48 protein-coding genes (2 of these 48 cut by a window edge) are annotated in these 57,671 nt (G+C 60.9%); 19 read left to right on the plus strand and 29 right to left on the minus strand.

Going from position 1 to position 57,671, the window contains the following annotated elements; genetic code table 11:
* Positions 1 to 615: the 3' portion of a D-hexose-6-phosphate mutarotase gene (locus AC097N_RS09380; protein WP_479580689.1), read on the plus strand. It extends 279 nt beyond the left edge of the window; 615 of the gene's 894 nt are visible here — the last part of the coding sequence; its start codon lies beyond the left edge, outside the window; its stop codon occupies positions 613 to 615.
* Between the two features lie 37 nt (positions 616 to 652).
* On the opposite strand, the gene bamE is transcribed toward AC097N_RS09380, so the two are convergent.
* The 3 genes from bamE to AC097N_RS09395 all read right to left on the minus strand — a co-directional run bounded on the left by bamE (position 653) and on the right by AC097N_RS09395 (position 8,935).
* Positions 653 to 1,183, minus strand: coding sequence for an outer membrane protein assembly factor BamE domain-containing protein (gene bamE / locus AC097N_RS09385; protein WP_479580690.1), 531 nt, complete (start codon positions 1,181 to 1,183; stop codon positions 653 to 655).
* A 34-nt stretch (positions 1,184 to 1,217) separates the two neighbouring features.
* Positions 1,218 to 5,357 carry a phosphoribosylformylglycinamidine synthase gene (gene purL / locus AC097N_RS09390; protein ID WP_479580691.1) on the minus strand — a complete coding sequence of 1,380 codons (4,140 nt, stop codon included), beginning with the start codon at positions 5,355 to 5,357 and terminating at the stop codon, positions 1,218 to 1,220.
* A 215-nt stretch (positions 5,358 to 5,572) separates the two neighbouring features.
* Positions 5,573 to 8,935, minus strand: coding sequence for an EAL domain-containing protein (locus AC097N_RS09395; protein WP_479580692.1), 3,363 nt, complete (start codon positions 8,933 to 8,935; stop codon positions 5,573 to 5,575).
* 179 nt (positions 8,936 to 9,114) lie between these two features.
* Here AC097N_RS09395 and map point away from each other — a divergent pair, with 179 nt between their 5' ends.
* On the plus strand, positions 9,115 to 9,957 hold the full coding sequence (gene map, locus AC097N_RS09400; protein WP_479580693.1) for a type I methionyl aminopeptidase: 843 nt from the start codon (positions 9,115 to 9,117) through the stop codon (positions 9,955 to 9,957).
* 30 nt (positions 9,958 to 9,987) lie between these two features.
* Positions 9,988 to 12,579, plus strand: coding sequence for a [protein-PII] uridylyltransferase (locus AC097N_RS09405; RefSeq protein ID WP_479580694.1), 2,592 nt, complete (start codon positions 9,988 to 9,990; stop codon positions 12,577 to 12,579).
* A 64-nt stretch (positions 12,580 to 12,643) separates the two neighbouring features.
* Here AC097N_RS09405 and def read toward each other — a convergent pair whose 3' ends face one another.
* The 5 genes from def to dusA form a co-directional block, all read right to left on the minus strand.
* Positions 12,644 to 13,204 carry a peptide deformylase gene (gene def / locus AC097N_RS09410; protein ID WP_479580695.1) on the minus strand — a complete coding sequence of 187 codons (561 nt, stop codon included), beginning with the start codon at positions 13,202 to 13,204 and terminating at the stop codon, positions 12,644 to 12,646.
* The gene (gene ligA, locus AC097N_RS09415; protein WP_479580696.1) at positions 13,201 to 15,279 is read right to left on the minus strand and encodes an NAD-dependent DNA ligase LigA; all 2,079 of its coding nucleotides are present in this window, start codon (positions 15,277 to 15,279) and stop codon (positions 13,201 to 13,203) included. Before ligA ends, def begins: the two co-directional genes overlap by 4 nt.
* A gap of 24 nt (positions 15,280 to 15,303) precedes the next feature.
* Positions 15,304 to 16,350 (minus strand): cell division protein FtsZ, encoded by a 1,047-nt coding sequence (locus AC097N_RS09420; protein ID WP_479580697.1) that lies wholly within the window; start codon positions 16,348 to 16,350, stop codon positions 15,304 to 15,306.
* A gap of 4 nt (positions 16,351 to 16,354) precedes the next feature.
* Positions 16,355 to 19,870 carry a chromosome segregation protein SMC gene (gene smc, locus AC097N_RS09425; protein ID WP_479580698.1) on the minus strand — a complete coding sequence of 1,172 codons (3,516 nt, stop codon included), beginning with the start codon at positions 19,868 to 19,870 and terminating at the stop codon, positions 16,355 to 16,357.
* 275 nt (positions 19,871 to 20,145) lie between these two features.
* Positions 20,146 to 21,138 carry a tRNA dihydrouridine(20/20a) synthase DusA gene (gene dusA / locus AC097N_RS09430; protein ID WP_479580699.1) on the minus strand — a complete coding sequence of 331 codons (993 nt, stop codon included), beginning with the start codon at positions 21,136 to 21,138 and terminating at the stop codon, positions 20,146 to 20,148.
* Positions 21,139 to 21,344: 206 nt separating this feature from the next.
* Here dusA and AC097N_RS09435 point away from each other — a divergent pair, with 206 nt between their 5' ends.
* From AC097N_RS09435 to AC097N_RS09445, 3 genes are read left to right on the plus strand one after another with little or no spacing between them, the layout of a single operon-like run.
* Positions 21,345 to 22,034, plus strand: a complete 690-nt coding sequence (locus tag AC097N_RS09435; RefSeq protein ID WP_479580831.1) for an ABC transporter ATP-binding protein — start codon at positions 21,345 to 21,347, stop codon at positions 22,032 to 22,034.
* Between the two features lie 10 nt (positions 22,035 to 22,044).
* Positions 22,045 to 24,408, plus strand: coding sequence for an ABC transporter permease (locus tag AC097N_RS09440; RefSeq protein WP_479580700.1), 2,364 nt, complete (start codon positions 22,045 to 22,047; stop codon positions 24,406 to 24,408).
* A gap of 17 nt (positions 24,409 to 24,425) precedes the next feature.
* Positions 24,426 to 25,613, plus strand: coding sequence for an efflux RND transporter periplasmic adaptor subunit (locus tag AC097N_RS09445; RefSeq protein ID WP_479580701.1), 1,188 nt, complete (start codon positions 24,426 to 24,428; stop codon positions 25,611 to 25,613).
* A gap of 18 nt (positions 25,614 to 25,631) precedes the next feature.
* Here the strand turns inward: AC097N_RS09445 and AC097N_RS09450 are convergent, their stop codons facing one another.
* Both AC097N_RS09450 and hemN read right to left on the minus strand, forming a co-directional pair.
* The gene (locus tag AC097N_RS09450; RefSeq protein WP_479580702.1) at positions 25,632 to 26,321 is read right to left on the minus strand and encodes a sulfite exporter TauE/SafE family protein; all 690 of its coding nucleotides are present in this window, start codon (positions 26,319 to 26,321) and stop codon (positions 25,632 to 25,634) included.
* 9 nt (positions 26,322 to 26,330) lie between these two features.
* Positions 26,331 to 27,728 carry an oxygen-independent coproporphyrinogen III oxidase gene (gene hemN, locus AC097N_RS09455; RefSeq protein ID WP_479580703.1) on the minus strand — a complete coding sequence of 466 codons (1,398 nt, stop codon included), beginning with the start codon at positions 27,726 to 27,728 and terminating at the stop codon, positions 26,331 to 26,333.
* 141 nt (positions 27,729 to 27,869) lie between these two features.
* Between hemN and fnr the strand changes: the two genes are divergently transcribed.
* On the plus strand, positions 27,870 to 28,589 hold the full coding sequence (gene fnr / locus AC097N_RS09460) for a fumarate/nitrate reduction transcriptional regulator Fnr (RefSeq protein WP_479580704.1): 720 nt from the start codon (positions 27,870 to 27,872) through the stop codon (positions 28,587 to 28,589).
* 19 nt (positions 28,590 to 28,608) lie between these two features.
* Here fnr and AC097N_RS09465 read toward each other — a convergent pair whose 3' ends face one another.
* From AC097N_RS09465 to AC097N_RS09505, 9 genes are all read right to left on the minus strand, one after another.
* The gene (locus tag AC097N_RS09465; protein ID WP_479580705.1) at positions 28,609 to 28,899 is read right to left on the minus strand and encodes a hypothetical protein; all 291 of its coding nucleotides are present in this window, start codon (positions 28,897 to 28,899) and stop codon (positions 28,609 to 28,611) included.
* Between the two features lie 40 nt (positions 28,900 to 28,939).
* Positions 28,940 to 29,230, minus strand: coding sequence for a FixH family protein (locus AC097N_RS09470; protein ID WP_479580706.1), 291 nt, complete (start codon positions 29,228 to 29,230; stop codon positions 28,940 to 28,942).
* 9 nt (positions 29,231 to 29,239) lie between these two features.
* Complete coding sequence (gene ccoG / locus AC097N_RS09475; protein ID WP_479580707.1) at positions 29,240 to 30,676, minus strand: cytochrome c oxidase accessory protein CcoG; 1,437 nt, start codon at positions 30,674 to 30,676, stop codon at positions 29,240 to 29,242.
* A gap of 40 nt (positions 30,677 to 30,716) precedes the next feature.
* Entirely contained in the window at positions 30,717 to 31,634 is a 918-nt protein-coding gene (gene ccoP / locus AC097N_RS09480) for a cytochrome-c oxidase, cbb3-type subunit III (protein ID WP_479580708.1), read from the minus strand.
* A 24-nt stretch (positions 31,635 to 31,658) separates the two neighbouring features.
* Positions 31,659 to 31,802 (minus strand): cbb3-type cytochrome oxidase subunit 3, encoded by a 144-nt coding sequence (locus AC097N_RS09485; RefSeq protein ID WP_479580709.1) that lies wholly within the window; start codon positions 31,800 to 31,802, stop codon positions 31,659 to 31,661.
* Between the two features lie 14 nt (positions 31,803 to 31,816).
* Positions 31,817 to 32,443, minus strand: a complete 627-nt coding sequence (gene ccoO, locus AC097N_RS09490) for a cytochrome-c oxidase, cbb3-type subunit II (protein ID WP_479580710.1) — start codon at positions 32,441 to 32,443, stop codon at positions 31,817 to 31,819.
* Between the two features lie 13 nt (positions 32,444 to 32,456).
* A complete protein-coding gene (gene ccoN / locus AC097N_RS09495; RefSeq protein WP_479580711.1) occupies positions 32,457 to 33,899 on the minus strand; it encodes a cytochrome-c oxidase, cbb3-type subunit I in 1,443 nt (480 codons plus the stop codon).
* Positions 33,900 to 33,986: 87 nt separating this feature from the next.
* Positions 33,987 to 34,124: a cbb3-type cytochrome oxidase assembly protein CcoS gene (gene ccoS / locus AC097N_RS09500; protein WP_296501875.1), complete on the minus strand. Its 138-nt coding sequence runs from the start codon at positions 34,122 to 34,124 to the stop codon at positions 33,987 to 33,989.
* Complete coding sequence (locus tag AC097N_RS09505) at positions 34,124 to 36,478, minus strand: heavy metal translocating P-type ATPase (RefSeq protein WP_479580712.1); 2,355 nt, start codon at positions 36,476 to 36,478, stop codon at positions 34,124 to 34,126. The genes ccoS and AC097N_RS09505 overlap by 1 nt, the downstream gene beginning before the upstream one ends.
* A 105-nt stretch (positions 36,479 to 36,583) precedes the next feature.
* On the opposite strand from AC097N_RS09505, the gene AC097N_RS09510 reads away from it, so the two are divergent.
* Positions 36,584 to 37,027 (plus strand): universal stress protein, encoded by a 444-nt coding sequence (locus tag AC097N_RS09510; RefSeq protein ID WP_479580713.1) that lies wholly within the window; start codon positions 36,584 to 36,586, stop codon positions 37,025 to 37,027.
* 72 nt (positions 37,028 to 37,099) lie between these two features.
* Here the strand turns inward: AC097N_RS09510 and AC097N_RS09515 are convergent, their stop codons facing one another.
* The 7 genes from AC097N_RS09515 to AC097N_RS09545 form a co-directional block, all read right to left on the minus strand.
* Positions 37,100 to 38,653: a malonate--CoA ligase gene (locus AC097N_RS09515; RefSeq protein WP_479580714.1), complete on the minus strand. Its 1,554-nt coding sequence runs from the start codon at positions 38,651 to 38,653 to the stop codon at positions 37,100 to 37,102.
* A 12-nt stretch (positions 38,654 to 38,665) separates the two neighbouring features.
* Positions 38,666 to 39,466, minus strand: coding sequence for an enoyl-CoA hydratase/isomerase family protein (locus AC097N_RS09520; protein WP_479580715.1), 801 nt, complete (start codon positions 39,464 to 39,466; stop codon positions 38,666 to 38,668).
* Positions 39,467 to 39,482: 16 nt separating this feature from the next.
* Positions 39,483 to 40,478: a Bug family tripartite tricarboxylate transporter substrate binding protein gene (locus AC097N_RS09525; protein WP_479580716.1), complete on the minus strand. Its 996-nt coding sequence runs from the start codon at positions 40,476 to 40,478 to the stop codon at positions 39,483 to 39,485.
* 41 nt (positions 40,479 to 40,519) lie between these two features.
* Positions 40,520 to 42,004 (minus strand): malonyl-CoA decarboxylase, encoded by a 1,485-nt coding sequence (locus AC097N_RS09530; protein WP_479580717.1) that lies wholly within the window; start codon positions 42,002 to 42,004, stop codon positions 40,520 to 40,522.
* Positions 42,001 to 42,669 carry a GntR family transcriptional regulator gene (locus AC097N_RS09535; RefSeq protein ID WP_479580718.1) on the minus strand — a complete coding sequence of 223 codons (669 nt, stop codon included), beginning with the start codon at positions 42,667 to 42,669 and terminating at the stop codon, positions 42,001 to 42,003. Before AC097N_RS09535 ends, AC097N_RS09530 begins: the two co-directional genes overlap by 4 nt.
* A gap of 136 nt (positions 42,670 to 42,805) precedes the next feature.
* Positions 42,806 to 43,615, minus strand: a complete 810-nt coding sequence (lgt, locus tag AC097N_RS09540; protein ID WP_479580719.1) for a prolipoprotein diacylglyceryl transferase — start codon at positions 43,613 to 43,615, stop codon at positions 42,806 to 42,808.
* Between the two features lie 51 nt (positions 43,616 to 43,666).
* Positions 43,667 to 44,644: a LysR family transcriptional regulator gene (locus AC097N_RS09545; protein ID WP_479580720.1), complete on the minus strand. Its 978-nt coding sequence runs from the start codon at positions 44,642 to 44,644 to the stop codon at positions 43,667 to 43,669.
* A 105-nt stretch (positions 44,645 to 44,749) separates the two neighbouring features.
* On the opposite strand from AC097N_RS09545, the gene ilvD reads away from it, so the two are divergent.
* Complete coding sequence (ilvD, locus tag AC097N_RS09550) at positions 44,750 to 46,444, plus strand: dihydroxy-acid dehydratase (protein ID WP_479580721.1); 1,695 nt, start codon at positions 44,750 to 44,752, stop codon at positions 46,442 to 46,444.
* Positions 46,445 to 46,543: 99 nt separating this feature from the next.
* Here the strand turns inward: ilvD and AC097N_RS09555 are convergent, their stop codons facing one another.
* Positions 46,544 to 46,789: a TIGR04438 family Trp-rich protein gene (locus AC097N_RS09555; RefSeq protein WP_479580722.1), complete on the minus strand. Its 246-nt coding sequence runs from the start codon at positions 46,787 to 46,789 to the stop codon at positions 46,544 to 46,546.
* 103 nt (positions 46,790 to 46,892) lie between these two features.
* Between AC097N_RS09555 and AC097N_RS09560 the strand changes: the two genes are divergently transcribed.
* A complete protein-coding gene (locus tag AC097N_RS09560) occupies positions 46,893 to 47,195 on the plus strand; it encodes a c-type cytochrome (protein ID WP_479580723.1) in 303 nt (100 codons plus the stop codon).
* A gap of 122 nt (positions 47,196 to 47,317) precedes the next feature.
* Here AC097N_RS09560 and acs read toward each other — a convergent pair whose 3' ends face one another.
* Positions 47,318 to 49,315, minus strand: a complete 1,998-nt coding sequence (gene acs / locus AC097N_RS09565) for an acetate--CoA ligase (protein WP_479580724.1) — start codon at positions 49,313 to 49,315, stop codon at positions 47,318 to 47,320.
* Positions 49,316 to 49,494: 179 nt separating this feature from the next.
* On the opposite strand from acs, the gene AC097N_RS09570 reads away from it, so the two are divergent.
* The 4 genes from AC097N_RS09570 to murI all read left to right on the plus strand — a co-directional run bounded on the left by AC097N_RS09570 (position 49,495) and on the right by murI (position 53,062).
* Positions 49,495 to 50,100: a YqhA family protein gene (locus AC097N_RS09570; RefSeq protein ID WP_479580725.1), complete on the plus strand. Its 606-nt coding sequence runs from the start codon at positions 49,495 to 49,497 to the stop codon at positions 50,098 to 50,100.
* Between the two features lie 4 nt (positions 50,101 to 50,104).
* The gene (locus tag AC097N_RS09575; protein WP_479580726.1) at positions 50,105 to 50,578 is read left to right on the plus strand and encodes a c-type cytochrome; all 474 of its coding nucleotides are present in this window, start codon (positions 50,105 to 50,107) and stop codon (positions 50,576 to 50,578) included.
* 124 nt (positions 50,579 to 50,702) lie between these two features.
* Positions 50,703 to 52,265: a fumarate hydratase gene (locus AC097N_RS09580; RefSeq protein WP_479580727.1), complete on the plus strand. Its 1,563-nt coding sequence runs from the start codon at positions 50,703 to 50,705 to the stop codon at positions 52,263 to 52,265.
* The gene (gene murI, locus AC097N_RS09585; RefSeq protein ID WP_479580728.1) at positions 52,262 to 53,062 is read left to right on the plus strand and encodes a glutamate racemase; all 801 of its coding nucleotides are present in this window, start codon (positions 52,262 to 52,264) and stop codon (positions 53,060 to 53,062) included. The genes AC097N_RS09580 and murI overlap by 4 nt, the downstream gene beginning before the upstream one ends.
* A gap of 523 nt (positions 53,063 to 53,585) precedes the next feature.
* On the opposite strand, the gene AC097N_RS09590 is transcribed toward murI, so the two are convergent.
* Positions 53,586 to 53,996 carry a RidA family protein gene (locus AC097N_RS09590; protein ID WP_479580729.1) on the minus strand — a complete coding sequence of 137 codons (411 nt, stop codon included), beginning with the start codon at positions 53,994 to 53,996 and terminating at the stop codon, positions 53,586 to 53,588.
* 109 nt (positions 53,997 to 54,105) lie between these two features.
* On the opposite strand from AC097N_RS09590, the gene AC097N_RS09595 reads away from it, so the two are divergent.
* From AC097N_RS09595 to dapE, 5 genes are all read left to right on the plus strand, one after another.
* The gene (locus AC097N_RS09595) at positions 54,106 to 54,261 is read left to right on the plus strand and encodes a hypothetical protein (protein ID WP_479580730.1); all 156 of its coding nucleotides are present in this window, start codon (positions 54,106 to 54,108) and stop codon (positions 54,259 to 54,261) included.
* Positions 54,262 to 54,330: 69 nt separating this feature from the next.
* A complete protein-coding gene (gene dapC, locus AC097N_RS09600) occupies positions 54,331 to 55,551 on the plus strand; it encodes a succinyldiaminopimelate transaminase (protein ID WP_479580731.1) in 1,221 nt (406 codons plus the stop codon).
* 31 nt (positions 55,552 to 55,582) lie between these two features.
* On the plus strand, positions 55,583 to 56,407 hold the full coding sequence (gene dapD, locus AC097N_RS09605; protein ID WP_479580732.1) for a 2,3,4,5-tetrahydropyridine-2,6-dicarboxylate N-succinyltransferase: 825 nt from the start codon (positions 55,583 to 55,585) through the stop codon (positions 56,405 to 56,407).
* Positions 56,408 to 56,450: 43 nt separating this feature from the next.
* Entirely contained in the window at positions 56,451 to 57,614 is a 1,164-nt protein-coding gene (locus AC097N_RS09610; protein WP_479580733.1) for a PilT/PilU family type 4a pilus ATPase, read from the plus strand.
* Positions 57,615 to 57,627: 13 nt separating this feature from the next.
* Positions 57,628 to 57,671 carry the 5' portion of a succinyl-diaminopimelate desuccinylase gene (dapE, locus tag AC097N_RS09615; protein ID WP_479580734.1) on the plus strand. It continues 1,132 nt past the right edge of the window, so only the first 44 of its 1,176 coding nucleotides appear in the window; the start codon lies at positions 57,628 to 57,630; its stop codon lies off the right edge, out of view.

The following is a 57,671-nucleotide window of genomic DNA, read 5'->3' on the forward strand; positions in this document are numbered from 1 at the left end:
TGGGCGCTTGACGAGGTACTCCACAGCACGGACACCTCCGTGAGCCTGACGCTGTCTCCGGCCGCCACGGGCACCGACCTGGATGAGTTGACGGCAACCGCCCCCAACCTGCAAGCCCGCCTGACGCTCACCGTGGGTGAGGCCTTGACGCAAACCCTGCAGACGCGCAACACGGGTGTGACGCCTTTTGAACTGAGCCAGGCACTACACAGTTACTTTGCCGTGGGCGACGCCCGCCAGACAGGCATCGAGGGCCTCATGGGCTTGGCCTATGACGACCGCTTGCGCCATCTGGCGCGGGATGTTCAGCAAACCCCCTTTGCGCTGAACGAGGCATGCGACCGAACCTACCATCACACCGATGGACAGCCCACACGCCGCTACACCCTGGTGGACCGGTGCTGGCAGCGCCGTATCCAGATTAACACGCAAGGCAGCCAGTCGGTGGTAGTGTGGAATCCAGGCCACACAGGCGCGCGCGTCATGGCGGACGTGCCCGATGACGGTTGGCAAAATTTCTTTTGTATTGAAGCGGCGAACGCCGGACCCGACGTGGTCAGCCTGGCACCCGGAACGGACTACCGCCTGACGCAAACACTGCGGATATTGGCCTGAGCAGGCTGATCTGCGCAGTCAGACCGTTGGGTTTGCATCAGCGCCTGTCCAGCGCCGGGTCGGACACCGAACCGGTCGACAACACGTGCAAGTCGCTGTCAAACACCACCGTGAAAATCTTTTTGTCTGCCTGGTTGGGGCCGTCCATGTAGCGCCAGTCGTAGTGCCAGACATTTTTCAATTCAAACGCCGTCACCTTCATGGGCTTGCCCAGCATTTTTCGCACTGTCTCCATCGGCATGCCGGGCTGGATGTTGGCGAAGTTGGCCGGTGACAAGACCTGTCGCAGCGCGCTCATCTTGCCATCAGCACCGATGGTGATCATGTAGTTCTGGGTGCCTTCAGGCTGGCGGTTGTACTCAAAAATCTTCGAACCGTTGGCCCCCTCCCACACGCGCTCGGGTTCGCCGAACTTCATGCGCACGTCGCCCTCTGATGCCACGCCTTCTTCCAGCGCCTCGATGCGCTGGTTGTCACACGCGGGCAGCAGCAGCGTGATGCCGAGCAATGAAAAAACCAGGCCCCGTTTCAGAAATGCAGAGCTGACCGGCTGAGCACGTTTTTTCATGGCGGCATCCATCACGGTTAAAGAAGAGAACGTGTCACTTGACCCACTGACGCGCGTTGTGCCACAACTGCATCCACGGGCTCAGCGCGGCGAGGTCGCCGTTGGTCCAGCTCATCTGGATGTTGCGGAACACACGCTCGGGGTGCGGCATCATGGCGGTGAAGCGGCCATCAGCCGTGGTCACCGCGGTCAACCCGCCGGGGCTGCCGTTCGGGTTGAACGGGTAGGCCTCGGTGGCGGCACCCAAGTTGTCCGTGAAACGCATGGCAGAGATGGCCTTGTCGGCGTTGCCGCGGTATTTGAAGTTGGCAAAACCTTCCCCATGCGCCACGGCAATCGGCAAACGGTGCCCGGCCATGCCCTTGAAGAACAGCGACGGGGACTCCAGCACCTCCACCATCGACAGACGCGCCTCGAAGCGTTCGCTCTGGTTGGTGGTGAAACGGGGCCAGTCCTGCGCGCCAGGGATGATGTCGGCCAACTCGGCAAACATCTGGCAGCCGTTGCACACGCCCAGACCGAAGGTGTCGGTGCGGCCAAAAAAGGCCTTGAACTGCTCGGCCAGCACGGGGTTGAAGGTGATCGAGCGGGCCCAGCCAATGCCGGCGCCCAGCGTGTCGCCATACGAGAAGCCACCGCAAGCCACCACGCCCTTGAAGTCGGCCAGATTGGCACGACCCGTTTGCAGGTCGGTCATGTGCACGTCATACGCTTCAAAACCCGCCTCGGTGAAGGCATAGGCCATTTCGACATGGGAGTTGACACCCTGCTCGCGCAGCACGGCCACCTTGGGGCGGGACAGCATCAGGCCAGGACTTGCTATTGAATTAATAGCTTCCTGCGCACGTTCCACCTGGGCTACAGCCTGATTTGGCACTAAATACACATGCATGCCGGGGTCTGACGATGCGCCAGCCGCCGCGTGCTCGGCATCCGCGCAGGCGGGGTTGTCGCGTTGCTGGCAGATCTTCCAGCTGGTGGCGTCCCACACTTGGTGCAGGTCGGCCAGCTTGGCGCTGAACACGGCTTTGGCATCCCGCCAGACCTGCACTTCACCCACACCCATGGTGATGGTGGAGTCGGCCAGACGGGTCTTGCCGATGACGTGGCTGTACTTGCCCAGGCCATGCTCGCGCAGGGTTTGAATGACCTCATTGCGCTGGGCGGTGCGCACTTGCAGCACCACGCCCAGCTCTTCGTTGAACAGCGCCTTGAGCGTGAGTTCGTCGCGGCGGGCACCCACCTGCCCCGCCCAGTTCTTGCTGTCGCCCACGTCGGCGCGGCTGTCGGTGATGCCGTCGCCCTCTGTCACCAGCAAATCGACATTGAGCGCCACGCCCACATGGCCGGCAAAGGCCATTTCGCACACCGAGGCAAACAGGCCCCCATCGCTGCGGTCGTGGTAGGCCAGAATTTTGCCCTCGGCACGCAAGGCGTTGACGGCGTTGACCAGGCTCACCAGGTCTTGCGGGTGGTCCAGGTCAGGCACTTCGTCGCCCAACTGGCCCAGGGTTTGCGCCAGCATGCTGCCGCCCATGCGGTTCTGGCCCCGGCCCAAATCGACCAGCAACAGCGTGGTGTCCTCAAGCGCATTGAGTTGCGGCGTGAGCGTGCCGCGCACATCGGCCAGCGTGGCAAACGCGGTCACGATCAGGGACACGGGGGAGGTGACCTTTTTGGCGCCCTCGTCATCCTTCCACTGCGTGCGCATGGAGAGCGAGTCTTTGCCCACGGGAATCGAGATGCCCAGCGCCGGGCACAGCTCCAGGCCCACGGCCTTGACCGTGGCATAGAGCGCGGCGTCTTCACCCGGCTCGCCGCAAGCGGCCATCCAGTTGGCCGACAGCTTGACACGCGACAACTCAAACGGCGCCGCCAGCAAATTGGTGATGGCCTCGGCCACGGCCATGCGGCCGGATGCAGGAGCATTCACGGTGGCCAGCGGGGTGCGTTCGCCCATGCTCATGGCTTCGCCGGCAAAGCCTTTGTAGTCAGCCAGCGTCACGGCGCAATCAGCCACCGGCACCTGCCAGGGGCCGACCATCTGGTCGCGGTGGCTGAAACCGCCCACGGTGCGGTCACCAATGGTGATCAGGAAACGTTTGGACGCCACCGTGGGGCTAGACAGCACGTCGATACAGGCCTTTTGCAGGTCCACGCCGGTCAGGTTGACGGGCGCAAAGGTGCGCTCCACCGTTTTCACATCGCGGTGCATCTTGGGCGGCTTGCCCAAGAGCACGTTCATGGGCATGTTGACTGGAGCCCCCACGCTGGTCACTTCGTGTACTGCGCTGCCCCCCGAGGGGGCTGTGCTTGCTTGGGGCGGCCCGGCGCGGCGCACGGTGCCTTCGTCATCGGCCAGCACCAACTGGCGTTCTTCAGTGGCCACGCCGACCACCGCAAACGGGCAGCGCTCGCGTTCGCACAAGGCGGTGAACTGGTCCAGTGATTCAGGCGCGATGGCCATCACATACCGTTCCTGGCTCTCGTTGCACCAGATTTCCTTGGGCGCCATGCCGGACTCTTCGAGCTTGATGGCCCGCAAGTCAAAGCGGGCACCACGCCCGGCGTCGTTGGTCAGCTCGGGGAAGGCGTTGCTCAGGCCGCCCGCGCCCACGTCGTGGATCGCAAGAATGGGGTTGGCCGCGCCTTGCATCCAGCACTGGTTGATGACTTCTTGCGCACGGCGCTCGATTTCGGGGTTGCCGCGCTGCACGGAGTCAAAGTCCAGCTCCGCTGCATTCGCGCCGGTGGCCATGGAACTGGCGGCGCTGCCGCCCATGCCGATGCGCATGCCGGGGCCGCCCAACTGAATGAGCAGGCTGCCCGCGGGGAATTCGATCTTGTGCGTCTGGCCCGCGTCAATCACGCCCAGGCCACCGGCGATCATGATGGGCTTGTGGTAGCCGCGCTGCTCTTCCCTGGAAGCCGCATCACCGGCCGTCTGGTAAGACACCGATTGCTCGTATTCGCGGAAATAACCCAGCAAATTGGGGCGACCAAACTCGTTGTTAAACGCCGCGCCCCCCAAGGGACCTTCGACCATGATTTGCAAGGGGCTGGCAATGTGCTCGGGCTTGCCGTAGCCGGTTGCCGCTTCATCAAAACGCAGGGTGGACACGGTGAAACCGGTCAAACCCGCCTTGGGTTTGGAGCCGCGGCCGGTGGCGCCCTCGTCACGAATCTCGCCACCCGCGCCGGTGGAGGCACCGGGGAATGGCGAGATGGCGGTGGGGTGGTTGTGGGTTTCCACCTTCATCAGAATGTGGTTTGTTTCGCTACTTTTTTGATAGCTGGGTGCGCTGATTCCACCTGCGCCAGAGGCCGATTTGGCTATAAAACGTTCTACTTGCACGCCTTCCATGACCGAGGCGTTGTCCGAGTACGCCACCAGCATGTGCTGCGGGTTGGTCTGGTGCGTGTGGCGGATCATGCCAAACATGCTCTGGTCTTGCGCCACGCCGTCAATGGTGAACTGGGCGTTGAAAATCTTGTGGCGGCAATGCTCGCTGTTGGCCTGCGCAAACATCATCAACTCCACATCGGTGGGGTTGCGCTCCAGCGTGGTGAAGGCTTGCACCAGGTAGTCAATCTCGTCAGCAGCCAGCGCCAGGCCGAACTGGGTGTTGGCTTTCTCCAGCGCAGCCTGGCCGCCGCCCAGCACATCCACATGGGCCATGGGCGCAGGCTGCAACTCGGTGAACAAGCCAAACGCCGTGGCGCGCTCGACCATGACGCTTTCGGTCATGCGGTCATGCAGCAGGGCGCCAATTTGCGCCAGTTGGTCTGCAGACAGGCTGGGCTTGCTGAGCAAGCCGCTCTTGAGGGTGATGCGGTATTCCACACAACGCTCCACCCGGCGCACCGCCAGTCCGCAGTTGTGGGCAATGTCGGTGGCCTTGGAGGCCCAGGGTGACACGGTGCCAAAACGCGGCGTCACCACAATGAGCGCGCCCTCGGTCGGGCCGGTGTAAGGGTCGCCATAGGTCAGCAAGGCGGCCAACTGGTCGTTGAGCGCCTGGTCGGGCGCCACGTCAGACGTGACCAGGTGCACAAAACGTGCAGCAACGCCGTTGATCTTGTCGTGAATAGCAAGCAGGCTGGGCAAAAGCTGCTGAATACGGAAACTGCTGAGAGCGCTGCCGCCCTCGAATTGGGTAATGTGCAGGGTCACTTTGAAGGCCTGAATTGGGGGCTGACTGGGTTGAAAATTGACTCACGGTGCAGGCGCTGACTGGGCCTGACCATGCAGAACCTGAATTTTACCAGCGGCAATGCTTTGGCAAATATCTGCCAAAAATTCAAGTCATTTTGGCCGCTAACCCAATGAATACCTTGGGTATATGCTACTTAATAGATAGCAAAAATGGATTGCTTACAGGCGGGTACTCAAAACGGGGTCGTGACCGGCGGGCGGAATTGTTCAACCCAGGCCGGGAAGTCCTCCGGCGGCATGGGCCTGGCGATGAAGTAGCCTTGTGCGATATCGCAACCAAACGCAGCGAGTTGATCCCAGTGGCGTTGTGTTTCGACGCCCTCGGCTACCGTTTTGCGGCCAAGGTCATGAACCAGATCGATGGTGGACCGCACAATCACCGTGGAGTCCTTGCTGAGCGTCATGTCACGCACGAACGACTGATCAATCTTGATGTACTCCACCGGGAATTTCTGCAAATAGCTGAGGGAGGAATAACCGGTACCAAAATCATCGATGTAGAGCGCGATCCCTTCATCGCGAAAGCTGTGCAGCACACGCAGTGCAAAGTCGGGATCGTCCATCACCGTGCTCTCGGTGATTTCCAGTTCCAGCAAGCCAGCGGCCCTGTGCCAGGTGGTGCGCAATTGACGGATTGTCTCCAGCAGGTTCTCATCGCGCAGGTTACGCGCGGAAAGGTTGACGGCGATCGGCAGTGCGCAGCCTTTGGACGCCCAGGCATGGTTCAGGCGCAAACTGGTCTCAACCACCCATTCGGTGAGCGGCTTGATCAGTCCGGTGTGTTCTGCGAGGCCAATGAATTCGTTTGGCGGGATCAAGCCACGTTCGGCATGCTTCCATCGAACCAGTCCTTCAGCACCGCAAATGCGACCGGTGGCCATCTCGACTTTGGGCTGCAAGTAGAGCAAGAGGTCACCCCCCTCAATCGCCCGTCGCAACTCCCCGGCGATGGTCAGACGGTAGGATGGGTTGTGTTCCTGCACAGGGTCAAACACCACATGGGTCACCCCTTCCTTCTTGGCCTGGTTCAAGGCGATATCCATGTGGCGATACAGGTCATGGAGTGTCGATCCATGCGCAGGGAACACCGCAATGCCAATCCTTGCCGACACCTCAAGGGGAATATCGGCAATCGGGAACGGCCGCGCCAACTGGTCTTGCAGGTGCCGCACCAGGGTGATGGCATCACTGGCATCGCTGTCCGCAAGCAACACAGCGAATTCGTCACCACGCAGGCGCGCAACCATGGCGGACTTTGGCGCGGCGGTGCGCAGTCGCAGCGCGAATTCCCGCAACATTTGATCTCCGCTGCCGAAACCGAGGGCATCATTGATCTCCCCCAGTCGTTCAATATTGGTCTGTAGCACAGCGAATGGCTGGTCCAGCCGCTTGCCGGTCTCTATGGCCGCAGTGAGCAACTCCGTAAATTGAGTTTCGTTCGGCAGTCCCGTGAGGGTATCGAAGTGGGTGAGGCGGAGCATCGTCTCCTGGTCCTTTTGCTGCGCTGCCCGGACACGCAGGGTCGCAATTCCAAAAGCCAGGTCATCGGCGGACTCCGACAGCAGCGTGACCTCATCCAAGCTGATGTTCTCCGTCTCGGCCCGGTAAATCACAAGCGCGCCAATCACCTCTCCATCAACGCGCAGCGGACAGGCGATGCCGGAGGCGTTCTGAATGAAATAAGGTCGCCACCGTTCGTAATTCGGGTCGGCAAATATGTCCTGCACCACGCTCGTCTGGCCTGTGCGGACCGCGGTGGCCACCACGCCACTGCCGTACTCGTTGTCAGCCCAGGTGAGTTTCAGCTTGCGCAAAGGAGTGAGACCGGCCGGGTAACCGCTCTCTGCCATCGGCCGCAGTGACTTTGATTCGTCATCCACCCGATACCAGACCATGGCGACCGGATAGCCGGCAGCGTCCACGATGGCCCGGCACATGCTTTCCAGCAAGCCCTGCTCGTCGGTCGCACGCAGCATGGTGCGGTTCCCGGCGCTCAACGTTCTCAGGGCGCGACTGGCATATTCCAGCTCACGCACGCGGTGTTGGAGCTCTGTGTTGAGTGTCTGAATTCTTGCTTCGGCGTGTTTGCGCTCCGTGATGTCGGAGCCCAGCACGTAATAGCCCGCAACCTGGTCCTGGGCGTCACGCCTTGGCACGTAATTGATGACCTGCCAGACGCCGGGAAAGGGCTGCCAGTCGTAGCTTTGCGACTGTCCCTGTAACACCTTGGCAATGAGCGGCGAGGCCATCGCATAGCGCTCTTCCCCCAGGATTTCACGCACCGCGCAACCGCCGATGTCGGCCTTTCCCGGCGCAAACCGCTCCTGGTATTGAAGGTTGACATAAACGTAACGCTGCATTGAATCGACGTAGGCGATCAGCGCTGGCACACTGTTGATCACGCGGAGCAGGTGATCTTCGCTCTCGCGCAATTGCGTCGTCCGTTCTTGTACCCGTTGCTCCAGCATTTCGTTCTGCTCACGGATCGACCGCTGGGCTTGCCGCGCCACCGTCTCGTCGCGAAAAACCAGCACGACCCCGGTCAACTGACCCGATGTGCCCCAAATCGGAGCCGCGCTGTCGGCAATCGGAAATTCGCTGCCGTCGCGCGCAATGATGGCCGTGTGGTTGGCCAGCTCCTGCGGTTCCCCGGTCTCGATCACTCTGACCACCGGCACAACGGTGGGAAGACGTGTTTGTTCGTTGATGATGCGAAAAACCTCGTCCACAGGACGCCCCCGCGCTTCAGCCACCTGCCAGCCAGTCAGCCGCTCGGCCACCGGATTCATGCGTGTGATTCGCCCCAAAGTGTCAGTCGCCAGCACCGCATCACCAATGGAGTTCAGCGTGGTGGACAGGCTCTCCTCGCTTTCTGCGAGCGCCCGCTGGATGGCCGCAGTTTCCTGCAATTGACGCCGGATCAACACATAGGTGGCTATGAGCAATGCAAGCAGCAACAACGCAACCAGCGCACCTGCGGCAACCAGAATTTGGTTGGCATTCAACTGTTCGGCATTGCGATTCTCCAGCAGAAGGCGCTCCTCGTCGTCCATCTCGTGCAATAGCAGGTAAGTGCGCTCGCGCGTTTGTTGCAGTGGCGCGCTGGCCACGAAAGCGTTTGCGGCGGCAGGGCCTTGGGTCTTGCGCAACAACTCCACCCGCCTGGAAATGGCGAGACGTTCGTTCAATACCACACGCAGCTGCGTCCATCGCGCCTGCTGACGGGGGTTGTCGGACATCAACTGCTTCATACGGCTCAGCAAGGATTCCCGCGTTGCAATCGACGTATCGCGCTCGGTGAGTCGTGCCGGGTCGCCCGATATCCGGTAGCCCTGCGTGCTGAATTCAATCTGCAGCGTTTCTGCCTTGGTACGGGAAATGCTGTCGCGCACTTCGTGGGTATGCACGATCCGGTTGGCCGCTTCGGCAGCGTCTTGCGCCAGACGCCATGTCATGCTGGCAAGCCCCGCAACCACCACCACAGCCGCGACAAAAGCAACAAGTACCTTGAATTCAAAACTGTAGAGCGATTTCACGTAAGACTTCACACTCCCCCCCCATTTATTTTGAGCAGACCCGATTCATTCTGACATCAGTTGTTGACTGCAACAACATAGGCAAGCGCCTTGCATGGTGCAGGAACCAGGCTGGCAGTTCGCAGCCATCAGAAGACATACCGTGCCCCGGGAATTTCTCCCAATGGGATAATTGCTCCATGACTATCACTTATAAAGACGCCGAAGGCATTGCAGGCATGCGCGTGGCGGGCCGACTGGCCTCGGAACTGCTGGATTACCTGACCCCCTTCATCAAACCCGGCATCACGACCAATGAGATTGACAAACTGGCCGACGCCTATACGGTCAACGTTCAGCAAGCCATCTCCGCGCCGCTGAACTATGCACCTTCGGGCCACAACCCCTACCCCAAATCCATCTGCACCTCCATCAACCACCAGGTCTGCCACGGCATCCCCAACGACAAGCCGCTCAAAAAAGGCGACATCGTCAACGTGGACGTGACCGTGATCAAGGACGGCTGGCACGGCGACTCAAGCCGCATGTTCATGGTGGGCGACTGCTCCGTCGCGGCCAAACGCCTGTGCGCGCTGACCTATGACGCCATGTGGCACGGCATTGCCAAGGTGAAGGCCGGGGCCTACCTGGGCGACATCGGCCACGCCATCCAGACCTTTGCCGAAGGCCACGGCCTGAGCGTGGTGCGTGAATTTTGTGGCCACGGCATTGGACGCAAGTTCCACGAAGAACCGCAAATCCTGCACTACGGCCGCCCCGGCACGCTGGACCAGCTCAAGGCCGGCATGACCATCACGATTGAGCCCATGCTCAACATCGGGCGCAAGGAAATCAAGGAAATGGGCGATGGCTGGACCATTGTCACCAAAGACCGCTCGCTGTCCGCACAGTGGGAGCACATGGTGCTGGTGACCGAGACCGGTTACGAGGTGTTGACGCTGTCCGCCGGCAGCCCGCCCATTCCGGCCTTTGTGCCCAAGCAGGTACCCGTGGTGGCCCCGGCCACAGCCAGCCAGGCGTAGCCGCTAACGCTACACATTGCATAGCACCCCATGACCGATCTACAAGCGCTACGCCAGCATTACCGCACCCAAAAATCCGCTCTGTTCCAGTCCCTCGCGTCCAGTGGCACTTCCACGCGCGGCGTCCATGCGGCGCTGGGCAAGCTCTCCAACCTGGCTGACGCCACGCTCAAGACGCTGTGGAAGCAGGCCGGCTTTGCGCAGCCATTTGCACTGCTGGCGGTGGGCGGGTTCGGTCGGGGCGAGTTGTTTCCGTACTCGGATGTGGATGTGCTGGTGTTGCTGCCTGACGACCAGTCACCCGACACCAACCCCGAACTCAAGGCCCGGATCGAAGCCTTCATTGGCAGCTGCTGGGACGCCGGTCTGGAGATCGGCTCCAGCGTGCGCACCGTCACCGAGTGCATGAACGAGGCGGCGGGTGATGTCACCGTGCAGACCTCGCTGATCGAGTCACGCCTGATCACCGGCAATGCCGAACTCTTCGCCGCGTTTAAAAAGCAGTTTTTCGCCAGCATTGATGCCAAAGCCTTCTTTGTGGCCAAGACGCTGGAGATGCGCCAGCGCCACAACAAGTTTGAACAAACCCCCTACTCACTGGAACCCAATTGCAAGGAATCTCCAGGCGGACTGCGCGACCTGCAGGTCATTCTGTGGGTGGCCAAGGCCGCAGGCTATGGGGACAACTGGGACGCGCTGGCCAAAAATAGCCTGACCACGGCTTTTGAAGTCAAGCAACTCAAGCGCAATGAGTCGCTGCTGTGCCTGATCCGGGCCCGGCTGCACCTGATTGCGCAGCGCCGCGAAGACCGGCTGGTGTTTGACATGCAAAACGCGGTCGCCCTGTCATTTGGCTATGTGGCGCCGTCGCCCAATGTTGACAAACGGGCGTTTGTGCGCCCCAGCGAAGCCTTGATGCGCCGCTACTACTGGGCGGCCAAGGCCGTGACGCAGCTCAACCAGATTTTGTTGCTCAATATCGAGGAACGGCTCAACCCCTCCACGCACGAGCCGCGCCCCATCAACGAACGCTTCCTGGACAAGGCGGGCATGGTGGAGGTGGCCAGCGATGACCTGTACCAGCGCGAACCGCACGCCATTCTTGAAACCTTCCTGATCTATGAGACCACGGTCGGCCTCAAAGGGCTGTCGGCACGTACCCTGCGCGCGCTCTACAACGCCCGTGGCCTGATGGATGGCAAGTTCCGCAATGACCCGGTCAACCGCGAGACCTTCAAGCAGATTTTGATGGAGCGCGAGGGCATCACGCACGCCATGCGGCTGATGAACGAAACCTCGGTGCTGGGGCGCTACCTGTGGGTGTTTCGCCGCATCGTGGGGCAAATGCAGCACGACCTGTTCCACGTGTACACGGTGGACCAGCACATTCTGATGGTGCTGCGCAATGCGCGGCGCTTCTTTATGCCCGAGCATGCCCATGAATACCCGTTTTGTTCGCAGCTGGCGTCCGGCTGGGACAAGCCCTGGATTTTGTACGTGGCAGCGCTGTTTCATGACATCGCCAAAGGCCGCGGCGGCGACCATTCAGACCTGGGCGCGGACGAAGTGCGGCGCTTTTGCCGCCAGCATGGCATCGCCAAGGAAGACAGCCAGCTGATCGAGTTCATCGTGCACGAGCACCTGACCATGAGCCGCGTGGCCCAGAAGTCTGACCTGAGTGACCCTGACGTCATCGCCGCCTTCGCCCGGCGCGTAGGCAACGAGCGCAATCTGACGGCCTTGTACCTGCTCACCGTGGCCGACATTCGCGGCACCAGCCCCAAGGTCTGGAATGCATGGAAAGGCAAGCTGCTGGAGGACCTGTACAAGTACACCCTGCGCGCACTCGGCGGCCGCGCCCCGGACCCCGATGCCGAGGTTGAAGCCCGCAAACGCGAAGCACTGGTGTTGCTGGCGCTGCACGCCCAGCCTTTCGAGGCCCACAAAGCCTTGTGGGACACGGTGGACGTGGGTTATTTCATGCGCCACGACGCCTCCGACATTGCCTGGCACACGCGCCAGCTCGGACGCCACGTGAATACCGGAAAATCCATTGTGCGAGCCCGTCAGTCCCCTCTGGGCGAAGGCCTGCAGGTGCTGGTCTACACCCCCGACCAACCCGACCTGTTTGCCCGCATTTGCGGCTACTTTGACCAGGCCGGGTTCAGCATTCTGGATGCACGTGTGCACACCGCGTTCAACCACTATGCACTCGACACGTTCCAGGTCATCGCCCAGACCATGCCCGAGCACTACCAGGAACTCACCAACATGGTGGAGTGCGAGCTGGGGCGCGCCATTGCAGAAACCGGCCCGCTGCCGCCACCGAGTCGTGGCCGGGTGTCACGCCGGGTCAAGAGTTTTCCCATCGCACCACGGGTCACCCTGCGCCCTGATGAAAAAGCGCAACGCTGGTTGCTCAATATTTCAGCCAGTGACCGGATGGGGCTGCTCTACAGCGTGGCCCGCGTGCTGGCCAAACACAATATCAACCTCCAGCTGGCCAAAATTGCCACGCTGGGTGAGCGGGTGGACGACACCTTTTTGATCCAGGGCGATGAGTTGCAGCACAACCGCGCCCAGATCGAGATTGAAACCGAGCTGCTCGAGGCGTTGACCTGAATTTATATGATTTGAGGCTGCAGCGCACGTCCTACGTGCACAGGTAGCTATCAAATTAATAGCGTCAATCGTCCTGTGGAGCATCCAGCCCCGGGAACAGCACCTCGGTAAAACCAAACTGGCTGAAGTCCCGCACCCGCATGGGGTACAGCTTGCCAATCAGGTGGTCACACTCATGCTGCACCACGCGGGCATGAAAACCTTCCACCGTGCGGTCAATGGGGTCGCCATATTGGTCAAAACCGGTATAACGAATACGATGAAAACGCGGCACCTTGGCGCGCAGACCAGGCACAGAGAGGCAGCCCTCCCAGTCTTCCACCTCGACCACACTCACGTGATCGCCGGACTCCGCCAGCGGCGTGATCACGGGGTTCAGCAAAACAGTTTTGGGTACTACCGGCGCATCGGGGTAACGCGGGTTGCGCGCATTAGAGCCAAAAATCACCAGCTGCAGGTCCACCCCGATTTGCGGTGCGGCCAGCCCGGCGCCATCAGCCGCCAGCATGGTGTCCAGCATGTCCGTGACCAGCAGGTGCAACTCGTCCGAGTCAAATTGGGTCACGGGCTGGGCAACGCGCAACAAGCGCGGGTCGCCCATCTTGAGGATTTCACGGATAGTCATTTCAGCAACTCCAACAAGGCGGCTTCATCCAGAATGGTTACGCCTAAATCTTGGGCCTTGGTGAGCTTGCTGCCCGCCTCGGCCCCTGCCACAACGTAACTGGTTTTCTTGCTCACGGAACCAGCTACTTTGCCGCCCGCGGCCTCGATCACGTCCTTTGCCTCGTCGCGGCCCATGCTGGGCAAGGTCCCGGTGATGACGAAGGTTTTGCCCGTGAACGGCTTGGGCGTCACGGCAGCAGGTTCGCCCTCCTCCCACGTTACGCCGCATCCTTCTGGCACCGGGTTCCGCAATTGCTCCACCACCTCGCGGTTATGCGGTTGGTCAAAAAAGGTCCGCAGACTTTTGGCCACGATGGGGCCCACATCGCTGACCTGCAGCAATTGCTCTTCGGTCGCGTCCATGATGGCGTCGAGCTTGCCAAAATGGCGCGCCAGCTCTTTGGCCGTGGCCTCACCAATGTGGCGAATGCCCAAGCCAAACAAAAATCGAGGCAAGGTGGTTTGCTTCGATTTCTCCAGGGCCAGCACGATGTTTTGCGCCGATTTGTCTGCCATGCGGTCCAGACTGGCCAAGGCGGTCAGCCCCAGGCGGTACAGGTCTGGCAGGGTGCGGATGACGTTGCCATCTACCAGCTGGTCCACCAGCTTTTCGCCCAGACCTTCGACTTCCACCGCGCGCCGTTGCGCGAAATGCAGGATGGCCTGCTTGCGCTGGGCGGCACAAAACAGACCACCGGTGCAGCGGTGGTTGACCTCGGTTTTCTCCCGCACCACGGCGCTGCCACAAATCGGGCACTGGCGCGGCATGCGAAAGTTGGGCACATACTGCGTGCGCGGTGTTGGCACAATGCCCACCACCTCGGGAATCACGTCACCCGCACGGCGCACGATGGCAACATCCCCCACCCGCACCCGCTTGCGACGCAGCTCGAACAGGTTGTGCAGCGTGGCATTGGTCACATTGACCCCACCCACAAACACCGACTGCAGACGAGCCACCGGCGTCAGCTTGCCGGTCCGCCCCACCTGCACATCAATGCCCAGCACCCGAGTCTCCTGCTCCTGCGCCGGAAACTTGTGGGCCACGGCCCAGCGTGGTTCGCGGGTGACAAACCCCATGCGGCGCTGCAGGGCCAGGTGGTTGACCTTGTACACCACACCGTCAATGTCAAAACCCAGTCCATCGCGCTGCGCACCAATGGATTGATAGAACGCTATTAATTCAGTAGCACCCTGCGAAATGCATACAAGGGCTGAGACCGGAAAACCCCAGGATTTCAGGGTCTGCAGCATCTCAAAATGCGTCCCAAACTCGGGTCCGCCCGCCTCCGGCGGCGTCACCTCACCCAGGCCATAGGCAAAAAAGCTCAGCGGCCGCTGGGCGGCAATCGTCGGGTCAAGCTGGCGCACGGCACCCGCAGCGGCATTGCGGGTGTTAACGAACGTCTTTAACCCCCGCTCGCGCTGCTTTTCGTTCAGGCTCTCGAAATCATCACGGCGCATGTAAACCTCGCCGCGCACCTCCAGCACCGCGGGCACGCCCGCGGGCAGGCGCAGGGGAATCTGCCCGATGGTGCGGATGTTTTGCGTGACGTCTTCACCCATTTCGCCATCCCCCCGGGTCGCGGCCTGCACCAGCACACCCTGCTCGTAGCGCAGGTTCATGGCCAGACCATCAAACTTGGGCTCGGCCACGTATTCGACGGCGGACGCTGACTCGTCAAGCCCCAGTTCCTTGCGCACACGGACGTCAAAGTTGTGGGCACCGCTGGCCTCGGTGTCGGTCTCGGTGCGTATGCTGAGCATCGGCACCGCATGGCGCACGCTGGCAAAGGAGTCCAGCGGTTTCCCGCCAACCCGTTGCGTCGGTGAATCAGGGGTGATCAGCTCGGGGTGTTGCGCCTCAATGGCCTGCAGCTCTTGAAACAAACGGTCATACACCGCATCGGGCACCGTGGGGTCATCCAGCACGTAGTAGCGGTGCGCATGCGCATGCAGCGTTTTCCGGAGCTGCTCCACATGGGCGGGGTCCGGCGTCTGCGGCGCAGGAGCAAACAAATCATTCATGACCATACCAGCAGCAAACCCACGCGGCCATCAGGAAAAAAGACGTCGCGCCAAGGCGGAGCCAGCGGACAGTTCACGCTGGTCCAGCGTGTCGTACAAATGCTCAAGATCGGCGTCAATCACATCCATGGCCTCGGGTGGCAGCGGCAGGCCGTTGTCGTCAGTCACCACGCCGTCCATGGCCATGGCCATCGTCATGGCGGCTTCACGCAGGCGGGCAAAGGGGCGCTCGCTGCGATCGACTTGTGGCACATCGAGGCTGATGGCGACTTCACGAATGGCCGACAGCGCCGGGTCTTCGGCCATCGCGGCCTGGGTGTCAAAACTCAGGCTCAGCACCGGCGGCAGGCCCGCGGCATGGGCAGGCACCACCATACGACCGGGAATCGCCCCTGCAATAAAGCCCAGGCGCGCTGCGTTTTGCTGTACGTAGCCGGGGCTCCATGCCGAGTGGCGGGCACGCAGTACAAGAACCAACTGCGCATCGTGGTCTCCGGCAAACTGGTCCAGTTCACGGGCACGGGCCACTTCCTCGCGCATTTCAGGAAAATCGGGGGTGCCGTTGAGGGTGTCGCAAAAGGCCTGCGTCTTCATCACAAACTCAGAGTACTCAATCTCATTGAGAGCGCCGGAACGATTGGCCAGCTGCACACCGGCCTGGAACGTCGAATAACGCTGGCCCGCCAGGGGGATTTCCCAGCGCTGGTTGGCCTCGTTAAAACCTTCGATCGAAAACGGCTTGCTACCCGCGCGGCGGGTGCTCGGCATGGCCGCCAAGGCAGCGTCGCCCGACACGGGGCCATCCAGCGTCACCGAGGCAATCACGTCAATCAATGCGTCCATGGAGGGCCGTTTTTCCATCACGGGCAACGGGAAATTGGCCACATCAAAGGCGGCAGCGTCCAGCTCGGGTTCGACTGGGCCGCCCATCTGGGGCTCGGCTCGTCCGGATTGGGCAGTGTCTTCGGGCGTTGCCTGGCGGGGCAGGTTTTTGCGCGAGGTCCAGGCGCCATGGGCGGCAATGGCGACCAGCACCAGCACACCCGCAATAGCCAAACCGATTTGTAAATTATTCATGTGTTCAGGCCAATTCAGCCAAAGAGATGGCCGCATCCATGTCCACGGCCACGATGCGGGAAACGCCCTGCTCCTGCATGGTCACGCCAATCAACTGCTCGGCCATTTCCATGGCGATCTTGTTGTGGCTGATGAACAGGAACTGGGTACCTTTGCTCATGCTCGACACCAGCTTGGCGTAACGCTCGGTGTTGGCATCGTCCAGCGGCGCGTCCACCTCGTCCAGCAGGCAGAAAGGGGCCGGGTTGAGCTGAAAAATCGCAAACACCAAGGCAATCGCCGTCAGTGCTTTTTCACCGCCCGAGAGCAGGTGAATGGTCTGGTTCTTCTTGCCGGGCGGCTGGGCAATGACCTGCACGCCCGAGTCAAGAATTTCATCCCCGGTGATGACCAGGCGGGCGTTGCCGCCACCAAACAGTTCGGGAAACATCTTGCCGAAGTGTTCGTTGACTGAATTGAACGTGCCGGAGAGGAGTTCACGGGTTTCACCGTCAATCTTCTTGATGGCTTCAATCAGCGTGGTCATGGCATCGGTCAGGTCAGCGGTCTGGGCGTCCAGAAACTGCTTGCGCTCGCGGGATGCAGCCAGCTCGTCCAACGCCGCCAGATTGACCGCACCGAGCGCCGCAATCTCGCGGTTGATACGGTCAATGTCACTTTGCATGCCAGGCAGCCGGACATTGCCGTCAGCAATGGATTTGGCGACCAGCTCCAGGTCGGCCTGCGCGTCCAGCAGCAGCTGGGTGTACTGCTCAAAACCCAGGCGGGCGGCCTGCTCCTTGAGCTGGAACTCGGTGATGCGCTGGCGCAGCGGGTCGAGCTCGCGCTCCAGCTGCAGGCGGCGTTCGTCGCTGGCGCGCAGTTTGGCGGTCAGGTCATCGTATTCGCTGCGCCGGGCACCCAAGGACTGCTCGCGCTCCATCTTGGCCGACAAGGCGGTCTGCAAGCCGCCCTGGGCCGCCGCATCATTGAGGCGGGCCAGTTCTTCAACCGCCCGCAATGCTTCGGCGCCGAGGGAGGTGGCCTGTTGTGTGGCGGTTTCGATGGCGCGCGACAACTCGGCCTTGCGGGCGTCCAGGCTGCGCATGGAAAACGTGGCCTCTTGCGCCTGGCGCTCCAAGCTGCGTTGCTGCTCACGGCACTCGTTGAGCTTGCGCTCGGCGCTGATCACGTGTTCGTCAAGTTGGGCATGGCGCTCCTGGGTGTCGGCCAGCTGCATGTCCAACTCTTCAAAGCGGGCCTCTGCGGTGACACGACGCTCCTGCAGGTCACCCAACTGGGCATCCACTTCGGCCAGGTCACCGGTGATTTGAGCGCTGCGTACACGGGCCTGGTCAGCCAGCTGCGTGAGTCGCAGGGTTTCGACCTGCAGTTCATGCGCACGGCTCTGGCTCTCGGTGGCCTCACGTCGCACCACGACCAGACGCTGCGACGCGTCGGCGTAGGCGGCCTCGGCCCGCACCAGGGCGGAGCGGGATTCGTCGCTGATCATCACCTGGGCGCGCAACTGCTTCGCCAGGTTTTCAATTTCCTGGGCACGCGCGAGCAGACCCGCCTGCTCGGAATCCGGCGCATAAAAGCTCACGCTGTACGGGCCCACGGCGTGCCCGGACTTCACAAAAATCAATTCACCGGGCTGCAAATCAGCGCGACGGGCCATGGCGTCTTCAAACGTGTGGGCGGTGAAACAGCCTTGCAGCCAATCGGCCAGCACCGCTTTTTGCCCTGCGTCGTTGATGCGCAGCAGGTCTGACAGGCGCGGCAGCACAGCCGCTTTTTCCGGCAATGCAGCCAGCGGCGGGCTGTAGAACGCCAGCTTGGCGGGCGGCGCGTCGTTGCCAAAGGCCCGCACCATCTCAAGCCGTGACACTTCCAGCGCACCCAGGCGCTCGCGCAAGGCGCCTTCGAGCGCGTTTTCCCAGCCTTGCTCAATGTGGATGCGGCTCCACAAGCCCTGCAGGGATTCAAGCCCGTGCCTGGCCAGCCACGGCTGCAACTTGCCATCGGTCTTGACCTTTTCCTGCAAGGCCTTGAGCGCCTCCATCCGGGCCGACAAGTCGGCCAGACGTGCCGACTCGGTGTTAACCAATTGCTGCTGCTGGCGCCTGGCGTCATCGAGTTGCGGCACGGTGTCCTGCAGTTCAAACAAGCGGCCTTCGGCGACGCTGGCGGTCTCCTGCGCCTGGTCGAGCTGCTCTTGCAGGTTGACCAGACGGGCTTCATCAGGCGCGGCGAGCGCATTGCGGTCCGCACTCAGGCGCTCCCGGCGGCTGCCGAGTTGGCGTGACTGTTCTTCAATGCTGCGCTGGTCGGCGGCGAGCACCTGGATTTGCTGCTGCACCTGGCCGACGCTGGCGCGTTGTTCGTTGGCGCCTTTTTGCGCCAGCCGCAAGGCTTCTTCCAGGTCAGGCAATTGCTGGGCCTGGTCTTCCACCTGCGCGGCCAGCAGCTCGGTTTTTTCTTCGCCCAGCATCTCCAGTTCCAGCAGGCTTTCTATTTCCGTCTGGGCGTCGTCCTTGCGGGTGGCCCACTGGGCGGTTTGCTCCTTGAGTGTGACCAGACGCTGCTCGACGCGCTGGCGGCCTTCGACCACAAAGCGGATTTCGGCCTCCAGCCGACCCACCTCGGTGCTGGCCTCGTACAGCAGGCCCTGGGCCTGGTTGACCTGATCGCCCGCGGCGTAATGGGCCTGGCGCACGGTCTCCAGTTCCGCCTCAATGTGGCGCAGGTCGGCCACACGGCTCTCCAGCGCATTGACCGCGCCCTGGGCGTCGGCCTTCACCTTGGCCTGGTCGGCCTCGGACTCGGTGCGCTTCAAAAACCACAACTGATGCTGCTTGAGCGTCACATCAGCGGTGAGCGTGTTGTACTTTTTGGCCACCTCGGCCTGCTTTTCCAGCTTCTCGAGGTTGGCATTGAGCTCACGCAAGATGTCTTCCACGCGGGTCAGGTTTTCACGCGTGTCGCTGAGGCGGTTTTCGGTCTCGCGGCGGCGCTCCTTGTACTTGGAGACCCCGGCGGCCTCTTCCAGGAACAGGCGCAACTCTTCTGGTTTGGACTCGATGATGCGACTGATGGTGCCCTGGCCAATGATGGCGTAGGCCCGGGGGCCCAGGCCGGTGCCCAGAAACACGTCCTGCACGTCGCGGCGGCGCACCGGCTGGTTGTTGATGTAGTAGCTGCTGGTGCCGTCGCGCGTGAGCACGCGCTTGACGGCAATCTCGCCAAACTGGCCCCACTGGCCGCCTGCGCGGTGGTCGGCGTTGTCAAACACCAGCTCCACACTGGCACGGCTGGCCGGTTTGCGGGTGTTGGTGCCATTGAAAATAACGTCCTGCATTGACTCGCCACGCAGTTCGGAGGCCTTGGACTCGCCCAGCACCCAGCGCACGGCATCCATGATGTTGGATTTGCCACAACCGTTCGGCCCCACCACGCCGACCAGCTGCCCGGGCAGCATGAAATTGGTCGGTTCAGCAAAAGACTTGAACCCGGATAACTTGATTGAATTGAGGCGCACGAATCGCTATCGTTCTAAGCTGTTGATTTGACTGGTTTTTATCTGATTTCCGCAGGGCCTGAAGGCCCGCGCGACAAGACCTCATGATAACTTGCCAGGCTTGAGCGCCTGATGGCAAGTGCCCGAGCCATTGACGGAGGCTCCACCTACCTGGCCCGGTTGCCGCCGCCACGCCCTGCCCGCTTGGACTCAAGGCCAAGAGGCTCTCAATCCGCTATATTATTAATAGCTACCGGCGAACTATCGACGTGGGCTAGAGGCTGATTTCTTATAAATCACGCAGCCACGGTGTCGTGGGCCATGGCCATCACCTCATGGGCGGGCAAACCCTTGAGCTTGTGGTCACTCCAGACCTGGCGCCAGCGACGCGAACCCGGCAAACCGTGGCGCAGACCCAGCATGTGGCGGGCAATGGTGGCCCAAGGCGTGCCATGTTCGGCGGCTTGGCGGGCCATGTAGTCGCACATCTGCGCTTCGACCGACTCGCGGGTGATGTCAGAGGCTGCAGCGCCATAAAAGGCGGCATCCCAGGAGGCGAGCCACCAGGGGTTGTGATAGGCCTCGCGGCCCAGCATGGCGCCGTCGAGGTGCGCCAGATGCCCGGCCACCTGTTCGTTGGTGGTGATGCCGCCGTTGATGACGATGGTGAGTGCGGGAAAGTCTTGTTTGAGCCGATAGGCCACGTCGTAGCGCAGTGGCGGCACCTCACGGTTGGCCTTGGGGCTCAGGCCCTTGAGCCAGGCGTTGCGAGCGTGCACGATGAAGGTCGGGCAACCCGCATCCGCCACCGTGCCCACAAAATCACGCACAAACTCATAACTCTCGGTCTTGTCGATGCCAATGCGGTGCTTGACGGTCACAGGCACTTGCACCACGTCCACCATCGCCTTGACGCAGTCGGCCACCAGCTGGGGCTCGTTCATCAGACAGGCGCCAAAAGCCCCGCGCTGCACCCGCTCGCTGGGGCAGCCGCAGTTCAGGTTGATTTCGTCGTAACCCCAGGATTCACCCAGTTGGGCACACCGGGCCAGGTCAGCGGGCTCGCTGCCCCCCAGTTGCAGGGCGACCGGGTGCTCTTCTGTGTTGTAAGCCAGATGGCGCGGCACATCGCCATGGATCAACGCGCCGGTGGTCACCATTTCGGTATACAGCAGGGCGTGGCGAGACAACAGACGGTGAAAGTAGCGGCAATGACGGTCTGTCCAATCCATCATCGGGGCAACGGAGAGCTTCCAGCGGTCGGGGGGAATGAGATTCGGGCTTGACATGACCCCGATTATCCCAGCCGTGACACAAGACGCCGCGTCTTGATACACATCAATTGCAGCGCAGCTCTTGCGTGTCATAGTGAAAACATCAATCGCTGACCCACAAGGTCCTGACTGTGCCCTCCTCCAAATCTGTCCCCATCCCGCGAGCGCCCCCTGTCCCAGATCAACCCGCCGTTGACGCACAAGGACGCCCTGCCGTGTTCATGGCCCAGGGCCTGGGCAAGGTCTACCAGATGGGGGAAGTGAAGGTGAACGCTTTGCAAGATGTGGACCTGACCATTTACCGCGGGGAATTCATTGTGCTGCTCGGCCCCTCGGGCAGCGGCAAGTCGACCCTGCTCAATATTCTGGGCGGCCTGGACCGCCCCAGCAGCGGCACCGCTCAATTTGCCGAACATGACCTCACGGCGGCGACCGAGGCGCAACTGACCCAGTACCGGCGTGAGCACGTGGGCTTTGTGTTCCAGTTCTACAACCTGATTCCCAGCCTGACCGTGCGCGAAAACGTGGAACTGGTGACCGACATCTCCCACGACCCCATGCCCGCCGTTGAGGCCCTCACGCTGGTAGGCCTGGCGGAGCGGCTCGACCACTTTCCGTCACAACTCTCGGGGGGCGAGCAGCAGCGCGTGGCGATTGCCCGGGCCATTGTCAAACGCCCGGAGGTGCTGCTGTGCGACGAACCCACCGGCGCGCTGGACTACGTGACCGGCAAGCTGGTGCTGGAGGTGATCGAGCGCATCAACCGCGAACTGGGCACCACGGCGATCGTCATCACCCACAACGCCGCAATTGCAAGCATGGCGGATCGCGTGCTGTACCTGGGTGGCGGGCGCATCCAGCGGGTAGAGCAAAACGTCCACAAACTCAAACCCAGCGAGTTGTCGTGGTGAAGGTCGCTGCGTGAAAGCACTTGACCGCAAGCTGCTGCGGGATCTGCGCCTGATGTGGAGTCAGGCTCTGACCATCGCGCTGGTGGTGGCCAGTGGCGTGGCGGGTTTCATCACCAGTTTCAGCGCCTACGACGCGCTCTCTTGGTCACGTGACCTGTATTACGCCGATGCCCGGTTTGCCGACGTGTTTTCCACCCTCAAACGGGCACCACTCTCGCTGGAACGCCAGTTGGAACGCATGACCGGTGCGGCGCATGTGGAAACCTCGCTCACGCAGGTGGTGCCGATCAGCATTCCCAATGTGGCAGACCCCATCATTGGCCGCCTGATCGGGCTCGACGCCCGCGCGCCCCAGCGCCTGAACAAGGTGAACCTGCGCCAGGGCCGCATGATCGGGGCGCACCACAGTGGCGCCATCGAGACACTGGTGTCTGAAGGTTTTGCGGTGGCACGCCAACTGAAACCGGGTGACCGCATTGGCGCCCTGGTCAATGGCAAACGCGAAGAACTGCTGATTGTGGGCATTGCCCTCTCACCCGAGTACATCTTTGCGGGCATGGGCGGCTCGCCAGACCAGCGCGGTTTTGGCGTCTTCTGGATCGACCGCCAGGCACTGGCCGCGGCCTACAACATGGAAGGTGCGTTCAACCAGGTGGCGGTGCGCCTGAGCCCCGGCGCGACCGAGGGGCCTGTGATTGATCAACTCAACCGCCTGCTTGAACCGTTTGGAGGCATCAGTGCGCATGGCCGCGATCTGCAGATGTCCCACATGATTCTGGACTCCGAAATCAAGGAGCAGCGGGTGCTGGGCACCGTGCTGCCCAGCATTTTTCTGGCGGTCGCCGGGTTTTTATTGAACGTGGTGCTGGGACGGCAGATTGCAACGCAACGCGAACAGATTGCAGCGCTGAAGGCACTGGGCTATGACAACCGGACCATTGGTCTGCACTACCTGAAACTGGTCATGGTCATTGTGGTACTTGGTGTGGTGCTGGGCCTGGCCTTGGGGGCGGTCATGGGGCACTGGTTTGTGGGCATTTATGCCGATGTATTCCGGTTTCCGGAGCTGCGTTACCGGGTCAAGCCCGAACTGGTTCTGACGGCCGTTGGCGTGGCCTTCTTCGCCGCCGTGCTGGCGACCCTCAATGCGATACGGGCCACCGTCACCCTGGCCCCCGCCGACGCCATGCGCCCGCCCTCGCCCGGCGTCTACAAACCCATGTTGATCGAGCGCTGGGGCCTGCAACGCTGGGTGTCTCCCGCCATGCGCATGATTTTGCGCACCATGGAACGCCGGCTGCTGCGCACTGCGCTGACCATCTTCGGTATTGCGGTGGCCATGGCGATCGTGATCAGCGGCGCGTTCTGGCGGGACTCCATCGTGGTGCTGATGGACACACAGTTCCACCAGGTACTGCGGGGCGACGTATCCATTGGGTTGATTGAAGCCGGCCCGGCCCGCGTGCTGCAGGACATGGCCAGACTGCCCCACGTCACCGCCGTGGAAGGTGCCCGGAGCATCTCGGCCCGCCTGGTCAACGCCAATCACACTTGGCGGGGCACCCTGCAGGGAAAAGCCGAGCAACCCGCACTGCACCGCATCGTGGGCATGGACCGCCAGGTCTTCAATCCACCGCCGGGCGGTCTGTTGCTGACTGACCGTCTGGCGGATCGCCTCATGGTGAAGCCGGGCGACACCGTGCGAATTGAACTGCTGGAAGGACGCCGGGAGGTCTTGTCGCTGCACGTGACCGGCGTGGTCAATGAAATGATGGGCATGAACGCCTACATGGAACGACGTGCCTTGAACCAAATTTTGCGGGAAGGCGATGTTGTCAGCCAGGTCACCGTCGCCGTGGAGCGCGGACACGAAGCCACGTTATTGAACCGGCTCAAGGAGTTGCCACGGGTGGCCGCCGCGGTCAGCAAATCAGTCATGCGACAAAACATTGACGAGGTCACCGCCCGCAACGTCAGGGTGTTCAGCGGCATCCTGACCACCTTTGCCATCATCATTGCGATTGGCGTGGTTTACAACAACGCCCGCATTGCGCTGGCCGAGCGTGCCTGGGAACTGGCGAGCCTGCGGGTACTGGGGTTCACCCGGGGGGAGGTTTCGGCCTTTTTGCTGGGCGAACTGGCCATTGAGATTGTGCTGGCGATCCCCCTGGGCATGCTGCTGGGCTACCTGCTGGCATCCGGCATTGTCAGCCTGATCAAGACCGATGAGTTTTTCTTTCCATTCGTGATTCAGCCCGCGACTTACGCTTTTGCAGCCCTGTGCATTTGTGGCGCCGGGGTGGTCAGCGCACTTATCGTGCGACGCCGGGTGGACACGCTGGATTTGGTGGGTGTTCTCAAAACACGAGAGTAAGGATACGGGAGAAAACGATGAAGAAAAAAATAGGTTTCGCCTTTCTGGCGTTGCTGGTGGTGGCACTGCTGGTATGGGCCTTCATGCCGACGCCCGCAGTGGTTGAAGTCGCCACAGTGGCACAAGGCCGGTTTGAGCGTACGGTGCAGGAAGATGGCAAGACACGGGTTCGCGACCGTTACCAGGTCTCCACCCCGCTTTCGGGACGGGTTGCCCGTATCAGCCTGAAACAGGGCGATTGGGTCGCGCGTGACGCCGTGGTGGCCACGCTCTGGCCGGTCGCCCCGGCGTTGCTAGATGAACGTGCACGCGCCGAGCAAGGCGCCCATATCAGCGCCATGCAGGCTTCGGTAGCGCGGGCGCAGGCCAATGTGGGGCGTGCCTCTGCCGCCTTGGACCAGGTACGGGTCGAACTCAAACGCAGCGAAGCGCTGGCCCAACAGGGCTTTATTTCACCCAACCAGAATGAAACCGGTCGACTGAATGTTCGTTTGCGTGAGAAAGAACTCGAAAGTTCGCGCCAGGAAGAAAACGCAGCCCGCCACGAACTGGAGCAGTCGCGCATCGCTTTGAAACAGTTTTCACAAGTCACGCCGGGCAGCCAGCAGCTCGCCTACCAAGTCAAGGCGCCCGTTGCGGGTCAGGTGCTGAAAATACTGCAACAAAGCGAAGGCGTGGTGATGGCAGGCACAGCACTCATGGAACTGGGCGACCCGGCCCGGTTGGAGGTGGTGGTGGACATCCTGACCGAAGACGCAGCGCAGATCAAACCAGGCACCGCTGTGCTGCTCTCCAACTGGGGCGGGCCTGAGGTGCTTGCTGGCGAAGTGCGGCTCGTTGAACCAGCGGCCTTTACCAAAGTTTCGGCCCTCGGAGTCGAGGAACAGCGGGTCAACGCGATTGTGGACATCACGTCCCCTCCTGAAAAGTGGAAGTCGCTGGGCGACGGCTTCAAGGTCGATGTACAGGTGCTGGTTCAGGTGGTTGAGAACGCGATCAAGGTGCCGGTCAGCGCGCTGTTTCCGGTCGGTGCGCGGTCAGGCCTGTTTGTACAGGACAACGGCCATGCCCGTTTGCGTGAAATTGAAGTGACCGCGCGCAATGGCGTCGATGCCTGGGTCAAATCGGGACTGCCTGCAGGGACCCGGGTCATCGTCTATCCGGATACCAAACTCAAGGAGGGCGACCGGGTCAAAATACGATGAACTTGCATGGGTCTCTCGTCAGGGCGTGACGCACCAGGGTGCAGCGTTGTGAGCGAACCCCATCCACAAGGCCCAGGCAGAGCTGGCCGCCAGTGCCAACCCGGCCAAGCGCACACCCCAATCGCCAGCGCCACCTTGCGTGCCCTTGCCACGCAAACGCAGCCATAACCAGGGGCCCGCCATCATGGACACGCTGGTCCCCAGTGCGAACAAGGCCATGACGCCAGCACCATCAAGCGCTTTACCGCTCAGTGCAGCCACCAGGAGCGCCGAATAAAGCAGCCCACAAGGCAAGAACGACCACAACGCGCCGATCACCAGGGGTGCGCCCCTGCCCTGCCCTGCAGCCAATGCGCGTGCACCAGCCCAAATTTTTCTGCCCGCCTGCTCCAGCCAGACCGGTTGCCGGGCTTGCCACAGCAACAACATGCCAAGTACAAAAGTAGCCACATGAAATAGTGTCCACACCGGTCGCAAAGCGGCTGACTGAATGGTCAACCAACCCAGACCCTGCATGGAAGCCGCTGCCAGAGCGCCCAACGCCGAATAACCCAGCACCCGCCCCGCCTGAAACGTCCACATGGCCGCGTTCTTGTCGGACCCGGCCGCCTGCCCAATGCCCGCACAGGCCGCACCGCACATGGCAATGCAGTGCGGCCCACCGGCCAGACCCATCAAAAGTGCAGTGACAGCGAGTGAAGATTGCATCCGGCGATGCTAAATGATCTTGGAAAAACGGGCCCGGGTACGGTCAGTCTGCAGATAGCGGTCAAACACCATGGCCACGGCACGCACAAAAAACCAGCCCATGGCGGTCACCTGAATGCCGGAGTCATCCACGGTGGCCAATCCTTTCCCGGCCAATTGCTGCAGTGCCTCCAATTCAGACGCAAAGTAACTCTTGAAGTCGACGAGATAAGCCAGTTCAATCGACTCAAATGACAACTGGCCCTGGCACATCAACGCCATGATGACCGCACGTCGGATCAGGTCATCACGTGAAAGCGCCAGCCCACGCACCACGGGGAAATGCCCTTGATCAAGGTGGTCGTAATACTCTTCCAGCGTCTTGGCGTTCTGGCTGTAAGTCGCCCCAATACGACCAATGGAGGACACGCCCAGACCAATCAAATCGCAGTCGGGCTGCGTGCTGTACCCCTGAAAATTACGATGCAGCCGCCCCTGCCGCTTGGCGATTGCCAACGGATCGGTGGGCAGCGCAAAGTGGTCCATGCCGACATACACATAGCCTGCCCCCATGAACGCGGCCAGCGAGCGCGCGAGCATCGCCACCTTGGCTGCGCCGCTGGGCAACTCAACCGTGGCAATCCTGCGCTGGGGTTTGAAACGCTCCGGCAAGTGCGCATAGGCGTAAAGCGCGATGCGCTCGGGCCGCAACTCAATGACTTGCGCCAGGGTGCGGTCAAACGACTCCGGGCTTTGCTGGGGCAAGCCGTAGATCAGGTCCACATTGATGGAATCAAAGTTGCGCTGGCGAGCCGCTTCCACCAAGGCAAAAACCTGCTCGACCGGCTGTACCCGGTGTACCGCTTTTTGCACCGCCGGGTCGAAGTCCTGAACACCGAAACTCAACCGATTGAAGCCGAGTTCCGCCAGCGTATCGAGCCTGGTGGCGTCAATCGTGCGCGGATCAACCTCAATGGCATATTCGCCCCCCGAGGCAAAGGTAAAGTTGCGACGCAGCATGCCCATGAGTTCACGCAGTTCGTCATCCGACAAGAAGGTCGGTGTTCCGCCCCCCAAATGCAGTTGGGTAATGGTCTGCCCGACACCCAGTTGTGCGGTGTGCAGATCCACCTCACGACTCAGATAACGCAGATAAGACGTGGCGCGGTCATGGTGCTTGGTGATGATCTTGTTGCAGGCACAGTAGTAGCAAAGCGATTCGCAAAAGGGGATGTGGACATACAGGGACAAAGGCGTCCTCATGCCCGCCGCACCTGATCGGCGCAGCTTCAACGCCTGGGTGTAGTCGTCTGCGGCGAACGCTTCCACAAAGCGGTCCGCCGTCGGGTAGGACGTATAGCGGGGCCCGGACACATCAAACCGGCGCAACAGGTCTTCAGAAATAGGTTCAGCAACGACGGCTGTCATGGGGAGTCCTTCACAATGCTGACGAATGTGCCTCAAGCACCCAATTGGATTCTTGATTCAAATCAAAAATTGCTGCATTCATGGGCCTTAATCTTTGACACACATCAGGGCTGGAGGCCATTTGGTGCCAAAATCATTCGCATGAATCCTGAAACCATCAAAGTCGCCTGCTCCAACTGCAACTTGAGGGAGCTGTGCATGCCGATTGGCCTCAGTTCGGACGAACTGGACCGCATTGATGTGATCGTGGCGGCACGGCGCAAGGTCAAACGCGGCACCACACTGTTTCGAAATGGTGAAAAGTTTGCCAATCTGTACGCCATCCGCACCGGGTTCTTCAAGACCTGTGTTGCCTCAGAAGATGGCCGGGATCAGGTCACAGGTTTTCAAATGGCGGGGGAAGTTATTGGTCTGGATGGCATCGTCAATGAACACCATACCTGCGATGCCGTTGCCCTTGAAGATGCAGAAGTCTGCGTCATGCCGTTCGACCGGATTGAAGAACTGTCCCGGGAAGTCTCCGCGTTGCAGCGCCATGTTCACAAAATCATGAGCCGCGAAATCGTGCGCGAACACGGCGTCATGCTGCTCTTGGGCAGCATGCGGGCCGAGGAGCGTTTGGCCACCTTTTTGCTGAACCTGGTGCAGCGCCTGCATGCGCGTGGTTTTTCTCAATCAGAGCTGATTCTGCGCATGACGCGTGAAGAAATTGGCAGCTACCTGGGCTTGAAGCTGGAGACCGTCAGCCGCACTTTTTCCAAGTTTGTAGCCGACGGCATTGTCGAGGTCAAACAACGCCATGTGCAGATTCTCAACACCGACGCGCTCAAAGAGATCGTCAACCCCAAGGCCTGCAATTAGACCGATACAAGAAGCGGGTTCAGCAGGAACCCTGCTTGGGACAGGCATCCGGGCGCGCTTCGTTGGGCATGGGACAGCGGTTGACTTCAAACGGTGACATCGACAACAGCGTGGTCAGGGCGCCAGAGACCATGACCACACCCCAGAACAAAAAAAATGCCACGGTGTAAACCCCTTGCCGCGACAGTGCCACGGGCTGACCAAACCAGTGCAGATCTTGCGGATCAATCATCGCAAACACCAGACCTTCCAGGATGCAGGCCACCATGAAGGCCGGCCAAACAATCCACATCAATCGTTGTGAGCGCATGGAGAAAATCCTTTGAGAACTGCGTTAACCGTAATCGGGCTCAAGGTTTGACCGCTGGCGGCGCAGGCATGGGTACCACACCCGTCTGAGCGTGGTTACGTGCCTGCAGCGCGGGTGCCAGGCTGGCGGCATTCCCGTCCTTACCCAGCGTCCTGTTGATTTCAATGCCTTTTTGGTAATAGTCTTCCGATACCAGTTGCTCGGGCCGGGTGATGGCCAGGTACAAGGTGATGAAACTTGCGACCACCACAATGACGGGGCCTGCCACCACCAGCCACACATGACCGAACTTCCACCAGGGTGCACCTGCATCAATGGTATTTTTTTTCATGACCAATCCTTATTGAGGAACCAGAAAGACAGACTTTTCAGACACGTGCCCGGGTGAATCCACCGAATCAATTTCAAACTGAATGGGATGAGAACCGGGCGCAGCCGCATCAAAAGGCGCCTGAACCCGTACCGCAATCCAGCGCGACTGGGTGGCCTCAACCATCACCATGCTTTCTGAATTCACGGCCAAACCTGTCAACCCGGTGACCGCAATCTTGTAATGCTGGGCCGACTCGGTGGCGTTCATGACCTGGAGGCGGTACACGTTTTCAATCTTTCCGCCCGACACAATGCGCGCCATGACGCCGCGGTCACGAACCACATCCACCTTGAAGGGCGAGCGCATGGACAGGCTGACCAGCATGGCCACCACAATGGTGGCCAGAATGGCCGTGTAGATCAACACCCGGGGTCGAAACACATGGCGCCAGGTTTGCGCCTTGGTCCAGTGCTGGTTCATGGCGTTTTCGGTCGTGTACTTGACCAGACCTCGCGCATAACCCATTTTGTCCATCACGGTATCGCACACATCCGCGCACGCGCCGCAACCAATGCATTCGTACTGCAAGCCCTTGCGTATATCAATACCGGTCGGGCACACCTGCACACACAGGCTGCAATCCACGCAGGCACCCAGGTTCAGCGTTGTGGGGTCCGCCTTGCGGGACCGGGCGCCCCGTGGCTCCCCACGCTCGCTGTCATAGGTAACGATGAGCGTGTCTTTGTCAAACATGGCACTCTGGAAGCGCGCATACGGACACATGTGTTTGCAAACCTGCTCGCGCATAAAGCCTGCGTTGCCGTAGGTGGCAAAACCGTAAAAGAATGTCCAGAAAACTTCCCAGGAGCTCATGCTCATCTGCAGAAATTCAACACCCAGTTCCTTGATGGGCGTGAAATAGCCCACAAAGGTAAAGCCCGTCCACAGGGCCACCGCAAGCCAAAGAAAATGTTTGGTGCTTTTGCGCGTAACTTTGTCCACCGACCAAGGTTTGGCGTCACGACGCATGCGCGCAGAACGGTCACCTTCCACTTTTTTTTCTATCCAGAGAAAAATTTCGGTGTACACCGTTTGAGGGCAGGCATAGCCACACCACAATCGGCCTGCAACCGCGGTGAACAGGAACAGCGACAGAGCGGAGATCACCAGAATACCCGTGAGATAAATGAAATCCTGCGGGTACAGCACCAAACCAAAGATGTAGAAGCGCCGGGCGCCCAGATCAAACAGAACAGCCTGCCGCTGACCCCACTCCAGCCATGGCATGCCGTAAAACACCAATTGGGTCAAAAAAACCATCCCCCAACGCCAGTTCGAAAACAGACCCGAGACGCTGCGGGGATAGATTTTTTCGTGTGATGCGTAGAGAGACACCATCACCTCATCCGGTTCCTGCGGGATGATGGGGATGATTTTTCGTACCTCGGAATCAGTGTTGCTCAATTCGTCTCACTTAAAAATCAATGGCGCTAACCGTACGCGCTTACTGTGCAGCGGCCACGCCCTTGTTGGAGAGTCCCCACACATAGGACGCCAATACATGGATTTGCGCCTCCGTCAGCTTGCCTGCCTGCGCTGGCATCTGATTGGTCTTGCCTCCGTTGACCATCGCGATGATGGCGGTTTCGCCATACCCGTGCAGCCAGATGTCGTCCGTCAGGTTAGGCGCACCCAGGGCCTGGTTGCCTTTGCCATCCATGCCATGGCATGCCGCGCATGCGGTGAACTTGGACTTGCCCAACGACGCCTGCAATGAATCGTGGGGGCTACCCGACAGGCTCAGCACATACTGCGCCACGTTTTTCACGTCGTCGGCCGTCCCGACCGCTGCGGCCATCGGGGGCATCATGCCGATACGGCCGCCAGTGATGGTTTCCTTGATTTTTTCAGGCGCGCCACCATGCAACCAGTCGCCATCGGTCAAGTTGGGAAAGCCTTTGCTGCCCTGCGCATCGGACGCGTGGCACTGCGCACAGTTGTTCATGTACAGACGCTCACCAATGGCCATGGCTTGTGCGTCCTTGGCCACGTCTTCAGGCTTCATGCCGGAAAATTTGGCGTACAAGGGGGCCACCTCGGCATTGCCCTTGTCCACCTCGGCTTGGTGCTGGCCCGTCGACGTCCAGCCCAGTTTTCCGGCATAGGTACCCAAGCCCGGGTACAGCGCCAGATAAGCAAAGGCAAAGACGATGGTGATCACGAACAGCCATGCCCACCAGCGCGGCAGGGGGTTGTTCATCTCACGCAAATCGCCGTCCCACACATGACCCGTGGTGTTGTCGCTGGCGGTCATGGCCTTGGCTTTGCCTGAAAACCACAGCAGCAAAAGACAGGCCAGGATACTGACAACGGTAATTCCGGAAACGTAGATCGCCCAGAAATTGCTTGTGAAGTCGCTCATTTTTTTTCCTTGTAGTGCGGTTCGTCAGTCTTGCTCGAAAGGAAGATTGGCGGCCTCCTCGAAATCAGCCGCGTTGCGACGGGAATACGCCCACACCATGATGCCGATGAAAGTAATGAAGCTGGCGACCGTAGCCAGCGAACGCAGCGTGTTGATATCAAAGTTCATCTTGACGCTCCCGTTTACTTGACCAAGGTACCCAGAACCTGAAGGTAGGCAATGACGGCCTCCACTTCGGTTTTGCCCTTGACGTCTGCTGCCGCTGTTGCTATCTGCTCGTCGGTATAGGGCACACCCACGGTACGCAAGGCTTTCATGTTCCCGGGTACAGACGCGGCATCCACAGCGTTTTTGAGAAGCCAGGGATATGCGGGCATGTTGGACTCTGGCACCAGATCACGCGGGTTGTTCAGGTGGGTGGCGTGCCACTGGTCGCTGTACTTGCCGCCTACGCGGTGCAGGTCCGGTCCGGTACGCTTGCTGCCCCACTGGAACGGGTGGTCATACACAAACTCGCCAGCGACCGAATAGTGCCCATAACGCAGTGTCTCGGCCCGGAACGGGCGAATCATTTGAGAGTGGCAGTTGTAGCAACCTTCCCGTGTGTAGATATCGCGCCCGGCCAACTGGAGCGCGGTGTAGGGCATCAGGCCCTTGACCGGCTCAGTCGTGGACTTCTGGAAGAACAGCGGAACGATTTCCACCAAACCGCCGACCAGCAGGACCAGCAAGATCAGGACGATCATCAAGAAATTGTTGGTTTCTATTTTTTCGTGCGACAGACCGCCGCTTGTATTGTTATTTGCCATGGTATTTTCCTTTTCAGGCGTGGGCAGGTGCAACCGGGGCCGAGATATTCACGGTGGCAGAGCGGCCGTTGCTCACTGTCTTCAGTGTGTTCCAGAGCATGATGATCATGCCGCCGAGATAGAGCAAACCACCCAGCAGACGCAGCACATAGAAAGGATAAGTCGCCTTGACCGACTCAACAAACGTGTAGGTCAGGGTACCGTCCGTGTTGATGGCGCGCCACATCAGGCCCTGCATCACACCGGCAATCCACATGGCGGCGATGTAAATCACGATACCAATCGTGGCGGCCCAAAAGTGAATTTCAATGGCTTTGACGCTGTACATCTGCTTCTGACCAAACAGGCGGGGAATCAGGTAATACATGGAACCCATCGTCACCAGACCAACCCAGCCTAAAGCACCGGAGTGAACGTGACCCACGGTCCAGTCGGTGTAGTGCGACAAGGCGTTGACCGTCTTGATGGACATCATCGGGCCTTCGAACGTGGACATGCCATAGAAGGACAAGGACACGATCAGGAAACGCAGGATGGGGTCATCACGCAGTTTGTGCCAGGCACCCGACAGGGTCATGATGCCGTTGATCATGCCGCCCCAGCTGGGGGCCAACAAGATCAGGGAGAAGACCATACCCACCGACTGGGTCCAGTCAGGCAAGGCGGTGTAGTGCAGGTGGTGAGGACCCGCCCACATGTAAGTGAAAATCAAAGCCCAGAAGTGAACAATCGACAGGCGGTAGGAGTACACCGGCCGCTCAGCCTGCTTGGGGATGAAGTAATACATCATGCCCAGGAAACCCGCGGTCAGGAAAAAGCCCACCGCATTGTGGCCATACCACCACTGCACCATGGCATCCTGCACACCGGCGTAGGCCGAGTAAGATTTCATGGCACCCGCCGGAATGGCTGCACTGTTGACCAGATGCAGTAAGGCCACAGCAATGATGAAAGCCCCGAAAAACCAGTTGGCCACATAAATGTGGCGAACCTTGCGGGTACCGATGGTGCCGAAAAACACAATGGCAAAAGACACCCACACCAGCGTGATCAGGATGTCAATCGGCCACTCCAGCTCCGCGTATTCCTTGCCCTGGGTGTACCCCAGAGGCAATGAAATGGCCGCAGCCACAATGACCAACTGCCAACCCCAAAAGGTGAACGCGGCCAGCTTGTCGCCAAAAAGCCGCACATGGCAGGTTCGCTGCGCAACGTAATAAGCGGAGGCAAACAAACCACAACCGCCAAACGCAAAAATCACTGCATTGGTATGCAACGGGCGCAATCGGCCATAACTTAGCCAGGGTATGCCGAGGTTGAGTTCGGGCCAAGCCAGTTGGGCAGCGATGATCACGCCGACCAGCATGCCGACCACGCCCCACACCACGGTCATGATGGCGAACTGCCTCACGACCTTGTCGTTGTAGCTGGTCGCTAGCGTATTGGGAAATATCATTTTCACCTCTTCTCAGTTTATTTATGCCGAGTTTCCTATGGCGAACCCGTAGTCCATTTGACCCAAATCAATCCTTCGGGAGAATTCTTATGAATCCTTCAGAATTCGCTCGCCCTCGGACTCGATATCCTCGAACTGCCCCCGATATATCGCCCACCACAGCCCCCCCAGAATGAAGAAGACCAGGATGACCGACAACGGAATCAACAAATACAGAATGTCCATCACTGACCCTTTTTAGGACTGACGCCCTTTGACAGCCGCAAGGCATTGAGAACCACCAGCAAAGAACTTAAGGCCATGCCAAGACCTGCCAGCCACGCTGGCAACCACCCCACCACGGCGAGTGGCACACACACGGCGTTGTAGATGGCCGCCCACCACAGGTTTTGCCGCACCACCCGCAGGGTGCGCCGTGCCAGCAGGACAGACTGCACCACAGCGCTGAGTTGATCCCCCAGCACCACAAAGTCGGCCTGGGCCTGAGCGAGGGGCACCGCCTGCCCGAAGGCAAACGAGGCGTTGGCGCCAGCCAGCACCGGTCCATCATTGAGGCCATCTCCCACCATGGCCACCTGATGACCCTGCCGTTGGGCCGACTTTAAAAAATCAAGCTTGTCTTGCGGCGTGCACAGGCCCTGGAAGTGGGAAATACCAACCCGTGTGGCGACGCGTGCAGCGGCCTGCATGCTGTCACCCGACAACAGATGCACAGCAACACCCTGCGCCTGCAACGCAGCCACGGCGTCCAGCGCATCAGGACGCACGTCCTCAGATAACTCGAATGTGGCCAGCCAACCTTGCGCATCGCTCAGGCTGACCTGCACTACATCCGTCTTGACCGGCTCCAGGCCGCAAAATGCGGCCGATCCCAGCCGCAAAACCGAGCTTGCCTGCATGGCGTCGGCTTGCCATACCCGGCCCGAGACCCCTTGTCCGGTGTGCTCTGTCACAGAATCTGAGAGCCACGGCGACTGATCGCCCTGCCCCGCTGCAGCCACCAGGGCACGTGAAACCGGGTGAAATGAAAACTGCGCCAAGGCCGCCGCCATACCCAGCGCCTGCACGGGCGACACACCGGCCCGGACCTGAACCTGGCCCAACACCATGGCGTCACGGGTCAAGGTGCCCGTCTTGTCAAACACCACGGTGTCAATGGAAGCGAGCGCTTCAAACGCTTCCAGCCGACGCACCAGGACACCGCTCCTGGCCAGATGGCCCGCCGCGGCCAGCATGGCGGCCGGCGTTGCCAGTGACAGCGCACAAGGACACGTCACCACAAGCACCGCCACCGCCACCATCAAGGCATGCCCCGGGTCCCTGCCCCACCAAAAGGCACAGGCCAGCCCTGCCGCCAGCAAGACACCGATCAAAAAAGGTTTGGCAATGCGGTCGGCCAGCCGGGCCAGGGGCGGCTTGGTCGTGGAGGCCTGCTCCATGAGTGCCACGATTTGGGCGAAACGGGTTTGCGCACCCGTGCGCTCCACCCGGACCTGCACCAAGGTCGACAGGTTGTGGCTGCCCGCAATCACCAGTCCGCCAACACCCCGGGCGACCGGGCGCGACTCACCGGTCAGCAAAGCCTCGTCGACCATCGTGTCGCCTTGCAAGACCACGCCATCAGCGGGAAAGGACTCGCCGGGCAACACCCGAATCGTGTCACCCGGCAGCAAGCGGCGCACCGGCACCCGCTCAAACGTGCCGTCAGCCCTCAGCCGGGCGACGCTGTCGGGCAGCCGGTTCATCAATGCTTCCAGAGCACCCGCGGTGCGGTCGCGCAAGCGCAGTTCCAGCCAGCGGCCCGCCAACAAAAAGAAGACAAACATGGTCAGCGAGTCAAAGTACACCTCGCGTCCAAACTGACCCAGCGGCTCAAAGGTGCCCACCGTGCTGACCACAAAGGTGATCAGCATGCCCAGGGCCACCGGCAAGTCCATGCTGATGCGCCGGGCCATCACATCACGCAGTGCGCTGCCAAAGAAAGGGCCGCAAGAAAACAGGATCACCGGCAAGGTCAACACCCATGAGGCCCAGCGCAGCAACTGCTCCATCTCAGGCGTCAGGTCTCCCGGCGCTGCCACGTAAGCCGGGTAGGCATACATCATGACCTGCATCATGCACAGCCCCGCCACAGACAGGCGCCACAAGGCCTTGCGACTCTCACCCTTGCGGCGCTCGCGGGCAAAGGCGTCATTGGCCGGTACAGCGCGGTAACCCGCCACTTGAACCGCCCGCATCCAGTCCGACGGTCGTACGGCACCGGCGGACCAAACCACGCGCGCCCGGTGGCTGCCCGCGCTGACCTCGGCCTTCTCCACACCGGCCACACTCAAGAGCGCGTCCTCCAGCGTCAAGGCGCAGGCGGCGCAGTGCATGCCTTCAATCAGGACATTGGACTCCCACACATCGGAGCGCTGCGCGTCTGGACGACTGAAGGCAGACCACTCCTGCGGGTCATCCAGCAGATGCAGATCGCCCGTATCGGGCTCGTTGGCGGCAGGCGTCAGCCGCCCCGTAGACTCCAAATTCAAAGGACGGAGCGGGAACGGGTCAGTCGACGTGGGACGGGCGGAGCGCATGGGACCCGAGGTTAACCGCCGACACCTGCATTTTTCTTGACAAAGATCAAGGTCACCCGGAAAGGCCGACGTAAGCTGAAAGTCTTTACAAAACAGGAGCACTTCATGTACCAACGAATCCTTGTCGCCACCGATGGTTCCACCTTGTCCAAAAAAGCGGTCAACAGCGCCATTGCGCTGGCTGCGCTGGCAGGCGCCGAGTTGGTGGCATTGAAAGTGGTCCCCCGCTACCCGCAAAGCTATTTCGAGGGTGGCCTGGCCTTGCAGGCGGCCGAGGTGAGCCGCGTCGAGAAACAATGGGCCGAAGACGGCCAGGCCATTGTGGATGCGGTACAAAAAACAGCCCTGGCCAAAGGCGTCAAAACCAAGGCCATCACCGTCAAATCAGACCTGGTGTCGGACGCCGTGATTGCCGCGGCCAAAAAACACAAATGCGATCTGATCGTGATGGCCTCACACGGTCGCCGCGGCATCAAGCGCCTGTTGCTGGGCAGCGAAACCCAACAGGTGCTGACCCACTCTCACGTTCCGGTCCTGGTTTTAAGGTAAATCGGGCTGCAGCGGCGGCAGATCCGCATCAATCGTGCATAAGCGTGTGTTGGCAGTTACGCGTTTTGTCAGTTAAGCACTGTATTGGGCGCGCAAAACATTTTTCTGCACTTTGCCCATGGTATTGCGTGGCAGTGCGTCCACCACAAAACACTGCTTGGGTATCTTGAAGTTGGCCAGTCTGGATTTCAGGCTGGCGATGATGCCGACCGGATCCAGGGTGGCGCCGGGTTTGGCAATAACCACCGCGACGCCCACCTCGCCAAAATCGGCATGGGGAATGCCCACCACGGCGCTCTCGGCCACGCCGGGCAACTCGTTGATGTAGCCCTCAATCTCGGCAGGGTACACGTTGTAGCCGCCACTGATGATGAGGTCTTTGCTGCGACCCACGATGGTGACGTATCCCCGTTCGTCCACCTTGCCCACGTCGCCGGTTTTGAAGTAGCCGTCTGCCGTGAATTCTTCGGCCGTTTTTTCGGGCAGGCGCCAGTAACCCTTGAAAATATTGGGCCCCTTGACCTGAATGCCACCGATCTCCCCCACCGCCAGTGCCTGACCTTCATCGTCTTGCACCCGCAAGCTGACACCGGGCAGCGGGAAACCCACCGTGCCACCGCGGCGCTCGCCTTGCGCGGCGTCGTAGGGGTTGGAGGTGAGCATCGCCGTCTCGCTCATGCCGTAACGCTCCAGAATGGTGTGGCCCGTGCGTTCCTGCCATTCATGAAAGGTCTCCAACAGCAAAGGCGCAGAGCCTGCAATGAACAAGCGCATGTGACGGGCGGCCTCTTTCGTCAGGCCCGGCTCGGCCAGCAGGCGCACATAGAGCGTGGGGACGCCCATGAACACCGTGGCCTCGGGCATTTTTCGGATCACCAGCTTGGGATCGAACTTACTCAGCCAGATCATCTTGCTGCCGTTGATCAACGCGCCGTGAATGGCCACAAACAGGCCGTGCACATGGAAGATCGGCAAGGCGTGAATCAGCACATCGCCGCCTTCCTCGGCGCTGCGCCAGCCCCAGTAGTCTTTGAGCACCAGGGCGTTGCTCAGCATATTGCCGTGCGTCAGCATGGCGCCTTTGGAACGGCCGGTGGTGCCGCTGGTGTACAAAATGGCGGCCAGGTCATCGGGCTGTTTGACGGCCACTGCATGCTGGTCCGCGCAATGCGACGCCCGCTCCAGCAAGGAACCGGTGCGGTCATCCCCCAGGGTAAAGACGTATTGGGTGCCTGCGGTGAACGCGATCTTGCTGACCCAACCAAAATTGTTCGGGGCACACACCACCACGGCAGGTTCCGCATTGCCGATGAAATACTCGATCTCGGCACTTTGGTAAGCGGTGTTGAGCGGCAAAAACACAAAGCCTGCACGCAGGGTCGCCAGGTACAGCACCAATGCTTCCACCGACTTTTCCACCTGCACGGCAATGCGCGCGCCTGCGGGCAGGTCCAGCGAATCGAACAAATTGGCCATCATGGCCGTGGCACGGTCCAGGTCGCGCCAGGAGTAGAACAGGCCGTTGTCGGTTTCGACCGCTACGCTGTCCAGGTCTTGGGGGAATGCGGCACGCAGCGCCGCAAAGAGGTTGCCGTTGGCGATATTGGAGTTGTTCTGGGTTTGCATATTTTTAAGGATTCAAAACAGCGGTTTTCGTTTGTCCAGAAAGGCCTGAATGCCCTCCCGGTGTTCCGCACTGTCAGCGTAAGCATAGGCACGGGGGGAATCAATTGCTATTGAATTTATAGCTATATCCGCACGTTCCACCTGGGCTACAGGGCTATTTAATGCCCGAAGGGTCTGTTTATTCAAGCGGGCGGCCTGTGGGGCCAGCGCCAGGATGCGCGCCACGGTGGCCTGCGCCTCGGCGGCCAGGGCATCGGGCGCGAGCACGCGGCTCAGAAAGCCGCAGGTTTTCATGTCATCAGCGCTGAAAAGGGCCGCCTCCAGCAGCATCTGGCGGGCAACGCCCAGCCCGGTTTCGCGCGCCACCAGGGCCGCTTCGCGCGGCGCCATCGGGAAACCCAGCTTGGCGATCGGTGCGCCAAACCGGGCCTGCGCACTGGCCAGACGGATGTCGCAGCAACTGGCCATCTCAACGCCCGCGCCCATGCAATTGCCCTCAATCTGCGCGACGATGGGCACATCGCAGTTCAGCATGGCCTGCAAGCCACCCCAAACCACGTTTTCATGGAAATCATGCAGCGTGGCCTCCTGAAACCGGAAGCTGGCGTATTCCGAAATGTCACCGCCCGAGCAGAAGTTGCCATTCACGCCCACTATGAGCACACAGCCCACGTCCGTGCTGCGCTGAATGCGCTCGAAAACAGAGCGCAACTCACGCCACATGACCACGGACATAGCGTTGAAACGGGCGGCGTGGCTGAGGGTGACGCGAGCCAGCCCCGCGTGTTGCTCAAAACTGATGGTTGCTTGCATGTTGAATCCGGCCAGCTCAGTCCAGCTTGGCGCCGGAGGCTTTGACCACCGCAGCCCAGCGTTTTATTTCGTTGCTGACAAAGCCGCCGAACTGCGCGGGGGTCTGATAGCCAAACTCGGCACCATTGCTGGCCCAGCTGGCCTTCAGTTCATCCGTGGCGCCAGCCCGGCGCACCTCTTCCACGATGCGGGCCTGCACATCGGCCGGTGTACCTTTGGGCGCCCACAGGCCATACCAGGTGGTGACGGTGTAGTCGGGCAGGCCCAGCTCGGCAGCGCATGGCACATCCGGAAACGCGGCATTGCGTTTGGCGCCCGAGACCATCAACGCCTTGATGCGCCCGCCCTTGATGTGCCCGGCCGATGAGCCCAGGCCGTCAAACATCATGTCCACATTGCCCGCCATCAGGTCCTGCAGGGCGGGCCCCGCGCCGCGGTAAGGAATGTGGGTGATGAAGGTTTTGGTTTGCTGCTTGAACAACTCGCCAGCCAGATGGTGCGAGGTGCCGCCGCCCGCAGACCCGTAGTTCAGGCGCCCCGGGTTCTGGCGCACCTTGTCCATGAAGGCCTTGAAGTCACCGGGCACTTGTTTGGGGTTAACCACCAGCACCTGCGGCACGTTGGCCAGCAGCGCCAGCGGCACAAAGTCTTTCTCAATGTCGTAGTCCAGCTTGGGGTACATGGACGGCGCAATCGCATGGTGCACCGCGCCCATGAACAGCGTGTAGCCATCCGGCTGGGCCTTGGCGGCAATGCTGGCGCCCAGCGTGCCACCCGCGCCGCCGCGGTTGTCAATGATGAGTTGTTTTCCCGTCAGTTTTGAAAATTGGGCCGAGAGCGGCCGGGCAAAGGCGTCCGTGCCCCCGCCTGCGGGAAAAGGCACGATGAGGGTGACCGGTTTGGCGGGCCAGGTGGATTGGGCCCGCCCCAGCAACGGCCCGCTGGCCATCCCGGCGGCCGCCAGGCGCAGCATCTGTCGGCGCGAAGGTGAGGTGTTGTCTGTCAATGTCATGTCTGTCTCCTGTTGTTTTAGATAAATGCGCTGACGGTCTGTCAAAAATACAAATCTTCAATGTCGTCTGATGCCGGTATCTTGTTTTGGGCCAGTTGGGCCCGGTACTTGTCCAGCCTTTTAAGGTCATAGAGGTAGTTGACCATCAGGCCGCAGGACTGCTTGATCCCTTTCGCCGAGGGGTCACCACCCCAGTTGAGCCGCTCAACCCGGGCACCGTTGCCCAGATGGAAACGGGCCACCGGGTCCAGCGGCTTGTCGCCCGCCATTTCCCGACCCAGGTAGCGGGCGGCGCACTGCAGCAGCAAGCGGCGCACGGGCGATGCAGCGTCCAGGTCCAGCGGCTTGTCAAACGCCTGCAGCAAGCGGGGGGTATCGACCGCAGCCCCATCCAGCGCGCGACTGAGTGCTTCACGTGCCGGGGCATCGAGCTTGTCGAGCATCGCGGCGGTATTTTTGCCCAGCCAGGCGCGAAAGCCGGGAATCGGGGACAGCGTGGCAAAGGTCTTGAGCCGGGGAAACTCCGCCTTGAGCGTTTCCACCACCCGCTTGATCAGCGAGTCGCCAAAGCTGACGCCACGCAGGCCCACCTGGGTGTTGCTGATGGAGTAAAAAATGGCGGTCGTGGCCTTGCTCACGTCCACCGCATCGGCGGACTCGTCCAGCAAGGGCGTGATGCTGTCGGCCATGCTGTTGATCAGGGCCACTTCAACAAAGATCAGGGGATCATCCGGCAGGCGCGGATGAAAGAAGCCGTAGCAGCGGCGGTCCGAGTCGAGCCGGTTCTTCACATCGGCCCAGCTCTTGATGTCGTGCACCGCTTCGTACTTGATCAGTTTTTCGATCAGGGACGCGGGCGAGTCCCAGCTGATGCGGCGCAGCTCCAGAAAACCCACATCAAACCAGGTGGAAAACATGTACTCCATCTCGACATCTAGCGCCTGCAGCCGTTTGTCGGACCTGAGGTGCGGCAGGATCTCGGCCCGCAGATCGACCAGGAACCGGATGCCTTCGGGAAACGCACTGAAGCGCTGCAGCAGGCGCCGCCGGGGCGACACGGTGGCGCGGCGGTACTGCACCTCGGCCGCGGCCTCATCGGGCGTGCCCACCGCGGCCGCAAACTTGGCCTGCGCGCGTTTGACGATATCGGGGTCGGCCACAAACTGCTCACTCATTAGCAGCCAGCAGTCGCGCCGCTGCTCAGGCGTGGCCGCCGCATACCAGCGCGCCACCCCTTTGGCCCGCAGGCCACCCTCGGCCTCACTGATGTGACTGTCCACCACGGCCTGCAGCTCGGTCAGTGTGCGGCGCAATACCCGCGGCGAGAGCGCTTCTTCCTTGTGGCGCAGGGTGCCCGAGAGGCGCTCGCGCGTGGAGCGGCTGGCCGGTTTGCCATCCACCGGAGATGCTATTGAATTAGTAGCTGCCTGCGCAAGCTCCACGGGGGCTGCAGCCTCTTTTGGCTTATGAGCCGATGCAGGCAGCATTTGGGCAACTTTACGACTGATCCATTCGGTGGTGTTCATGCCAGCAACCTGCTTTTTTGATGACGCGCCAGTTCGCGCAGGGCCTCACGCTGTCGCGTGAGGTGGGTACGCATGGCCGCGTCTGCGCCTTCGCAGTCGCGCGCCCGCAGGGCGGCGTAAATCGCCATGTGTTCGTTCAGGCTTTGCTCCAGCCGCCCCGGCGCATGCAACTGCTGCAACCGCGCGAGCTTGAGGATCTTGCGCAAATCGGCAATCACCTGCGCCAGCCAGCGGTTGTTGGCCAGGGTAATGATGGCCTCATGGATGGTGAAGTTGGTCGCGTAATAGTCGTTGATGCGTTTGGCCTGCGCGTGCTCCTGCAGGCGGGCATGCAATTCGTCCAGCGCCGCAATGTCGCCGTCGCTGGCATTACGCGCCGCCTCAAAAGCGCAGCGTCCTTCCAGCAGGGCAATCACCGGAAATATCTCGTCCAGATCCTGCTCGGTGACCTCGTTCACAAAACTGCCGCGGCGCGGCTCGTGGCGCACCAGACCTTCGGCGCTGAGTACCTTGAGCGCCTCACGCAAGGGGGTGCGCGAGATTTTCAGGCTGCTGCACAGGCCCGCTTCGTCAATGAAGCTGCCGGGTGCCAGCGTGCCCGCAAAGATTTGATTGCGCAGCACTTCGGCCACTTCATCGTGCAGGGAGTTGTGAACCAGGCGCATGGTGGGTCTGCGGTTAAGGGTGGTGGCTGGCGATGGCGCCTGCGATATTCATCATAATTACCGATAATTATGATGAATAAAATGCCAATCCACAAGAACTTTGACCCCGGGACAAACCCGGGGGCTGCCGACAAAATCAGCGTGTCTGGTGCTTCCGCGCCCACCACCACAGGCCGATGCCCCCCACGATCATCGGCACGCACAGCCACTGTCCCATGCTCATGCCAAGCGACAACATACCCAGGTGCGCGTCGGGCTCGCGGAAAAATTCGGCAATGAACCGGAACACGCCGTAGCCCAGCAGGAACATAGCCGACACCTGCCCCTCTTTGCGTTCCTTGCGCGCATACAGCCACAGCAACACGAACAGCAGCAGCCCCTCCATCAAGAACTGGTAAACCTGTGACGGATGGCGCGGCAAGTCCCCCGCGCCCCGAAACACCATGCCCCAGGGCAGGTCCGGGCTGCTCACGCGGCCCCACAACTCGCCATTGATGAAGTTGCCCACGCGCCCCGCGGCCAGGCCTGTGGGCACACAGGGCGCCACAAAGTCGGCCACCTGCAGCCAGGGCTTGCCGCGCGAACGGGCAAACCAGATCATGGCCACGATCACGCCGAGCATGCCGCCATGAAAACTCATGCCGCCCTGCCAGACGGCAAACACCTCCAGCGGGTGCGCCAGGTAATAGAGCGGTTTGTAAAACAGGCAGTAGCCTATGCGCCCGCCCAGCACCACGCCCATCACCCCCATGAACAGAATGTCTTCCACGTCCTGGCGCGACCACGCCCCGGCGCCTTGGACCGAGGCAAACGGCTGGTGCCGCAGACGGCGAATGCCCAGCAGCATGAAGAGGCCAAAGGCGGCCAGATAGGTGAGCCCGTACCAGTGCACGGCCATGGGACCGAGTTGCAGGGCAACCGGATTGATTTGAGGATGGATCAGCATGGACGGCATTGTGCACGCAAGTGCATGATCCCAAAGAGGCAGGCCAGAGCGTTAAGGGAGCCGCGCCCGGGCAAAGGCAACAAACCGCGCCAGCGTCGGATTGGCATCGTCCTGTCGCCAGATCAGGCTGGTTTCGCAGCCGGGAATGCCCCGGACCGGACCCCCATCGGGCACCGGCCAGGGCAACACCTCACGGTACACCACGCCGGAGCGCTGGAACTGCCGAACGCTGTCAGGCACCCAGGCCACGCCCAGACCGGCAGACACCAGGTTCACGATGGTCTGCATCTGAATCGCCTCTTGCGCCACCAGCGGCAGGCAGCCCGCCGCATGGTAAAGCCCGAAGATCGCGTCGTACAAAGAGGGCACGATGCGCCGGGGGAAGATGACCAGCGGCTCGGCCAGCACGTCGCTCAAGGCCAGCACCGGCCGACTCACCAAAGGGTGCTGTTCCGGCAGCGCCAGCACCAGCGGCTCTTGCGTCACCACCAGCCGCGCCAGCCCCACCGGCGAGAAGCCCGGCGCATGCAGCATGAAGCCTGCGTCCATCTCGCTGCGGTCCAGCCCGAGCAACTGCAGGTCGCCGGTGGCCTCCAGCAGGTCAAGCTGCACCTTGGGATGCTCCCCCCGAAACGCCCGCACCCATTGGGGCAGCAGCGCATAACCCACGGTGGACACAAAGGCCAGCCGCAGGTGCCCGACCTCACCGGCGGCGGCGGCGCGTGCCAGCACCGGCAAGGCCTGGGCCCGCGCCAGCAGGTCCAGGACGGCCGGCAACAGCGCCTCGCCTGTGGCGGTGAGGCGCACGCTGCGCTTGGTCCGGTCAAACAGGCGTGCGCCGAGCAGGTTTTCCAGCTGGGCGATGGCCTGCGTCAACGGCGGTTGGGTCATGTGCAGGCGGGTGGCGGCGTGGCCAAAATGCAGCTCCTCGGCCACGGCCACAAACTGGCGCCACAGGCGCAGCTCAATCAAGTGCTGCGTGACGGGGGGCAGCGGCGGCAAAAGCCCGGCGGGTTGCGACTCATTCATATGAAAAACATATTAATAGGCATTGAAAAATATATTGGAACAACATAATAGCCCGGCGCATACTCCTGCCCAGCCCACTGCAACCCCATTCAACCGAGAGCTCCCATGGACATCAAACCGATCATCATGAACCCGCGCAGCAAGAACATCACCGAGGGCAAGTCCCGCGCGCCCAACCGTTCCATGTACTACGCCATGGGTTACGAGGCCGAAGACTTCAAGAAGCCCATGATTGGCGTGGCCAACGGTCACAGCACCATCACGCCCTGCAACAGCGGCCTGCAAAAGCTCGCCGATGCGGCCATTGATGCGATTGAAGCCGCAGGCGGCAACGCCCAGGTGTTCGGCACGCCCACCATTTCGGATGGCATGGCCATGGGTACTGAGGGCATGAAGTACTCGCTGGTCAGCCGTGAGGTGATTTCCGACTGCATCGAGACCAGCGTGCAGGGCCAGTGGATGGACGGCGTGCTGGTGGTCGGTGGTTGCGACAAAAACATGCCCGGCGGCCTGATGGGCATGTTGCGCGCCAACGTGCCCGCCATCTTTGTGTACGGCGGCACCATCCTGCCCGGCCATTACAAAGGCAAAGACCTCAACATCGTGAGCGTGTTTGAAGCCGTAGGCGAAAATGCCGCCGGCCGCATGAGCGACGAAGATCTGCTGGAAATTGAAAAACGCGCCATCCCCGGCACCGGCTCCTGCGGCGGCATGTACACGGCCAACACCATGAGCTCGGCGTTCGAGGCGCTGGGCATCTCCCTGCCTTTCTCCAGCACTATGGCCAACCCGCACGAAGAAAAGGTTGACTCGGCCAAAGAGTCAGCCCGGGTGCTGGTTGAAGCCATCAAAAAAGACATCAAACCACGCGACATCGTGACCCGCAAGTCGATTGAGAACGCCGTGGCCGTCATCATGGCCACCGGTGGCTCCACCAACGCTGTGCTGCACTTCCTGGCCATTGCCCACGCGGCGGGCGTGGAATGGACGATTGACGACTTTGAGCGCGTGCGCCAAAAGACGCCCGTGCTGTGCAATCTAAAACCCAGCGGAGACTACCTGGCCGTCGACCTGCACCGCGCCGGTGGCATTCCGCAAGTCATGAAGACCTTGCTGTCCGCCGGTTTGCTGCACGGCGACTGCATCACCATCACCGGCCAGACCATTGCCGAAGTGCTCAAAGACATCCCCGATGCGCCCCGCGCCGACCAGGATGTCATTCGGCCCCTGAGCAACCCGATGTACCAGCAAGGTCACCTCGCGATTCTCAAAGGCAACCTGTCGCCTGAGGGCTGCGTCGCCAAGATCACCGGTCTGAAAAACCCGGTCATGACCGGCCCGGCCCGGGTGTTTGAGGACGAGCAGTCCGGCCTGGCCGCCATTCTGGCGGGCAAGATTGTGGCGGGCGACGTGATGGTGCTGCGCTACCTGGGCCCCAAGGGCGGCCCGGGCATGCCCGAAATGCTGGCGCCCACCGGTGCGCTGGTCGGTCAAGGCCTGGGCGAGTCGGTGGGTTTGATCACCGACGGCCGTTTCTCGGGCGGCACCTGGGGCATGGTGGTCGGTCACGTGGCGCCCGAAGCCGCTGTGGGCGGCACCATCGCCTTCATTCAGGAAGGTGACTCGATCACCATCGACGCCCATCAATTGCTGTTGCAACTCAATGTGAGCGACGAAGAAATCGCCAAGCGCCGCGCCGCCTGGACGGCGCCCGCACCGCGCTACACCCGTGGCGTGCAGGCCAAGTTTGCGTTCAATGCTTCCACCGCCAGCAAGGGCGCGGTGCTCGACAACTATTGAACCTGACGCGCCAAGTCAGTTCAAGTCAGTCCATGAAAAAAGCCCGCGCAGTCAGACTGCGCGGGCTTTTTTTGTTCAGCGTTTTGCTTGATGTTTTGTTCAGCGACGCTTCTTCGGCGCAGGTACCCCCATGGCTTCGCGGTTTCGATCAATGCGAAGCTGGCGACGTGCATCTTCGCGCTCCATCGCCTTCTTTTTTGTGTAACCGGTTGAGTCAGCCCACGCCCACCAGGCCACGGCCAGACCAAATGGCGCCATGACCAGCCACCAGCTCCACAGCGCCACCGGGCCAATTTCAAGGTACTTCAGTGCCAGCAACACCAGACCCAATCCCAGAAAATACATGTCCATCTCCTCGTTTTTCAAGACTGACGATGGGCTGCACCGGGTCAACCATCGTCCCTACAATTGCGTTAATTGACTGTAACTCACCCACAAGGAAAAAATGATGAAACGTGTTCTCTTTGCCTTGGCCGCCACGGTTTCTGTAGCAGCCCCTGCATTGGCCGATCAGGCACTCGCCACGTCCAGGAATTGCATGGCCTGCCATGCCGTGGACAAAAAGCTCGTAGGCCCCGCCTATAAAGACGTTGCCAAGAAGTACGCCGGTCAAAAAGATGCCGCTGACAAACTGGCCGCCAAAATCATGAAAGGCGGCTCTGGCGTGTGGGGTGCGATCCCCATGCCCGCCAATCCGCAAGTCACCGAGGCAGAAGCCAAGAAACTGGCTGCCTGGATTCTGGCAAGTTAAACAGCCCTCTCCAGACGTCAAAAAGCCCGCAAACTGCGGGCTTTTTTCATGCGGCTGAATTTATAAGAAATCAGCCTGTACCGCACGTCCTGCGTGCGTTAGAAGCTATTAATTTTATAGCATCAGTAGGTCTGACCCAACTGGCTCAGAATGGCTGGATTTTCCAGTGTGGACGTGTCTTGCGTGATGGACTCACCCTTGGCCAGCGAGCGCAACAGGCGTCGCATGATCTTGCCGGAACGGGTCTTGGGCAGGTTCTCGCCAAAGCGGATGTCCTTGGGTTTGGCAATCGGGCCAATCTCTTTGGCCACCCAGTCACGCAGTTCCTTGGCAATGGCTTTGGCCTCGTCACCCGTAGGGCAAGGACGCTTGAGCACCACAAACGCGCAGATGGCCTCACCGGTCAAATCATCCGGGCGTCCCACCACAGCGGCCTCAGCCACCAGGTCCGACTTGGCGACCAGGGCCGATTCGATCTCCATCGTGCCCATGCGGTGGCCTGACACGTTCAGCACGTCGTCAATACGACCTGTGATGCGGAAGTAGCCCCGGTCTTCGCTGCGCACGGCGCCGTCGCCCGCCAGGTAAATATTGCCGCCCAGCTCGTCAGGGAAGTAGCTTTTCTTGAAACGGTCTGGGTCATTCCAGATGTTGCGAATCATCGAAGGCCATGGCCGCTTGATGACCAGCAAGCCGCCCGAGCCGTTGGGCACATCGTTACCCGCCTCGTCCACGATCGCCGCCATGATGCCGGGCAGCGGCAAGGTGCAGCTGCCGGGAACCAGCGGCGTGGCGCCGGGCAATGGCGTGATCATGTGGCCGCCGGTTTCGGTCTGCCAGAAGGTGTCCACAATCGGGCAACGCTCGCCACCCACATGTTTGTAGTACCACATCCAGGCTTCAGGGTTGATGGGCTCGCCCACCGAACCGAGAATGCGCAGGCTGGTCAGGTCAGAGCGGTCGGGATGCACTTTTTCATCCGACTCGGCTGATTTGATGAGCGAGCGAATCGCGGTGGGTGCAGTGTAGAAAATCGAGCACTTGTGGCGCTCGATCATCTGCCAGAAGCGGCCGGCGTTCGGGTAAGTCGGGATGCCTTCAAAAATGATTTGCGTGGCGCCTGCGGCCAAGGGGCCGTAAGCCACGTAGGCGTGGCCGGTGATCCAGCCGATGTCGGCCGTGCACCAGAACACATCCTCGGGCTTCAGGTCAAACGTCCAGTCCATGGTGAGCTTCGCCCACAGCAGAAAGCCGCCGGTCGAATGCTGCACGCCCTTGGGTTTGCCGGTGGAGCCGGAGGTGAAAAGGATGAACAACGGGTGTTCCGCGCCCACGGACACCGGTGCGCACTCGGTGCTTTGTCCGGCCAGTGCCTCGGTGAAGGTCACGTCGCGGCCCGCCACCATGTTGCAGGCGGTCGGCGTGCGCTGGTACACAAACACGGTCTTGATGGACTCGCAGCCCCCCAGGCCCAGACCCTCGTCCACGATGGACTTGAGTGGCAATTCCTTGCCGCCGCGCATCTGGTAGTTGCAGGTGATGACAGCCACGGCACCGGCGTCAATGATGCGTTCCTGCAAGGCCTTGGCCGAGAAACCACCAAACACCACACTGTGCGTGGCGCCAATGCGGGCGCAGGCCTGCATGGCAATCACGCCTTCCAGCGTCATGGGCATGTAGACCAGAACGCGGTCACCTTTCTGGATGCCGCTGGCCTTGAGGGCGTTGGCAAACTGGCTGACCTTGGCCAGCAGTTCCTTGTAGGTGGTTTTGGTCACAGTGCCATCGTCGGCTTCAAAAATGACAGCGGTCTTGTTCTCGACCGGTGTACCCATGTGCTTGTCCAGGCAATTCGCAGAGGCGTTCAGCTCGCCGTCTTCAAACCATTTGTAGAACGGGGCATTCGACTCGTCCAGCGTCTGGGTGAAAGGCTTGGTCCAGGACACGTTTTCGCGCGCCAGGCGGGCCCAAAAACCTTCAAAATCCTTTTCGGCCTCGGCGCACAGTGCGTTATAGCCTTCCATGCCGGAAATCCGGGCAGCCTTCTGGAACGCCTCGCTCGGCGGGAATACGCGGTTTTCAACCAGTGTGGACTGGATGGCAGACGATGGTGCACTCATGGGTAGGTCTCCTCTAATTAATATGAACAATCCGAATTGCACGACACTGTCGGCGCTTGCACTTACACGCCACTGACTGACCACCGACAGGTGCAAAACATTCCGAATATAGCGACTCCACCACGCCGGTTTCGGGCCTTTCTACAATCGGACTGATTCCAATCAACCCAAGGCCCCCAATGACTGCTCCGTCGACCGAAAAACCAGTTCGCCTGCGCCCGCTGCCACGTTTCATCTTTGCCAGCCGGTGGCTCCAATTACCGCTGTACCTGGGCCTGATTGCGGCCCAGGGTGTTTACGTTTTCCATTTCTGGGTGGAATTGCTGCACCTGCTGGAAGCGGCTTTTGGCAACCAGACCGCCTTGCAGGCCCTGATCACCAGCATTGGCTACAAGGAAAGCGGGCCCACCCTGGCCCTGAACGAGACCATCATCATGCTGGTGGTGCTGGCCCTGATTGACGTGGTCATGATCTCCAACCTGCTGATCATGGTGATCGTGGGGGGGTATGAAACCTTTGTCAGCCGCATGGACCTGGAAGGCCACCGTGACCAGCCCGAGTGGCTGAGCCACGTGAACGCCTCGGTATTGAAGGTAAAGCTGGCCACCGCCATCATCGGCATCAGCTCGATCCACCTGCTCAAGACGTTCATCAACGCGGCCAACTACGACGAAAAAGTACTGCTTGCCCAAACCGGCATTCACATCACCTTCCTGTTGTCCGCCATGGCCATTGCCTACACCGACCGTCTGATGTCGCGCACGCAAGGCGAGCAGGCGCACTGACCGCATGGCAGCTTCAACCCTGAGAACGCTTGCACTGATCGCCGGCATGGCCGTGGCAGCGGTGCTGGCGGGCTGTGACGGCACGCCCAAAGACACCCACCCGGACCAGCCCGTCACCAAACGCAAGGCCATTTTCAAGCAATTCACGCGCACGCTGGAGCCCATGGGCATGGTGGCGCGCGACCGCAAGGACTACAACCCGCGGGAATTCAACGTCAGCGCGCTGGAACTCCAGAAACTGGCCACCCAGCCCTGGGTGTACTTCACCCCGGACAGCAACTACCCGCCCACCCGCGCCAAGCCTGAAGCCTGGGCGCAGAGCGCCGAATTCAAGCTGGCGCAGGACAAGTATGTGAACAACGTCAACCAGCTCGTCAAGGCCGCCCAGGGTGGCGACATGGCCGTCATCCGCCCGGCCGTTGACGACGTCCAGAAAAGCTGCAAAGCCTGCCACACCCAGTTTCGCAACGACAGCTGAACGTGCTTTCTGCCGGTCTGGCCTGCCCAGGCCGGACGTCAGTTGCCAGTGAGACTCCTTGGTTAAACTTGAAAAAATTGTCGTCAATTTGTCATCCCCTGAACTCTGAAGGTTTCGCATCACCATGACCACCATCCGCCAAGCTGACTTGATCGAGTCCGTTGCCGCCGCCCTGCAATACATCAGCTACTACCACCCGGCTGATTACATCGCCCACCTGGCCCGCGCCTACGAGCGCGAACAAAGCGCTGCCGCCAAAGACGCCATCGCCCAAATCCTGACCAACAGCAAGATGAGCGCCACCGGCCACCGCCCGATCTGCCAGGACACCGGCATCGTCAACGTGTTCCTGAAGGTCGGCATGGATGTGCGCTGGGAAGGTTTCACCGGCAGCCTGGACGACGCCATCAACGAAGGCGTGCGCCAGGCCTACAACCACCCCGACAACACCTTGCGCGCCAGCGTCGTGGCCGACCCGCAGTTCGACCGCAAGAACACCAAGGACAACACCCCCGCCGTGATCTTCTCGGAAATCGTGCCCGGCAACACGCTGGAAGTGACCGTGGCAGCCAAAGGCGGCGGCTCCGAGAACAAGAGCAAGATGGTCATGCTCAACCCCGGCGACTCGGTGGTTGACTGGGTGCTCAAGACGGTGCCGACCATGGGCGCGGGCTGGTGCCCACCCGGCATGCTGGGCATCGGCATTGGCGGTACCGCCGAAAAAGCGGTGCTCATGGCCAAGGAAAGCCTGATGGACGACCTGGACATGTACGAGTTGCAAGCCAAAGCGGCCAAGGTGGCATCCGGCGGCGAGGCCTTGACCAAGACCGAGGCCTTGCGCCTGGAACTGTTCGAAAAAGTCAACGCCCTGGGCATTGGCGCCCAAGGCCTGGGCGGCCTGACTACCGTGCTGGACATCAAAATCAAGATGTACCCCACCCACGCGGCCAGCAAGCCGGTGGCCATGATCCCCAACTGCGCCGCCACGCGCCACGCCCACTTTGTGATGGATGGCAGCGGCCCGGTGTACCTGACACCTCCGAGCCTGGACTTATGGCCCGATGTGGCCTGGACGCCTGACTACGTCAAGAGCAAAAAGGTCGACCTCAACACCCTGACCAAGGAAGAAGTGACCAGCTGGAAACCGGGCGACACGTTGCTGCTCAACGGCAAGATGCTCACCGGTCGCGACGCCGCGCACAAGCGCATCAAGGACATGCTGGCCAAGGGCGAGAAGTTGCCGGTGGACTTCACCAACCGCGTGATTTACTACGTCGGCCCGGTGGACCCCATCAAGGGCGAGGCAGTGGGCCCCGCAGGCCCGACCACCGCCACGCGCATGGACGACTTCACAGAGATGATGCTGGCAGAGACCGGCCTGATCTCCATGATCGGCAAGGCCGAGCGCGGCCCGGTCGCCATTGAGGCGATCAAGAAACACAAGAGCGCCTACCTGATGGCCGTGGGCGGTGCCGCCTATCTGGTCAGCAAAGCCATCAAGCACGCCACAGTGGTGGGCTTTGCCGACCTGGGCATGGAAGCCATTTACGAATTCGACGTGGTCGACATGCCCGTGACCGTGGCGGTGGACTCGGGCGGCACCAGCGCCCACATCACCGGCCCGGCCGAGTGGCAAAAACGCATCGCCACGGGTGAGTTCAAGGGCATCACGGTCGCCGGCACTTGAAACCGATTGGGGTATTTGACAGCGGCGTCGGGGGCTTGAGCATTCTCAAGGCCCTGCGCGCTGAACTACCCCATGAAGACTTCGTCTATGTGGCCGACAGCGGCCACGCCCCCTACGGCGAGCGCGATGACGAACATGTCATGGCGCGCTCGCGTGCGATCACCGCGCATTTGCTCGAACGCCATGACATCAAGGCCCTGGTCATTGCCTGCAACACCGCCACGGCGGCGGCCATTTTGACGCTGCGTGCCGAGCACCCCGACCTGCCCATCATCGGCGTCGAACCGGCGCTCAAACCCGCCGTGGCCTGCAGCACCACCCGGCGCATTGGCGTGATGGCGACCCGCGGCACCCTGGGCAGCGCAAAATTTCGGGCACTCCTTGATTCACTGGCAGAGCAGGCCACGTTTGTCTGTCAGCCCTGCGATGGCCTGGCCTATGCCATCGAACACGAAGACGCTACCAAAACAATAGCACTCTGCACACAGTACACGGGGGCTATGGGCCTATTTGGCACTAAAATCGGGCAGATTGACACCTTGGTACTGGGCTGCACCCACTACCCGTTTGCCAGCGATGCCCTGAAAAAGCTGGTGGGCCCCGATGTGCGCCTGATCGACAACGGGGAGCCGGTGGCGCGGCAAACCCGCCGCATGCTGAAAACGCTTTCTGCAAGCGACAAGCCGGGGAACTGCGTGCTGTTAACGACAGGCGAGCGGGCAACACTGCAAAACGCTGCGCGGCATTGGCTGGGACTGGAAAGCCCTGTGGAGTTGTTCATTGCCAATAAAGTCTGAGGCTGGGCAATAAAGCCTGAGACTTGGCGATGGACTGGGAATTTTTCAGGGTCCTATAGCCGTTGTGCGGCGCAAGCGGACCTTGTCGGCACGGTTTGTGTAGGGCCGATGACACCGGGGTGGATGGCTCCGCTCATGTCCTCCGGAGCGGGCTGCGCCCGATCCTCCTCCTTGACTTCGCTGCGCCATCCACCCCGGTGTCATCGACAGCCAGCCATGTTGATGCGCAATGACTCAACAGGTCATGAACGCCAGCAACGCTTGCAGGCTCAGGACGATGTGGCGCTCAGCACAGTGAGATCAAGGAGGAGCCCGCAGGGCGGGGGACACGAACGGAGCTGAGTGCTACGCCGTCCTGAGTCCCGCCTGCCCTCTTGGGAATAACTGCAAACGCTGTGCTGTTATGCGCCAATTCGGAAATCTGGCTGACTGCTTTGGGTCTAAAACTGACTCAAACCCCATTCACCATAAACAGAAGTCACTGCTGCGCTGACTGCCCGCAACCTGCACAAACGCTTTCAACTCACTCAACCTCAGCCCGCACCTCTCGCCGCGCCGTGACCTCGATTTCAATTTTCATGCGCGGATCCAGCAAGCCGGCAGAGATCATCATCGCAGCGGGTCGCACCTCACCGAAATAACGGCGCAAAACCGGCCAGCATTGCTGAAAATCAGAGGCCGTGGGCACCACGTAAGTCACCCGCACCACATCGGCCAGGCTGCTATTGGCCTGTTTGAGAGCCGCCTCGATATTGCGCAGGCACTGGTCGGTCTGGCTCACCATGTCCTCGGCAATCGTCATCGTGGCGTAATCAAAGCCGGTGGTACCCGAGACAAATATCCAGTCGCCTCCGGCATCAGACGTGACCACGGCACGCGAGTAGCCAATTTCTTCCTCGAAGGGGGAACCAGAGCTGATCAGTTGACGGGACATCGGTCGCTTTCAAAAAAATGAGGAACTCGCCCCTTCAAGGAAGACACATTGAAGGCACAGCCCGGAGCATACTGCGCGCTTGCATCCCGCATCATCAGAGGAACACCCTATGACCATTTGCCCTATTGCCATTGCCGTCGGCTGCAAGAAATGCCCCGTCTTCAAGATCTGCCCGGTGAAAACGCTGATTGGCGACGTCCCCAAGGCCGCTGACGTCAAGCCTGCGGCCAAACCGGCGGCGCCCCGCAAAAAAGCAAAGAAATAAGCTCACAGGCCGCCCGTGGGGGGCGAATTCGCCGGGGATGCCCGTCACAAGGCGGGATAATCGCAAGCCATGAATCCACTGCTTTCCCAACTGCAACCGTATCCTTTTGAGCGCTTGCGCCAACTGTTTGCCAACATCACCCCCAACCCGGCGCTCAAACCCATCAGCCTGGGCATGGGTGAACCCAAACACCCCACCCCGGCCTTTATCCAGCAAGCCATGGTCGACGCCATCGTGGCCACCCCCAGCGGCCTGGCGGCCTACCCGGCCACGGCGGGCGAGCCCAGGCTGCGTGAGGCCTTTGCCCAGTGGCTCAAGAGCCGCTACCAGCTGGACGTCAACCCGGCCACCCAAATGCTGCCGGTCAATGGCTCCCGCGAAGCCCTGTTTGCCCTGACCCAAACCATCATCACCCCGGCCCCCGCAGGCAGCCCGGCGGACCAGGTCCCCGTGGTGGTGTGTCCCAACCCGTTCTACCAAATCTACGAAGGCGCGGCGCTGCTGGCCGGTGCCCAGCCCTACTTTGTGCCCACCGATGCAGCCCGCAATTTCGCGCAGGACTGGGACAGCGTGCCCGAGTCGGTATGGGCCCGCACCCAGCTGCTGTTTGTCTGCTCGCCGGGCAACCCCACTGGTGCGGTGATGCCGCTGAGTGAGTGGCAAAAACTGTTTGACCTGAGCGACCGCCATGGCTTTGTGATCGCCTCGGATGAGTGTTACAGCGAGATCTACTTCCGCGAAGAACCGCCACTGGGTGGCATGGAGGCGGCGGCCCGGCTGGGGCGCAGCGATTTCAAAAACCTGATCTCCTTCACCAGCCTGTCCAAACGCAGCAACGTACCGGGCATGCGCAGTGGTTTTGTGTCGGGCGACGCCGCCATCATCAAGCAGTTTTTGCTCTACCGCACCTACCACGGCAGCGCCATGAGCCCCGTGGTGCAGGCCGCCAGTGTGGCCGCCTGGCGCGATGAAGAGCATGTGATCGAAAACCGCAACCTGTACCGCAGCAAGTTCGCCCAGGTCACGCCGCTGCTGGCCGAGGTGCTGGACGTGGCGCTGCCCGATGCGGGCTTCTATTTATGGGCCAAAGTGAACGGTGATGACGCCGATTTCGCGCGTGAACTGTTCACTCTTTACAATGTGACTGTTTTGCCTGGCTCCTATCTGGCCCGCGATGGTCAAGGCGCGAACCCGGGTGCCCAGCGAATCCGCATGGCCCTGGTGGCCGAAACCGCAGAATGCATCGAAGCAGCGCTTCGCATCGTCCAGTTTGTCAAATCCAGAACCTGAACCCGAAATCCTTCCTGAAAGCAGCATAGCCATGACACAACAACTCCAGAACATCCTCGACGCCGCGTGGGAAGACCGCGCCAACATCTCCGTCAAATCAGCGCCCAAAGAAGTGTCTGACGCGGTGGAACACGTCATCTCCCAGCTCGACACCGGCGCCCTGCGCGTCGCCACCCGTGACGGCGTGGGCCAGTGGACCACGCACCAGTGGATCAAAAAAGCCGTATTGTTGAGCTTTCGCCTGAAAGACAACGTGCTGATGCAATCGGGCGATCTGGGTTTTTACGACAAAGTGCCCACCAAATTTGGCGGCATGAATGAAGAAGCCATGAAAGCCACCGGCGTGCGCGTGGTGCCGCCCGCCGTGGCGCGTCGCGGCAGCTTTTTGGCCAAAGGCGTCATCCAGATGCCCTCCTACGTGAACATTGGCGCCTATGTGGACGAAGGCACGATGGTGGACACCTGGGCCGCGGTCGGCTCCTGCGCCCAGATTGGCAAAAACGTGCACCTGAGCGGCGGCGTGGGCATTGGCGGCGTGCTGGAGCCGATGCAGGCCAACCCCACCATCATTGAAGACAACTGCTTCATCGGTGCGCGCTCGGAAATCGTCGAGGGCGTCATCGTCGAAGAAAACTCCGTCATTTCGATGGGCGTCTACATCGGCCAAAGCACCCCCATTTATGACCGCGCCACCGACACCGTGAGCTACGGCCGCATTCCCGCCGGTTCCGTGGTCGTGAGCGGCAGCCTGCCCAAGAACGATGGCAAATACAGCCTGTACGCGGTCATCATCGTCAAGCGGGTGGATGCCCAGACGCGCGCCAAGACCAGCTTGAATGACTTGCTGCGCGACTGATTTTTTGCGCATCTGAACCCAACGGACACAGGGCACACGCACTATGGCAACCAACGGCGTACCGGGCACGATGGAGCGAATTCTTCGCTTGATGAGCGAGAAGAAGGCGTCTGACGTCTACCTGTCGGCCCATTCGCCAGCCCTGATCCGCATCAATGGGCTGTGCATTCCCATTAACACCCAGGTGCTGCCGCCTGATGCGCCGCTGAACCTGCTGGCCGAGATTTTGCCGGCTGAGTCCATCCAGGAGTTGCTAGACACCAATGAGCTGAACATGGGCTGGCCCCTGGCGGGCATCGGGCGCTTTCGTATCAGCGCGATGCGCCAACGGGGTTCGTTTGCGGCCGTCATCCGGTTCATCTCGCTGGACATTCCCGCCCTGGCGTCCTTGTCGGTGCCCTTGATCCTGGGCGACCTGATCATGGGCAAGCGCGGCCTGATCCTGATGGTGGGCGCCACCGGTGCGGGTAAAAGCACCACGCTGGCCGCCATGATTGACCACCGCAATGCGTTGGCGTCCGGCCACATCCTCACCGTGGAAGACCCGGTGGAGTTTTTGTTCAAGAACAAACGTTCGGTCATCAACCAGCGCGAGGTAGGGACCGATACCCAGTCCACCCAGACCGCGCTCAAAAATGCCTTGCGCCAGGCGCCCGATGTGATCCTGATTGGCGAGATTCGCGACCGGGAAACCATGTCGGCGGCGATTGCGTTTGCGCAGACCGGCCACCTGTGCCTGGCCACCATGCACGCCAACAACAGCCACCAGGCGCTCAACCGCATCTTGAGCTTCTACCCGATCGAGGTTCGTCAATCCATGCTGGGTGACCTCGCCACGGCCATGAAAGCCGTCATTTCGCAGCGCCTCTTGCGCACCACCTCGGGCGGCCGAACGCCAGCGGTGGAGGTCATGCTCAACACCAAGCTGATCTCCGAACTGATTGAAAAAGGCGACTTCTCCGGTCTCAAGGACGTCATGGAGAAATCCATGGCCGAGGGCGGCCAGACCTTTGAGCAAGACATTGCCCGCCTGATCACCGAAGGCGTGGTGGAGCGCCATGAAGGCCTCACCAACTCCGACTCCCCCACCAACCTGATGTGGCGCCTGCAAAACGATTTCAACGCCACCGCCAAAGTGAGCGAGCCCGAGAACGATCCGGACGACGAACCGTCGTTCACCGAAATCACGCTGGACGTGAAACACTGATTCCGAGCACCCGATGACCCGCACCCTGCACCTCACCGAACACCTGATCTCCCGCCC

The sequence above is a fragment of the Rhodoferax sp. LS1R11 genome (genome assembly GCF_056521395.1).

What these genes read in the sequence shown, in the direction of transcription:
- AC097N_RS09595 (WP_479580730.1), top strand. Translation starts at nt 54,106, where the DNA reads ATGACCATTTGCCCTATTGCCATTGCCGTCGGCTGCAAGAAATGCCCC.
- AC097N_RS09505 (WP_479580712.1), bottom strand. Translation starts at nt 36,478, where the DNA reads ATGCGCTCCGCCCGTCCCACGTCGACTGACCCGTTCCCGCTCCGTCCT.
- dapD (WP_479580732.1), top strand. Translation starts at nt 55,583, where the DNA reads ATGACACAACAACTCCAGAACATCCTCGACGCCGCGTGGGAAGACCGC.
- AC097N_RS09570 (WP_479580725.1), top strand. Translation starts at nt 49,495, where the DNA reads ATGACTGCTCCGTCGACCGAAAAACCAGTTCGCCTGCGCCCGCTGCCA.
- ccoS (WP_296501875.1), bottom strand. Translation starts at nt 34,124, where the DNA reads ATGGACATTCTGTATTTGTTGATTCCGTTGTCGGTCATCCTGGTCTTC.
- hemN (WP_479580703.1), bottom strand. Translation starts at nt 27,728, where the DNA reads ATGACAGCCGTCGTTGCTGAACCTATTTCTGAAGACCTGTTGCGCCGG.
- AC097N_RS09610 (WP_479580733.1), top strand. Translation starts at nt 56,451, where the DNA reads ATGGCAACCAACGGCGTACCGGGCACGATGGAGCGAATTCTTCGCTTG.
- AC097N_RS09555 (WP_479580722.1), bottom strand. Translation starts at nt 46,789, where the DNA reads ATGTATTTTCTGGGATTGGGTCTGGTGTTGCTGGCACTGAAGTACCTT.
- AC097N_RS09465 (WP_479580705.1), bottom strand. Translation starts at nt 28,899, where the DNA reads ATGCGCTCACAACGATTGATGTGGATTGTTTGGCCGGCCTTCATGGTG.
- AC097N_RS09530 (WP_479580717.1), bottom strand. Translation starts at nt 42,004, where the DNA reads ATGAACACCACCGAATGGATCAGTCGTAAAGTTGCCCAAATGCTGCCT.
- ccoO (WP_479580710.1), bottom strand. Translation starts at nt 32,443, where the DNA reads ATGGCAAATAACAATACAAGCGGCGGTCTGTCGCACGAAAAAATAGAA.
- acs (WP_479580724.1), bottom strand. Translation starts at nt 49,315, where the DNA reads ATGAGTGCACCATCGTCTGCCATCCAGTCCACACTGGTTGAAAACCGC.
- ccoN (WP_479580711.1), bottom strand. Translation starts at nt 33,899, where the DNA reads ATGATATTTCCCAATACGCTAGCGACCAGCTACAACGACAAGGTCGTG.
- AC097N_RS09560 (WP_479580723.1), top strand. Translation starts at nt 46,893, where the DNA reads ATGAAACGTGTTCTCTTTGCCTTGGCCGCCACGGTTTCTGTAGCAGCC.
- AC097N_RS09545 (WP_479580720.1), bottom strand. Translation starts at nt 44,644, where the DNA reads ATGAATGAGTCGCAACCCGCCGGGCTTTTGCCGCCGCTGCCCCCCGTC.
- AC097N_RS09525 (WP_479580716.1), bottom strand. Translation starts at nt 40,478, where the DNA reads ATGACATTGACAGACAACACCTCACCTTCGCGCCGACAGATGCTGCGC.
- AC097N_RS09420 (WP_479580697.1), bottom strand. Translation starts at nt 16,350, where the DNA reads ATGAATAATTTACAAATCGGTTTGGCTATTGCGGGTGTGCTGGTGCTG.
- AC097N_RS09510 (WP_479580713.1), top strand. Translation starts at nt 36,584, where the DNA reads ATGTACCAACGAATCCTTGTCGCCACCGATGGTTCCACCTTGTCCAAA.
- AC097N_RS09405 (WP_479580694.1), top strand. Translation starts at nt 9,988, where the DNA reads ATGACCGATCTACAAGCGCTACGCCAGCATTACCGCACCCAAAAATCC.
- AC097N_RS09435 (WP_479580831.1), top strand. Translation starts at nt 21,345, where the DNA reads ATGGCCCAGGGCCTGGGCAAGGTCTACCAGATGGGGGAAGTGAAGGTG.
- ilvD (WP_479580721.1), top strand. Translation starts at nt 44,750, where the DNA reads ATGGACATCAAACCGATCATCATGAACCCGCGCAGCAAGAACATCACC.
- def (WP_479580695.1), bottom strand. Translation starts at nt 13,204, where the DNA reads ATGACTATCCGTGAAATCCTCAAGATGGGCGACCCGCGCTTGTTGCGC.
- AC097N_RS09520 (WP_479580715.1), bottom strand. Translation starts at nt 39,466, where the DNA reads ATGCAAGCAACCATCAGTTTTGAGCAACACGCGGGGCTGGCTCGCGTC.
- dapC (WP_479580731.1), top strand. Translation starts at nt 54,331, where the DNA reads ATGAATCCACTGCTTTCCCAACTGCAACCGTATCCTTTTGAGCGCTTG.
- fnr (WP_479580704.1), top strand. Translation starts at nt 27,870, where the DNA reads ATGAATCCTGAAACCATCAAAGTCGCCTGCTCCAACTGCAACTTGAGG.
- AC097N_RS09470 (WP_479580706.1), bottom strand. Translation starts at nt 29,230, where the DNA reads ATGAAAAAAAATACCATTGATGCAGGTGCACCCTGGTGGAAGTTCGGT.
- AC097N_RS09450 (WP_479580702.1), bottom strand. Translation starts at nt 26,321, where the DNA reads ATGCAATCTTCACTCGCTGTCACTGCACTTTTGATGGGTCTGGCCGGT.
- AC097N_RS09575 (WP_479580726.1), top strand. Translation starts at nt 50,105, where the DNA reads ATGGCAGCTTCAACCCTGAGAACGCTTGCACTGATCGCCGGCATGGCC.
- AC097N_RS09485 (WP_479580709.1), bottom strand. Translation starts at nt 31,802, where the DNA reads ATGAACTTTGATATCAACACGCTGCGTTCGCTGGCTACGGTCGCCAGC.
- AC097N_RS09590 (WP_479580729.1), bottom strand. Translation starts at nt 53,996, where the DNA reads ATGTCCCGTCAACTGATCAGCTCTGGTTCCCCCTTCGAGGAAGAAATT.
- AC097N_RS09580 (WP_479580727.1), top strand. Translation starts at nt 50,703, where the DNA reads ATGACCACCATCCGCCAAGCTGACTTGATCGAGTCCGTTGCCGCCGCC.
- AC097N_RS09535 (WP_479580718.1), bottom strand. Translation starts at nt 42,669, where the DNA reads ATGCGCCTGGTTCACAACTCCCTGCACGATGAAGTGGCCGAAGTGCTG.
- bamE (WP_479580690.1), bottom strand. Translation starts at nt 1,183, where the DNA reads ATGAAAAAACGTGCTCAGCCGGTCAGCTCTGCATTTCTGAAACGGGGC.
- map (WP_479580693.1), top strand. Translation starts at nt 9,115, where the DNA reads ATGACTATCACTTATAAAGACGCCGAAGGCATTGCAGGCATGCGCGTG.
- AC097N_RS09445 (WP_479580701.1), top strand. Translation starts at nt 24,426, where the DNA reads ATGAAGAAAAAAATAGGTTTCGCCTTTCTGGCGTTGCTGGTGGTGGCA.
- ligA (WP_479580696.1), bottom strand. Translation starts at nt 15,279, where the DNA reads ATGGTCATGAATGATTTGTTTGCTCCTGCGCCGCAGACGCCGGACCCC.
- AC097N_RS09515 (WP_479580714.1), bottom strand. Translation starts at nt 38,653, where the DNA reads ATGCAAACCCAGAACAACTCCAATATCGCCAACGGCAACCTCTTTGCG.
- dusA (WP_479580699.1), bottom strand. Translation starts at nt 21,138, where the DNA reads ATGTCAAGCCCGAATCTCATTCCCCCCGACCGCTGGAAGCTCTCCGTT.
- lgt (WP_479580719.1), bottom strand. Translation starts at nt 43,615, where the DNA reads ATGCTGATCCATCCTCAAATCAATCCGGTTGCCCTGCAACTCGGTCCC.
- ccoP (WP_479580708.1), bottom strand. Translation starts at nt 31,634, where the DNA reads ATGAGCGACTTCACAAGCAATTTCTGGGCGATCTACGTTTCCGGAATT.